We start from the raw sequence: 57,671 nt of genomic DNA on the forward strand, positions 1-57,671 counted from the left end.
ACCATCATCGGTGGCTCGGCCTGTCCTCCGGCCATGCTCAAGACCTTTGAGCAAACCTATGGCGTGCACGTCCTGCATGCCTGGGGCATGACCGAGATGAGCCCCCTGGGCACCGTCATGTCCTTCAAGCCCGAACACCTCAAACTCAGTGAAGAAGAGCGCCTGGCCGTACAAGCCAAGCAAGGTCGCGTCGTCTTCGGCGTGGACATGAAAATCGTCGACCCCGAAGGCAAGGAGCTGCCCCGCGACGGCTCGGTCTCGGGTGACCTGCTGGTGCGCGGACACTGGATCATCGACACCTACTTCAAGCAGCAGGACAGCAGCCCACTGGTCAAGGACGGCGCAGGTCGTGGCTGGTTCCCCACCGGGGACGTGGCCAAGATCACCTCCGACGGTGTGATGCAGATCACCGACCGCAGCAAGGACGTGATCAAGTCCGGCGGCGAGTGGATCGGCTCCATTGACCTGGAAAACATCGCCATGGCCCACCCGGCTGTGGCCATGGCCGCCTGCATTGCCGCCAAGCACCCCAAGTGGGATGAGCGCCCCTTGCTGGTGGTGGTGAAGAAGCCTGCAGCCGAGGTCAGCCGCGAAGACATCCTGCAATTCTTCGAAGGCAAGATCGCCAAGTGGTGGACGCCTGACGACGTGGTCTTCGTCGAATCCATTCCGCTGGGGGCCACCGGCAAGATGATGAAGGTGAAGCTGCGCGAACAGTTTGCCGACTACAAGCTGCCGACGGCGTAAGCACCATGTCCCTGACCTCCACGACCTGGCAACAGGGGCTTGGCCGTGCCCGGGCCTTGTTCCCCGGCCTGATTGCCAGCGCCACCGTCGCGGCGGCGGCCACCTTCCTGTCGCAGCACTACGGTGCGCCGGTCATGCTGTTTGCGCTCCTCTTGGGCATGTCGATGAACTTCCTCTCGCAGGAAGGACCGTGCCGCCCCGGCATCGAACTGGCGGCCAAGCAGCTGCTGCGCCTGGGTGTGGCCCTGCTGGGCTTGCGCATTACCTATGGCCAGATTGCCGCGCTGGGCTGGGGGCCGGTGTTGCTGGTGGTGGGCTCGGTGGTCGTGACCATCATGGTGGGCATCGTGATGGCGCGCCTGGCCGGGTTCAACACCCCGTTCGGAGTCCTCACGGGTGGCGCAGTGGCCATTTGCGGCGCTTCAGCGGCATTGGCGATCTCCACCGTACTGCCAGCGCATGAACGCAAGGAGCAGGCGACCTTGTTCACCGTCATTGGCGTGAGTGCCTTGTCCACCTTGGCCATGGTGGCCTACCCCATGGTGGCGCATGCACTGGGTTACTCGGACCATGCCACGGGGCTGTTCCTGGGCGCGACCATCCACGATGTGGCGCAGGTGGTGGGGGCCGGCTATGGGGTCTCGACCGAGGCCGGAGACACGGCCACGGTGGTCAAGCTCATGCGCGTGGCCATGCTGATGCCGGTGATCGTGGTGTTTGCGGCCGTGTACCGTGGGCAACAGGCCGCCGGTGGGGAGCGACCGCCGATCCTGCCATGGTTCGTGGTGGCCTTTGCGGTGCTGGTGGTAGTGGGCAGTCTGGGGTGGGTGCCCGCTGTCATTCAAGGTCTGGGCAATGATGCCTCGCGCTGGTGTCTGGTGATTGCCATCTCGGCCATCGGACTGAAAACACGCATGGTGGAAATCGTCTCTGTCGGCATTCGACCGATCGCACTCATGTTCGGGGAAACACTGTTCTTGGCGTTGCTTGCATTGGCAATTCTGCGCTGGATGTAAGTACCTGGAAGACACAACGCTGACGGAGAAGAAATTGCGCAAATTCAGATTGGCAACACGCATGGCCTTCTACATGGCCGTATTTGTCATGGCACTGCTGTTTGTTTGCGTCATGGGACTGTCCGGAATGTCCATGGCCAACGACGGCCTGAAGACTGTCTACGAGGACCGAACCATTGCGTTGGCCCAGCTGGAAGAAGTCGGAAGACTGATGACGCGAAATCGGGTCCTGGTGATGGACATGCTGATCAATGATGCTCCCGACAACATCAATAAGCGAAATGATGAGTTCGAGCGCAATGCAGCCATCATCGACTCCCGATGGTCGGAATACATGGCCACGAAGATGGATGAGGAGGAGGAGCGACTTGCAAAGGAGCTCACGCTTCAGCGGGCCCTATACCGTGACGAAGGCTTGAACCCTGCCAGGGCCGCCATCAACGCCGGAAATCATGATGAAGGCGAAAAGATTTACCAAGAGAAGATTAGCCCATTGATCGGAAGCGCCCAGGTCACCCTCAACAAATTGACAGCATTGCAGGTTCACGCTGCAAAGGCAGAGTACGAGTCCGCGATCGCCCGATACAACAGTACCCGTACCACGCTGTTGGCACTCAGCATCGTTCTTGTCATCATCATCTGCGGTGCAATGTTCAACCTGTTGCGGCAATTCCGTAAGGCCATGGAGCTTGCCGTCTTTACGACCGAGTCGGTGGCCAAAGGCGACCTCACCACCGCCATCCCCCTGGATGGAAACGATGAAGTTAGCCAACTCATGAAAGCGCTGGACCACATGCAAACCAGCTTGTCTGCAGTTGTCTCCCAAGTGCGCAGTGGTTCCGAATCGGTGTCCAATGCCAGTATCGAGATTGCCCAGGGAAACCAGGACCTCTCTGCTCGCACAGAAAGCCAAGCCAGTGCGTTGGAGGAGACAGCGGCCAGTATGGAAGAGCTCGCCTCAACGGTGCGTCAAAACGCTGATTCGGCGCAACAGGCGCGGCAACTGTCGGCAACGGCCAATACGGTCGCAGTGAAAGGCGGCGACATGGTGGCGCATGTGGTACAGACCATGCGCGATATCAATGACTCTTCTCGCAAGATTGCCGACATCATCAGCGTGATCGATGGCATTGCTTTCCAAACCAACATTCTGGCGCTCAATGCCGCAGTGGAGGCGGCGCGCGCTGGAGAACAAGGCAAAGGCTTTGCCGTGGTGGCCAGTGAAGTCCGCGCCTTAGCCGGTCGCAGTGCCGAAGCTGCAAAGGAAATCAAGGCCTTGATCACCGCCAGTGTGGAGAAGGTGGAACAAGGCAGTGCCCAGGTCGATGTGGCTGGCAGCACCATGCAAGAAGTGGTGAGCGCCATCCAGCGTGTCAATGACCTCATGGCTGAGATCAGCGCGGCCAGCAACGAGCAAGCGGCTGGCGTATCGCAAGTCGGCGAAGCGGTCACTGAGATGGACCAGACCACACAGCAAAACGCGGCGTTGGTGGAGGAGATGGCAGCGGCTGCGTCCGCCCTGAAGTCCCAGGCGCACGATTTGGTGAGGGCAGTGGAAGTATTCAAGGTGCGTGATCAACGCGTCGTGGCAATGCCGGCCTTGGAATACACATAATCACATGAACTGCTACCGCACGCCTGGGCAGATGACTTTAGGCTTGCCGATACGCATAGACCTTTGCAGGACGGCAATGTCCTTGTTTTCGGACACGGTCATCGCGATTACGCCGTCTGTCCGCACTGATTTGCGGGTCAGTGAACATGCAGCACAGCAACTGGTATCGCTGTTCGCTTTCTCCGCGGCGCTTGCCTCCCTCGGCATCGGTGCATTGGCAGACGCCTATGGACGCGATCCCATGGTGCCCTAGGGGCGAAGTGTAGAAAAGTACTCATTGAGCGGGTGATGCGTTGAATCTGTCGCGATAGTTGCCGGGTGTGAGACCAACCCGCGCCCGAAACAGGCGTGTAAATGAACTCGTATCGGCATATCCGACATAGGCACAAATCTGCTCAATGCTCAGTGAACCTGTTTCAAGCAGCGCTCTGGCAGCGTCAATGCGCATGTTCTGGAGGAATGCGAGTGGTGATTGGCCGCGAGCAGACTGGAAGCGCCTGGTCAAGGTGCGCTGCGTGACTGCCAGTTCGTCTGCCATTTCAGACAGGCGCACATCAGAATGCATGCGTTTGTGCAGCCATGCTTCTGCCCGATGAACCAATGCATCGTTATGCGCTCGATCGGACATCAAGGGCAAAAGCATGGTTTGGGTGCTTTGTGTCACGTCGATCAACATGCTGCGGGCACACTGCGTCCCGATGGCAGCCCCCGAAAATTGTGAAAGTACACGCACCGTCTGTGTCAGGAAGGCAGCATGCGCCCCGGCGCATATCAGGCGGTCCTCTTCGGTCACCAGAGGGTGCATTTGGAGCTGAACGTCGGGAAAGCGGTCTCTGAAGCTTTGTTCAAGCCACCATGTGGTGGTTGCCCTCCGGTTGTTCAGCAGCCCTGTGGAGGCCAACACAAAGGTCCCTGTGCAGTTCGCTGCCAAATAGGCTCCCTGCGCCCATTGCTCCTGGAGCCATTGCGCAGCGGGCGCGCAACTGCCGATGAATTTTGACAGTTCGTTCTTGCCACGATAGTGAAAGCTGGGGATGAATACAACGTCGTAGCGCTTTCTGGGCGGAATTGGCCTGGTGCTCAGGTCCATGCCATTGCTGGCGCGCACGCCGCCTCCGGCGGTGGAGAGAAAGTCCCAGGTGTACGTGGCCACCTGGGGGGCTGACTTTTTCAAGTGTGCGTTCGCCACTTGCATCAGGTCGGCAAAGCCTCCGACAACGGATGCGTAGCATCCATCAAAGCAAAGAATTCCGGCAGATGGCACTTTGTAGTTGCTCGTGAAGTTGAATAGGTCGCCAATGTCTTAATTCGCATATTAAATGTTAAAACTGCACATTGGGTATTGGTGAGCCACTGAATATTCTTGGGGTTCAATGTAATGAACGACCCAGGAACTTTCACCATGACAAAACAAACGCCGCGCCTCTCAGATCGCTTGTATGACGACCTGTGGTTGCCAAAAGAGACTCTTGAAATCCGCGACAACGTTCGCACGTTTGCGACCCAGGTCCTCGCACCCGTTGCACATGAACTGAACAACACACCCGAGAGCGTGAATGGATTTCCCTGGCACCTTGTGAAGTCCATGGGTGAAGCCGGATTGTTCCGCATTCCATTCAGCAAGGCCGATGGTGGTCTCGGGCTCGAATACCCTGCGCTTGCAACCATGGTCATGCTGGAAGAAACCGCTTACGTGAGTTCGGGGATCGCAGCGGCGCTCATCGATGTCCAGCTGATTCTCTTCGGGCACACGTTGCAGCATGCAAGTCCGACGGTCAAGGCAAAGCTCTTTCCGACGCTTTATGCAGGGGATATTGTTGGCGCTTTCGCAACCAGCGAACCTGCTGCCAGTACGGACCTGAGCATCAATGCCTTGCAGACTCGGGCGACACGCGTCACCGGTGGCTATCGCCTGACCGGGCGCAAGCGTTGGATTACCAATTCACCAGTTGCACATTACATGTTTGTACTGTGCAAGTTGGACCAGTCGATGACCATGCTGCTGGTGGACATGAAAGCACAGGGTGTCAAGGTTGGAGAGCCTGACAAGAAAATGGGGAACCATGCCCAACTCACTGCCGATGTTTATTTCGACGATGTCTTTGTGCCGGCAGATCACCTGGTTGGAGAAGAGGCGAAGGGACTAAAGTCTGCGCTCACCTCGCTCACCCTCGGGCGGGTCGGTATTGGAGCCTGTGGGGTCGGAATGGCCCAGGCAGCCTTTGACTTTGCAGTCGACTACATGCACAACCGAAGTGTCTTTGGCAAACCACTTTCGAACTTCCAGTACTGGCAATTCCGGTTTGCCGACTATGCAACCCAGCTGGAAAGCGCACGCAACTTGTATGTCAAGGCAGCGATTGCACAGGACACCGGCCGCGCATCGGTGGCGACCCAATGTGCCATGGCCAAGTTGGTGGGAAGCTCTTTGGCAGGCGACCTGGCGCGTGACGCTATCCAAGTCTGTGGAGGGTATGGTTTCGTCAAAGAGTTGGCTGCAACGGGGCAGCAGTTCCCACTAGAGGCTATCTATCGTGATTCCAAGATCGGTGAAATCTACGAAGGTGCGAACGAAATTCAGCGGCTGTTGGTAGCACGCCAGATCTTTGGCAAAGATGCGGTGGGTTGATTGAAGGGGCTTAGAGCTCGGGCTTTGATCGTAACCGTCAGTTGACTCCAGCCCTTTTCTTGTGGAGGGTGGCTTGTTTGGTTGGGACGAAATAGGGGGACAACTGCATGGTGCAATAACCTGCTTGACAGACTGCATCCGCATTGCGGACGTTGGTCCCATATTTGGAGCAAAACGGGCTGAGGCGAACCGGCTAACCACCAGATATCCGACGTCCGACTGAACACTGTACAGGCGCGGCTAATGACCGCCTTTGGTGTGTGATTGTGCCGTGGACGCACTTCAGTGAACGGCAGCAACCGATGCAATCCCGGTGCTAGGTATATTGAATAAGTCCCAGCGTTAAATGTGAGCGCTTCCAGGCACTAATTTTGTTGGCCCAGACTTCTGCTTTGGGTCGGAACCTGCCCAGCGAGGCGCCATCGCAAGTAGTGCCGCTCTACCGATTATCCGAAAGCGCAAAAAACAAGCCGCTACGTTTTCCGTAGCGGCTTGCGCAATTCACATGCGGGCTACAGCCAGATTTAACCCCCAACCGTCCCCTTCTGCGGAACCACCCGTTGCGCCAACCCCATCACCTTGGCCTTGGCCACGGCGAAGAAGTGTTCGATGTCGTCGACGATGGTGAAGAAGCTTGGGGTTACCAGCAGGCTCAGGATGGTGGAGGTGATGAGGCCGCCGATTACCGCTGCGGCCATGGGGGCGCGGAAGCTGTTGTCGGCGTGACCCATGCCCACCACCAGCGGCACCATGCCGGCCACCATGGCGATGGTGGTCATGATGATGGGGCGGGCGCGCTTGTGGCAGGCGTCGATGAGGGCATCGAAGCGGCTCATGCCGTAGTCGCGCCGCGCCATGATGGCGTAGTCCACCAGCAGGATGGAGTTCTTGGTGGACACCCCGATGAGCATGATGAGCCCGATGAACGAGGGCATGGAGAGCATCTTGCCCGACACCAGCAGCGCCACGAAGGCCCCGCCGAAGGACAGGATGAGCGAGGGCACGATGGTGATGGGGTGCACAAAGTCGCGGAACAGCAGCACCAGCACGATGTAGATGCAGAGCACGCCGGTCAGCATGGCCATGCCAAAGCCCGCCACCATTTCGGCCTGCACTTCGGCGTCGCCCACTTCCACCTGCTGCACACCGGCAGGCAGGTTGCGGATGCTGGGCAGCTGGGCAACGGCGGCGGTCAGCTCACCCAGGGGTTTGCCGGAAAGCTCCACCTCGAAGTTGACGTTGCGCACGCGGTTCATGCGGCTCACCACGGCGGGCCCACCGGACATTTCCAGCGTGGCCACCTGGCTGAGCATGACCGGGCCTTTGGTGCCGGGCACGGTCAGGCGGCCCAGCAGCTCCAGGTCCTTGCGGGCAGCGGTGTCGAGCTTCACCACGATGGGCACCTGGCGCTGGCTCAGGTTCAGCTTCGGCAATGCGGCTTCGTAGTCACCCACCGTGGCCACGCGCAGGGTCTCGGCTATGGCGGCACTGGTCACGCCCAGATCGGCGGCCTTGGCAAAGTCGGGCCGGATGCTGACCTCGGCGCGCGTGAGGCTGGCCGTGGACGAGATGTTGCCGATGCCGGGAATGGTGCGCAGGTCGCGCTCCACCGCGGCGGCAGCTTGCGAGAGTGCGCGCGGGTCGTCGCTCTTGAGCACCATGAGGTACTTCTCGCCATTGCCGCCCAGGCCCACCTTGAAGCGCACGCCGGGCAGGTTGGACAGGGCAGTGCGCATGTCGGCCTCGATGCCCTGCTTGCGTGGCCGCTCGCCGCGCGGGTCGAGCGTGATGGTGAGCGTGGCCTTGCGCACCTCGGGCACGCTGCCGGCCATGGGGTCGGTACCCGCAGTGCCGCCGCCGATGGTGGTGTAGACACTGGCCACGTGCTTCACGCCGCCCAGCAGGGTGCGGGCCTGCTCGGCTGCATCCCGCGTCTGTTTCAGCGTGCTGCCCGGGGGCAGTTCCAGATAGACCTGGGTCTGCGAGTTGTCGTCCGGCGGGATGAAGCCCGAGGGAATGAGCGGCACCAGGAAGATGGAGCCGACGAAGAAGGCAATCGCCAGGGCCACGGTGATCCAGCGGTGGCTCAGTGTCCAGCGCGTGATCTTCAGGTACAGCGGCATCCACACCGGCTCCTCGTGCACGTGGGTGGAGGGCTTGAGGATGTAGGCCGCCATCATGGGCGTGAGCAGGCGCGCCACCAGCAGCGAGGCGAAGATGGCGAACACTGCCGTCCAGCCAAACTGCTTGAAGAACTTGCCGACGATGCCGTCCATGAAGGCCGTGGGCAGGAACACCGCAATCAGCGCGAAGGTGGTGGCAATCACCGCCAGGCCGATCTCGTCGGCCGCTTCCATGGCGGCCTGGTAGGGCGTCTTGCCCATGCGCAGGTGGCGTTCGATGTTTTCCACTTCCACGATGGCGTCGTCTACCAGGATGCCGATGACCAGCGAGAGCGCCAGCAGGGTCACGATGTTGGTGGTGAAGCCCATGTAGTGCATGCCGATGAAGGCCGGAATGGCCGACAGCGGCAATGCCACGGCGGAGACGAAAGTGGCACGCCAGCTGCGCAGGAAGAACCACACCACGATCACCGCCAGCAAGGCGCCCTCGTACAGCATGGTCATGGAGGCGTCGAACTCCTCCTGCACCGGGGTCACGAAGTCGAAGGCTTGCGTCAGCTCCAGGTCGGGGTGCTGGGCCTTGAGGGCGTCAAGGGCCTTCTGCACCCCTGCCCCCACTTCGATTTCGGAAGCGCCCTTGCTGCGGCTCACCTCGAAGCCGACCACGCGCTTGCCGTTGAGCATGGCTACGCTGCGCGGCTCGGCCACGGTGTCCGTCACGCTGGCGAGTTCGTCCAGGCGCACGGACTTGCCCGAGGGCAGGCTCAGCTCCAGCTGCCGCAACTCGTCCACGGTAGCCACGGTGGCCAGGGTGCGCATGGGCTGCTCGCTGCCGCCCAGGTCGGCGCGGCCACCGGCGCTTTCGGTCTGCACCTGGCGCAGCTGGCGCGACACGTCGGCCGCGGTAGCACCCAGGCTTTGCAACTTCACCGGGTCCAGTGCCACCTGCACTTCGCGGTTCACGCCGCCCACACGGGCCACGGCGCCCACGCCCTTCACGCCCAGCAGGGTGCGGGCAATGGTGTTGTCCACGAACCAGCTCAAGGCCTCCTCGTCCATCTGGGCCGAGTTCACGGTGAAGGCCAGCACCGGCTGGGCCGAGAAGCTGATCTTGCCGACGATGGGGTCGCGCAGGTCGCTGGGCAGGTCGCTGCGCACGCTCTGCACTGCACTGCGCACATCGTCCACGGCTTCCTGCGTGGGCTTTTCCAGGCGGAATTCGACCGTGATGGAGACCAGGCCGTCGGAAACGTTGGTGTAGATGTTCTTCAGACCCTGCAGCGGCGCAATGGCGTTTTCCAGCTTGCGCGCCACCTCGGTTTCCAGCTGCGCCGGGGCGGCCCCCGGCAGCGCGGCCGAGACCGTGACCATGGGCATTTCCAGGTCCGGGAACTGCTGCACCTTCATGGACTTGAACGACACCAGCCCGGCCACCGTCAGCAGCACGAACAGCATGATGGCGGGGATGGGGTTCTTGATCGACCAGGCGGAAAAATTCATGGCTTACCTCCGGATCTGTTCCGGCTTTGGGAGCACGTGTTCATGGCAAGTCGCTCCTTATTTCGTAGCTGGTTGCGCAGTGTTTGCGGGGGCTACCGGCTGTTTTTGCCCTGAATCGACGACCTTCACCAGGTCGCCGTCGCTCAGGAAGCTGCCCCCACTGGCCACGAGCTTGTCCTGGGCGGTCACACCACTGAGTACTTCGAGCTGATCGCCGGCCACGCGCCCGGTCTGCACCTTCACTTGCTTGACCTTGCTGTCGGCGCCCACCTTGTAGACGTAGCTGAAACCGTCGCGCACCACCACGGCGGTCTGCGGCACGGTCAGGGCGCCCGAGGCCCCCAGGGCAAACTCGCCGCGGGCAAACATGCCCGGCTTGAAGCCCTTGGCGGCCGGCAGGTCCACGTAGACCAGACCGTTGCGGGTCTGGGCGTCCACCGTGGGGGCCACCATGCGCACGCGGCCCTTGGCCTGGGCCCCGCCCGCGGCGGTGACCGTCACCGCGGTTCCGGGGGCGATGCGCGCGAGCTCGGCCGCCGTCACCTCGCCGCGCCACTCCAGGCGGCCCTGGCGGATGATGCGGTACAGCTCCATGCCCGCGCCCACCACGGCACCCACGGTGGCGTTGCGCGCCGAGATGACGCCGCTGTCGGGGGCGTGTACCTGGGTGTTCTTCAGGCGCAGCAGCTGGGCATCGAGCTGGGCCTGGGCAGAGGCGACCCGCGCCTTGGCCGTGGCTTCACTGCTCAGGTACTGGCCCACCTGCTGGGCGCTCAGTGCGCCGCTGTCCTGCACGGCCCGGGCGCGGTCGGCGTTGGCCTGCGCCTCGGCCACCACGGCCTGGGCCTCGGCCAGTGCGGCGCGGGCCAGGGCCACGTCGGCCTGCACCGTTTCCTGGGCAAAGCTCACCAGCAGCTGGCCCTTCTGCACCGTGTCGCCCACGGCGGCGTGCAGTTCGGCCACGCGCAGGCCATTGGCCTCGGAGCCGATGCTGGCCTCCTGCCAGGCGGCAATGCTGCCGTTGGCGGCCAGCGCCACGGTGAGCTGGGCGCTTTGCGGCTGCACCGTGCTCACGGTGAGCGCGGCACGGGGTGCGGCCGCGGGTTTGGCGGCATCGGCCGCCGCGGCGTTGGCAGTCCACAGACCCAGGGCAGCCGCTACGGCGAGCGTGCTGGCCAGTGCGCGGGGGGTGGCGAGGTGAAAGGTGGTGCGTTGCATGGTGGTGTCCATTCAGAAGCGTGTTCGGTTCGAGGGGGTGTCATTCAGAGCGGTCGGCCTGGAAGCCGCCGCCCGAGGCGCGGTACAGGGCAATCCAGGCCCTACGGCGCTCCAGGTCCAGCGCGGCCTGGGCCGACTGGGCGGAGAGCGCCTGGCGGCGTGCGTCTTCCAGTTCCATCAGGCTGGCCAGCCCTTGGGCATGTCGGGTCTGCGTGGCGGAGAGCGACTGGGTGAAGCCGGCCACGGCCGTGTCCACATCGGCCTTGCGTGCGGCGGTGCTCTGCAGTGTGAGCAGGGCTTCCTCCACCTCGCGCACGGCGTTGCGCACCCGGGCCTTGTAGACCGACACGGCCTGGGTGTAGTTGGCCTGGGCGGCCGCCACGTTGGCCACGCGCTGGCCACCGTCGAAGATCGGCAGCGTCAGCGCCAGCGGGCCGAAGGACCAGGTGTCGAGATTGGTTTCCACCCCGTACGACGTGGTGCGCAGCGCCCCGATGGAGCCCTGCAGCGTCAGGCGCGGGTAGCGCTGGGCCTTGGCTGCACCCACCTGGGCACTGGCCACGGCCACATCGCGCTCGGCGGCAAACACGTCGGGGCGCTGGGCCACCGTCTGGGCCGGTACCGCCGCTATGGAAAAAGGAGCTGTCTGCGCAGGTTTTGCGAGGGCTTCAGCCATTTTTTGCCGTACGTCTGGCTCGGCCAATCCGGTCAGCGCCACCAGCGCCTTGATGTTCATGTCGCAGCTGGTGGCCTGTTGGGTCACGCGGGCGGCACTGTCGGCGGCGGCACCCTGGGCCAGGGCGCTGTCACCGGCCGAGACAAAACCGGCCTTGGCACTGATGCCCACCAGCTTGGCAGTCTCGGCACGCGAAGCAGCGTCCTTGCGCATGAGCTCCAACTGGGTGCGGCAGTGGCGTTCGCCGTAGTACACGTTCGCCACTTCGGCCGCCACCGACACGCGGGCGTCGTGCCACAGCGCCTGGCTGCCCTGCACCTGGTCTTGTGCGGCCTTGTTCACGGCGCGGTTAGCGCCCACCAGGTCCAGCTCCCAGGCGGCCTGCAGGCCGCCGGTGAGCGTGGTGGCCACGGGCACGCCCGGGGTGCTGACGCCGCGCTGGGCCGCCACCTGGGCATTCACCTGCGGCAGCAGCGTGCCGCGCGCCTGGGCCTGGTTGGCGCGTGCCGACTCGATGCGCGCCAGCGCCTGGGCCACGCCCGGGCTGACCTGCTGGGCCGCTTCGATGAAGGCCACCAGCGTGGCATCGCCCTGGGCCTGCCACCACTGCGACAGGTCGGACACGGCGCCACCATGGGGCAGCGGCGCCTGCCACTGGGCCGCGGGTTCGGCATCCACTTTGGGCGCTGGCATGGTGATGGCGCAGCCTGAGAGGACGGCAGCGCAGGTGGCCGCCCACACGGGCGCACGCAGGAAACGCAGAGGGTGTTTGTTCATAGGGTTCGGGCCGCTTGGCGGCGTTGGCGCTCGTCTTCGACCATGGCCAGGGCGAAGTCGGTGAGGCGGTGGTGGGTGGTGTCGATGGCAGCGTTGGAGTCGGCCAGCCCCGGACGCAGGGCGCGGGTGATGTCAGCGCCCACAAACATCTGGATGCCCAAGGCCGTGATGGAAAAGGCCAGGCGGTGCAGGTCGTCGTCGGCCTCGGTCACGCCCAGGGTACGGCCGAGCACGTCGAGCAGGCCCTGGTGCATGGGGGCGATCTGGGTCTGGATGTGCTCCTGCCACAGCCCGGTGGGCTCCAGCATTTCGCGGAAATGCAGCTTCATCAGCTGCTGCGCCAGGTCGCCTTCCTTCAGCGGGTCGGTAAAACCCTGCAGGTACAGGCCCAGCGCCTCGCGCAGCGTCAGCGCGGGGTCGACAAACTGGTCGTAACCTTGGGCGCCGCAGTCCAGCGGGTCGTTGTAGACGGTGCGGTACAAGCCGGCCTTGTCGCCGAAGTAGTAGCTGATGGAGGCAATGTTCACCCCGGCAGCCGCCGCAATCTCGCGGGTGGAGGTCTTGGCAAAACCCTTGGCGGCAAACAGCGCCAGCGCGGCGCGCAGCAGGCGGTTTCGGGCCTCAACGCCGTCACTGCGCAAGGGCGTGCCGGAAGCCGTGCACAAGCCATTGAGCAGCTTGGCGAGGCCTGTAGGTGGGGAATCGGCAGTCATGGCGCCGATTCTAGCGAGTTAAATCAAACGATTGATTTAACTAAGCCCTGTTGCGAGTGGGGTTTTGGCCTCCAGGGCGTCCAGCCTGGCGCAGTGCGCACGGTACAGCGGCACCACCCCCCACAGGTTGTGCGCCAACCACAGCTGCGACACCAGCAACGCTGCCCCCGCGGGGTAGGCCAGCACGGTGGGCCAGCAGGCCGCACCGACCAGCAGTGCCAGGCTCACCCAGTGGGCGCGGGTCTGTGCCTCGATACGGTCCTGCGGCAGCAGCTTGCGCACGTTGGGCGCCAGCAGGCGGCCCTGCCCCAGATCCTGCAGGTGCATCCACACCAGAAAGGGCACGATGCGGTAGAACATGCCAGTCAGCACCGACAGGAAGCCGCCAAAGAGCAGCAGCGTGCCCACCAGCACCGGCCATTCGGTCCACTGCAGCCATTGCGGTGCCACCCGCCCCAGGGCCCAGACCAGGGCCGCAGACACCATGCTGCCCAGGCCTACCCACCAGTGCCGCGTGATGGCATCGGCCATGGCGCGGCGCGAGCGCCAATGCAGCCGCAGCGTCACCAGCGCAAAGCACACGGCCACCATGGCCACGGCGACACCGAGCACATCGGAGAGAATGCTCCAGCGCTGCCACTCGGCCAGGCTCCAGGCCAGCAGCAGCACTACCGTGGCACCGGGAAACCCGACCGCAAACCAGCGCGGGTACGCGGGCGTGACCTGGAACATGGGCACCACCACCAGCGCCACCGAAGCCAGTACGACCAGATTCCAGCCCAGCAGACCCCAAGCCAGGTGCATGGTGACCAGGCGTGGCAAGGACAGGGGCAGCGGCAGCCAGCCCTCCAGCCCAAGCGCCATGCTGGCCCCCAACACGATGGCCGCCACCAGCCCCACCAGGGCCCAGCGCAGCCCCGTGGCGGTGGCGCTGCCCCGCGGCACATGCCACAAGGCATGGCCGCAGGCCAGCACAAACACCCCGATCGCGGTGCCCAGCAGCACCGCCGCCCCACCAAAGCCGCCCTCCACACGCCACAGGAATGCAGACTCCAGGCACAAGAGGCCACCCACCACCCCACTCTGCACTGCCCCAGCGACCAGGCGTGGCTGCGCTACCCCTACGCCCAACATCACTGGCAACATTTGCAGCAATGCACCGACGATGGAGAACAGCATCAGGCCCAGGGTCATCAGGTGGGTGACACCCAGCGCACCGGGCGTCCATTGGCTGGTCCACAGGAACGGGCCCTGGAACAGCATGAGCACCCCCACCAGCGCTGAGAAGAGCGGCGCCGTCAGCAGGAATCGCAGCGGAACATCGAGCGGCGGCGCCGCATCCAGCGACACCGCCGCCATCAGACCGCCTCGCGCCAGATCAGGATCTCGAAGCCCGTTGCGTCGTTGAAGGTGGTCTGGTACTGGTAGCCCTGCTTGAGCAGTGCGCGGTACAGCGGGTGGGGTTCACGGTTCAGGATCAGCAGCACGCGCTCATGCGGCTGCATGGCGTCCAGCGCGTCCATGGTCGCCACGAAGGGCTCGGGCGGCTCCCAGGTGCGGGCGTCGATGACATGCTCGGGGGGCTTGGGCGCGTCGGTCATGGGAACTCACTCCAGCGAAGGGGGAATGCGGGCCTGCAACTGTTCGTGCACGGCACCGTGCTGTGCGCCCAGACGCTGGTCACACATCGGGTACAGCACCCCTTCTTCCTTGGCGTTGTGCTGCTGCAGCATCAGGAACAGGGTTTCTGCATGGCCATCGAACTCGTCGGCGTCACGGCTGCGCAGTGCATCGATGGCAGCTTGCATGAGCTGGCGCAGCTGCTCGTGCTCATGGCGCATGACCTGGGTCGGTCCCTGGGTCATGCCGGTGGCTTCCTCGAACGCAGGGAACAGCACATGCTCTTCGGCACAGAAATGCTGGTGCACCAGGCCGGTGAATCGCCCGAACTGCGCCAGGGCCTCGTCCCACTGCTGCGCCTGCACGGCGTCTTGCGCCGATGCGTAGAAACTGTCACAAAAGCGGTGGTCTCCCGCCATGAAATCCTGGATTGTCATTGCCCTGCACCCTGCTACCGGGGGTAGTGTGCCCGCAGCGGCTGACGGCGTTCTTGCCAAAAATCAACTTTTGACCAAATCCCAGAACGGACAGCCCATTTTTACCCGGCGTTTACACCGGCAGGCAAGCGCATCAGTGGCCATGCCCCAGGCCGCTGACCAGCGAGACCATGGCAATGCCCACCGCCAGCCAAGCCAGTTGGGCGGCGGTCTGTCGGGTCGTCAGGCGCTTCTGCAGCTGCGGAATCAGGTCGGCCAGCGCCACATAGATGAAGCTGCTCGACGCCACCGCCAGAAAGTACGGCAGGTAGTCCTGCAGCCGCTCCAGCAGCCAGAAACCCGCCACCCCACCCAGGGCCGTCACGGCACCGGCCAGTGAAACCTTGACCAGTGCCATGCGCCGGTTCGATGCGCCCGTGCGCAGCACCGCCAGGTCGCCCATGTGGTGCGGCACTTCGTGCGCCAGCACCGCCAGCGCCGCCAGGGCGCCCAGGCGCAGGTCGGCCATGAAGGCCGAGGCGATCAGCACGCCATCGCCAAAGCAGTGGACACTGTCGCCGGTAAGCACCGACCAGGCACCGGGCACGCCATGGTGGTGCCCGTGGTCATGGTGGTCGTGGTCATGATCGTGCGCGCCATCCGGCCCATGGTGGTGTTCATGGCCGTGGTGCCACAACTCGGCCTTGTCGAGCAGGAAGAAGAACAGCACCCCCAGCAGCAGGGTCAGGAACAGGTCGTGGGCACCGGCTTCGCTTTCGAACGCTTCCGGCAGCAGGTGCAGGAAGGCCGTGGCCAACAGGGCGCCGGCCGCCATGCTGAGCATGTGCTGGGTGTAGCGCGCCAGGGCGCCGAAACTGAGCGCGGCAGCAACCCACACGCTGCCAATGCCAGCTAGCAGGGTTCCGACCAGAATTGCTATCAATGTCATAGCTATCTACGCAATATTCACCGGGTCCAACACCGGTTTTCAAACAACAAGGAGGCCAAAGACGAAGGCCGCCAACAGGCGGCCTTGGGTGTCATTGTGCCAGAGGCGCCATCAGACGCCGTGGCTCTTGAACCATGCCAGGGCGCGGCTCCAGCCCTCCTGCGCCGCCTCCTGGCGGTAGCTGGGGCGGTAATCGGCGTGGAAGGCATGCGGTGCATCGCGGAACACCACGAACTCGCTGGCCTTAGCGGCCTTGTTGCCCTTGGCGGCTGCGGCAGCCAGCGCTTCCTTCATTTCGTTCACGGTGGTCAATGGGATGCCACCGTCCTGACCGCCATACAGGCCCAGCACCGGCGCCTTCAGGTCGCCGGCCAGTTGCACCGGGTGCTTGGGGCTGTTTTCCGAATTGGTCCCCACCAGGCGACCGTACCAGGCGACACCGGCCTTCACGCCCTTGTTGTGCGCGCAGTAGAGCCAGGTGATGCGCCCGCCCCAGCAGAAACCGGTAATGCCCAGCTTCTTGGTGTTGCCACCATTGGCTTCAGCCCAGGCCACTGCCGCGTCCAGATCGCCCATGACCTGGGCATCGGGCACCTTGGAGACGATCTCGGCCTGCAGCTTGGGAATGTCGGTGTACTTGGACGGGTCACCCTGGCGCGCATAGAGCTCCGGCGCAATGGCCAGGTAGCCGGCCTTGGCAAATCGACGGCAGACGTCGGCGATGTGCTCATGGACACCGAAGATTTCCTGGATGACCAGAATGACAGGCAGGTTCTTCTTGCCCTCGGGCATGGCGTAGTAGAACGGCACCGTGGCGCCGTCCACATCGAAAATCTCGGTACCTGCAGTCAAGCCATCGGTCGAAGTCTTGATGACTGTCTGGGCACTGACTGGCAAGACCGATGCCGCAAATCCAACGCCAACCACCGTGCGCATCACATCGCGGCGGGTGGCTTCGCCAGCGGCGGAGCCGGGCAGCAGGGAATCGATATCTCGCTTCATTTCCTCGTACATGGGTACTGTCTCCTGGTCATTGGGTTGCTGGTGGCGCAATGCCACGCGCCAATCTAGCGCAACTGGGAAACCCTTGTTGTCGGCGGGCTTGCAGGAGCGGCCAGTGCCCACCTGACTCAGTGGTGAGGCAGGGCCAAGGTGCCCGCGCTACCCCCCACCTTGAACACCGCCACGGCCTGCTTGAGCCGGTCGGCCTGCTCGCGCAGACTTTCGGCTGCGGCGGCACTTTGCTCCACCAGGGCGGCGTTCTGCTGCGTCATCTGGTCCAGATCACCAATCGACTGGTTGACGGAGGCAATGCCGCTGTTCTGCTCGTTGGCAGCCGCGGTGATCTCGCCGATGACATCGGCCACGCGGCGCACCGACTGCACGATTTCCTCCATGGTGCTGCCGGCCTGGGTCACATAGCTGGTACCGGACTCAACCTTCTCAACCGACTGGGCAATGAGTGCCTTGATCTCCTTGGCGGCCTCGGCCGAGCGTCCGGCCAGCGCACGCACTTCACTGGCAACCACCGCAAAGCCACGCCCCTGCTCACCGGCGCGCGCCGCTTCCACGGCGGCGTTGAGGGCCAGGATGTTGGTCTGGAACGCAATGCCATCGATGACGGAAATGATGTCGGAGATCTTCTTGCTGCTGGCATCGATCTCCTGCATGGTGCGCACAACTTCGGTGACCACTTCGCCCCCCCGCTGGGCTACGGTAGAGGCACTGGTCGCCAACTGGCTGGCCTGGCGCGCGTTGTCGGTACTGTGCTGCACGGTGCCGGTCAGGTGCTCCATGCTGGAGGCCGTGGCCTGCAGGTTGGCCGATGTCTGCTCGGTGCGGTGGGCCAAGTCGGCATTGCCCTGGGCAATTTCGGAGCTGGCCCCGGCAATGCTCTCGGTGCTGTCGCGCACCTCGGTGACCATGCGCCCGAGTGACTCGTTCATGTGCTGCAACGAGCTGAGCAGTTGGCCGAATTCATCGTGGCGGTCGTTGGTGATGGTGGCGCTCAGATCGCCCTGTGCAATGCGCTGCGCCACATGGTTGGCCTGCTCCAGCGGAATGCGGATGGATCGCACCATCCACAGGGTGCCAACCGCCACGAGCACAACGACCAATACCAGCCCGATGATCATGATGATCGCGTTGGCACGTCGGCGATCCTCGGTTTCGGTAGCCACCGCCGCGCTGTTCGCTTTCTGCAATTCCACCATCTCCTTCTGCGCCGCCACGTACTGGGCCATGGCTGGCAGATAGTCGGCTTTGAGGACCTGCATCGCCACTTCGGCATTGCCAGCCTTCTTGGCCTCGCGAGCTTTGGTGCGCAGGTTAATCACCTTTTGGCGCAGGTCCCCAATCTTCTTCATCTGCGCCTTGTCGGCCTCGGTCAAGGGCATGGCCTCAATCTTCTTCTGGAACTCGCCGATCTGCGCGCTGGTCGCGGCGACAGCGTCTTTGAACGCTTCTTCCAGGGTTGAGCCTTCGCTCAGCAGAATCGCCTGATTGCGGGCGGCATTGGTCTGCGTCAGGCCCGCCCACTCGGTGGTGATCTGGACCAGCTCGACGGAAACCGCCTGGCGCGCCCGCCCCTCGGCCAGGATGCTGGCACTGCGCATCAAGCCGAAGATGGCCACCGACGCGATCAGAGCGATGACGGCGAACATGAAGAGCCACAGTTTGGTGGCGATTGGCAGTTTTTTCATGTTGATTCTCCTCAACCGAGTGAGAAGCCCCTGGGACGGGGGCTAGAACGTTTCCCAGTCATCGTCCTGCGCTGCGCTGGACTTCTTGGCGGCTGCTACTGGGGCTGCGGCCAGCTTGGCCGGTGCCGCGGTGGCGGCTGGCTTGCGCGCCGCCGCCCCCTGCGACACCCCCGTGGTGCGGCGATCCGTCCCCGCGAAAGGCTTGGCGGGTGGCGCTGCCGAGCGCACCCGCGCCTGCGTCACGCCGCCGAAATTGCCGGTGGCATGCACCTTGAAGGCGGCCACGATCTGCACCAGATCCTGCGCCTGCGATTTCAGGCTCGATGCCGCTGCCGCCATTTCCTCTACCAGTGCGGCATTCTGCTGGGTGGTGTGGTCCATCTGCTGGGCAGCCTCACCCACCTGCGCCACGCGCGCGCTCTGCTCTTCCGACGCGGCGCTGATCTCGCCCATGATGTCGGTCACGCGGCGAATCGAGGCCACCACTTCGGTCATGGTCTCACCCGCCTGGTCCACCAGGGTGGTGCCGTGTTCGACCTTTTCCACACTGGCGGTGATGAGGGCCTTGATTTCCTTGGCGGCTTCGGCACTGCGTCCGGCCAGGGCACGTACTTCGGAGGCCACCACGGCAAAGCCGCGGCCCTGTTCTCCGGCACGCGCCGCTTCCACGGCGGCGTTGAGGGCCAGGATATTGGTCTGGAAGGCAATACCGTCGATGACGGAAATGATGTCACCGATCTTGCGCGAGGAGTCGTTGATGTCCTTCATGGTCTCCACGACCTGGCCCACGACATCGCCACCACGCACGGCCACCGTGGAAGCCGTCATGGCCAACTGGTTAGCCTGACGCGCCGAATCGGCGTTCTGGCGCACCGTGGAATTGAGCTCCGCCATGGAACTCGCCGTGGTCTGCAAGGCACTGGCCTGTTGTTCCGTACGAATGGACAGGTCATTGTTGCCCTGGGCAATCTCGGTGCTGGCCGTGGCCACGCTCTCCGACCCATGCCTTACGTCGGTAACCAGTTTGGACAGGTTGCCCTGCATCTTGGCCAGGGCCGCCAGCATTTGCCCCACTTCGTCACTGCGGGTCACGTCGATGCTGTCGGTCAGATCCCCGGACGCGACCTTTTCGGTCACGGCGATGGCCCGCGTCAGCGGCTGCACGATGCTCTTGGCAATGCGCAGGGCCATCACCACGCCAAAGACGATGCCGACGACCAGGCAGGCCCAGATGGTGGTTACTGCCCGATCCAGTGCTGCCTGCAACTGCTTGCTGTCACTGATCTGCAGCGACACCAGTTTTCCGTTGAACGCGTCCACAGCCTTGCTGTGTTCCTCGGGAGTCGCCGTATGCGAGCGCAGGGCGGCGTCGAGCGCCTGCTTCTCCTCGTCCGCCTTGATCAGGCCACCGAGCTTCTTGACGGCCTCGCTGTCGAGTGAAGGCACGGCAGACTTGGCTGCCACGGCCACCTTGATCTGTGTCGCCCAATCTCCGGCCAGTGAGAGCCGAAAGGCGCGCTCATCGAGTTCGGTATTGAAATGCTGGATCGTCGCGAGCTGCTTTTGACCCACCACGGTGACAGTGGCCAACAACACCAGCAAGCCACCGAACCCCACCAACAGACGTTGTTTTACATTCAATTGCACAGAAGCCTCCGGGGTAGCGCGCCTGACCACAGGCGCCAATCACATGCTACTCCGGCCCCAGCGGTTTGCAAGTGCTGCCAACCCCTGTGTTTACCCTGATCAAGCCGAGGCAGAAAACGCCGATTGGCTGCTGCGCCCGCTGTGTCTGCGCCAAGGCGCAATCAGTGCGCCTTCTCCCAGTTGGCCCCAACGCCCACTTCAGCCACCAGCGGTACATTCAACGACGCCACCGAAGCCATCAGGCGCGGCACTTCGGTACGTACCCAATCCACTTCCGCTTGCGGTACCTCGAACACCAGTTCGTCATGCACCTGCATGATGACGCGGGTGGCCTTGCCCGCATCGTCGAGCGCCTTCTGCACCGCCACCATGGCCAGCTTGATCAGGTCGGCCGCGGTGCCCTGCATGGGCGCGTTGATGGCGGCACGCTCCAGCCCCGCCAGCAGCGCGCCCTTGGCGGTCTGGATGCCGGCCATCTGCAAGCGCCGGCCAAACACGGTTTCCACATAGCCTTGGGCACGGGCCGTGGCCCGGGTCGTTTCCATGTAGGTCTTCACGCCAGGGTAGCGCTCGAAATAGCGCGTGATGAAGTTCTTGGCCGCCGTGTTGTCTATCCCTAAGCTGCGTGCCAGACCAAAGGCACTCATGCCATAGATGAGCCCGAAGTTGATGACCTTGGCATAGCGGCGCTGTTCGCTGCTCACGGCATCCAACTCCAACCCGAACACCTCGGCCGCCGTGGCGCGGTGCACGTCGTGGCCTTCCCGGAAAGCACGCAGCAGGGCCTCGTCGCCACTGAGGTGCGCCATGATGCGCAGTTCGATCTGCGAGTAATCGGCGCTGGCGATGACGCTGCCCGCAGGGGCCACAAAGGCCTCGCGCACACGCCGGCCCTCGGCCGTGCGGATCGGAATGTTCTGCAGGTTCGGGTCGTTGCTCGACAGCCGCCCAGTCACGGCCACGGCCTGCGCGTAGTGGGTGTGCACGCGCCCGGTGCGCGGCAGGGCCAGTTGCGCCAGCTTGTCGGTGTAGGTGCCCTTGAGCTTGGAGAGGCTGCGGTGTTCCAGCAGCTTGGCGGGCAGTGGATAGTCTTCGGCCAGCTTTTCCAGTACTTCCTCGTCGGTGCTGCGCGCACCCGTGGCGGTTTTCTTGACCACGGGCATGCCCAGCTTGTCGAAGAAGATTTCGCCAAGCTGCTTCGGGCTGGCCAGGTTGAACGGCTGTCCGGCAATGGCATAGGCGTCCTGCTCCAGTTGCAATATCCGCTGCCCCAACTCGTGGCTTTGTGCGCTGAGCGTGGCGGCGTCGATGAGCACGCCATTGCGCTCGATGCGGTACAGCGCCTCGCTGCTGGCAACTTCGAGCTCGTAGATGAAGCGCAGCTTGGCGTCAAGCTCGATGCGCGGCCACAGTGCCAGGTGCACATCCAGCGTCATGTCGGCATCTTCGCAGGCGTACTGCGCCACGCGCTCGATGTCCACCTGGTCGATGGTGATCTGGTGCGCGCCCTTGCCGCACAGGTCTTCGAAGCTCAGCCCCTTGCGCCCCACATGGCGCTGTGCCAGGCTCTCCAGGCCATGGGGCTTGTGCACTTCGAGCACGTAGCTCTGCAGCATGGTGTCATGGGCGTAGCCGCGCACCTCGATGCCGTGGTTGGCAAACACATGGCGGTCGTACTTCACGTGCTGACCCAGCTTCGGCTTGTGCGGGTTTTCCAGCCAGGGCTTCAGGCGTGCCAGCACCTCGTCACGCGGCAACTGGGCCGGAGCGCCCGGGTAGCTGTGCGCCAACGGCAGGTAACTGGCTTGGCCCGGTAAGGTGCTAAAGGAGATGCCAACGATCTCGGCCCGCATCTCGTCCAGGTTATTGGTTTCGGTGTCGAGTGCCGTGAGGGCAGCGGCGTCGATCTGGGCCAGCAGCGCATCGAACGCTGCCCAGTCCAGCACGGTGGTGTACTGCACGGCTCCTCGCACACTCGACGTGGCCTCGGCACCGCCGAACAGGTCGTCGGTGGCGGGTTGCGGTACTGCAACCGCCCCCGGGGCCGCCGTGGTGTCGGCCGCTGGTGCCCCACCCGCTAGCTGCGACTCCACCGTCTTGGCCAAGCCCTTGAACCCATACTTCAAATAAAAATCGTGCTGAGCCCGCATATCCCCTGCGTGAGCAGCTACGGAATCCATAGCGGGCAAGCCATCCACCCACCCCGCCAGATCGCAGTCGGTCTTGATCCTCAGCAACTGCTGCCCGGTCGGTAGCCAGTCCAGTGCCTTGCGCAGGTTCTCGCCGGCCACGCCCTTGATGTTGGCTGCGTTGGCCACCACCCCCTGCAGCGAGCCGTACTCCGCCAGCCATTTGGCTGCTGTCTTGGGCCCGACCTTCTCCACGCCGGGGACGTTGTCCACGGTGTCGCCCACCAAGGTCTGGTAGTCCAGCATCAGGCTCGCGGGCACGCCGAACTCAGCCTGCACACCGGCCAAGTCGCGGCGCTTGCCGTTCATGGTGTCGATGATGACGATGCGCTCCGTCACCAGTTGGGCCAGGTCCTTGTCGCCGCTGCTGATGACCACGTCCATGCCCTGCTGCGCCGCCGTCACGGCCAGGGTGCCGATCACGTCGTCGGCTTCCACGCCCGGCACGTCCAGCACCTTCCAGCCCAGGTGGCGCACGATCTCGTGGATCGGGGCTATCTGGCTGCGCAGGTCGTCGGGCATGGGGTCGCGGTGCGCCTTGTACTGGGGGTAGATGGCATCGCGGAAGGTCGGCCCCTTGGCGTCGAACACGCAGGCTGCATAGGCAGCCGGGTATTCCTTGCGCAGGCTGTTCATCATGTTGATCATGATGCGGATGGCCCCGGTCTTCTGTACGGTGCCGTCGGGCAGCGTCGTGCTCATGTTGTCGCCGCCGGCAAAGAAGGCACGGTACAGGTAGCTGGAGCCATCGACCAGCAGCAGGGTATTTCGGGGATCGGTCATGGGGGTAGATTGTGCCCCCACGCTCCGCCGCTGCGCGGGTCGCTGCCCCCCAAGGGGACGTGATTGCGCTTGGGGCGGCCCGGCGCGCAATCCGTGCCCCCACGCTCCGCCGCTGCGCGGGTCGCTGCCCCCCAAGGGGGCATGATTGCGCTTGGGGCGGCCCGGCGCGCAATCGGTGCCCCGGCCCTACAATGCCCGGTTGCGCGCTGCACCCGGGCAGCCGCCCTTTTCCCAAAGTTGGTTTCCATGGCGGTCTACACAGAAGTCTCCTTCGACGAAGCACAAGCATTCCTGTCCAGCCTCAGGCTGGGCACCCTGCAGGAGATGAAACCCTGCTCTGGTGGCATCGAGAACACCAACTACTTCGTCACCACCGACGCCGGGGCCTACGTGCTGACGCTGTTCGAACGCCTGAGCTTCGAGCAGTTGCCGTTCTACCTGCGCCTCATGAAGCACCTGGCCGCCAATGGCATTCCCGTGCCCGACCCAGCGGCCAACGCCGATGGCGACGTGCTGCACCGCCTGCAGGGCAAACCTGCCGCCGTGGTGAACCGCCTGCGCGGTGGCAGTGAACTGTCCCCCACCGCTGCCCACTGCGCCACCGTGGGCGCCATGCTCGCCCGCATGCACCTGGCCGGACGCAGCTTCGAGATGCAGCAGCCCAACCTGCGTGCCCTGCCGTGGTGGAACGAAACCGTGCCCGTCGTGATGCCCTACCTCGAACCAGCCCAGGCCGAGCTGCTGCGCGCCGAACTGGCCTACCAGAACCATGTGGCCGAGCAATCCGCCTATGTGGCCCTGCCGCGCGGCCCCATCCATGCCGACCTGTTCCGCGACAACGTGATGTTTGCGCATGACCTCAGCGACGGCAAGGCGCCGGAACTGACCGGCTTCTTCGACTTCTACTTTGCTGGCTTGGACAGCTGGCTGTTCGACTTGGCCGTGTGCCTGAACGACTGGTGCATCGACCTGCCCACCGGCCGCCATGACCCGGAACGAGCCCGTGCCTTCGTGGCCGCCTACCAGCAGGTGCGCCCGCTGACAGCCGCCGAGCGCAGCCTGCTGCCGGCCCTGCTGCGTGCCGGTGCGCTGCGTTTCTGGCTCTCGCGCCTGTGGGACTTCTACCTGCCGCGCGACGCCGCGCTGCTCAAGCCCCACGATCCGACCCATTTCGAACGGGTGCTGCGCGAGCGCATCCAACACCCCCTGACCATGGCGGAGCTCGAAGCATGAAACTGCAACTGGTAAGCGCCAACCGCGGTTCGACCTGGGTACGCCAGGGCCTGCGCACCTTTATGCGCCAGCCGCTGGGCCTGATCGGCCTGTTCATGATGTTTGCCCTGCTGCTCATGGGACTGCATGTGCTGCCCACCCTGGGCACCGCCCTGGGGCTGGCGCTGGTACCAGGCTTCACGGCCGGTTTTGTGCGTGCCGCGCGCCGGGTCGAGGAAGGCAAGTTTCCCCTGCCGCACGAACTGGTGTATTGGGCCCGCTCGCGGGTGACGCGCCAACGCATGGCAGCCCTCGGTGGCCTGTACTTGCTGTCGATTGCGCTGCTGATGCTGGTGTCGGTGTTTGTCGACGGCGGCTCCCTGGCCCGTTTCTATGTGCTGGGCGGCACCCTGGACGAGGAAACCCTGCGCAACCCCGCCCTGCTCAATGCCGCGCTGCTCACCCTGGTGCTGTACCTGCCGGTATCGATGGCGTTCTGGCATGCCCCCATGCTGGTCGCCGACGAAGACATTGGCCCGGTCAAGGCGCTGTTCTTTAGCTTTGTGGCCTGCAAGCGCAATATCGGCGCGTTCACGGTGTACGGCCTGAGCTGGTCGCTGTTCTACATGGCCATCAGCATGCTGGCCTCGGCCGTGGCCGTGATGGTGGGCGGGCCGGAGGCCCTGCAATGGCTGCTCATGCCCATGACATTGGCCATGGCGGCACTGTTCTTTACCTCCATCCATTACAGTTACCGCGATTGCCTGGTACCACCTGAAGGAGAACTCCATGACGCAACATAGTTTGCAGGGACGCCACGACGACGAGGTCCTGTGGTTTCAGCGCCGCACGTTCCTGCAAGGGGCTGCTGCTTTCACGGCCATGGGCGGCTTCGGCGCAGCATTGGCCCAGGCCCGTTCCAACATCGTGGAGCTGCGCGGCGATGCACTGATCAACGGTCAGCGCCTGTCGAGCAACCAGACCATCCAGACCGGCGACACGCTGCAGACCGGTCCCCAATCGACCCTGACCTTTGTACTGGGCAACGCCGCGTTCCATGTGCGCCAAAACTCCAGTCTCACCCTGGAGCGGGGCCCCACACTCAGTGCGGTCAGCATCCTGCGCCTGCTCAGTGGCGCGGTCGGTAGCGCCTGGGGCAAAGGATCGCTGCGCCAGATCGTCACGCCGACACTGACCGCAGGCATCCGCGGCACCGGGGTCTACACCGAGATTTTCGGCGACCAGGGCGGCCGCAGTTACTTCTGCAACTGCTATGGCGTTGTGGACATGAGCGCGGGGCGTGACCAGGTCACGAGCGAATCGAGCTACCACCAGGCTTTCTGGGGCGAAGTGGCCCCCAAGGACGGACGCATGCTCACACCCGCCAAGGCCATCAACCACACCGACGAAGAAATTGAGTACCTGGCCAAGCTGATCGACCAGCGCACTGCGTGGCAGATCCTAGGCAAGAAGGGCGTCAAGGACGGCAAGGGCTACATGGAAGAAAAGCCCGGCCAAATGCACCCGGCCCAGACCATCGGCAAGTGGTGATCCTGCCGCCAGCAGCAGGCAAACAAAAACCGGGCGTCGCCCGGTTTTTTCATGGATGGGCGCACTCGGCCTATTTGCTGCCCACCGGCACGCCGGTCAGGTACCCAACGGCGGCACCGAAACGGTTCTTGTAGTTGGCCCGTACCAGCGGGTCCAGCGTAGCCTGCACCTTGCCATGCAGGTTTGGCAGCCAGTCCCCGGGGTGCTGGAAATTCGTCGTGATGTAGGTCCAGCCATTGAGGTCGTCCACCACGCCCAGTCCAGTCGCTTCTGCGCCCACCGGCATGGAGGCCAGGCGGCTGAGCTGCTTGGTGTCCACGTTGTAGGCCCAGACGAAGTTGTTGACGTGGGTGCTGCTGTCCTCGCCGATGAACAGTGTGCGCAGCTTTTCCGAGAACTTCAGGTTGTCCGGGTTGGCCACCTTGTCGGGGTTCGCGAGGTTGCCCAGGGCGTCGGGCGCGATGTCCTCGCCCAGCAGCAAGGCGCGGGTTCGCAGTGGCACCCATTCGCTTCGGATGTCGGCACCCGTGTGGTCCTTCACCGCACCACCGAGGTCATGTGCGAACACGCCACCCGCGATCAAGGCCTTGTCCAGGGCGATGTTGCTTTCGGCATTCCAGCCCTTCTTGCCCTTGACCATCGAGTCCTGGATGTTCTGCAGGGCAGAGTAGGCCACCTTGTCGCGGGCATTCACCGTCGTACCCTCCATCTTGGAAAAGCCCATGCTGCCGCCCATGAGGTAGGCGTAGCGGTGGGTTTCCAGGAAGGCCGCGGCCTTTTCCATGCCCGGCTTGAGCTTGACCCAGTTGACCGCACCGCCGTGGAAGATGCGGGTGAACGAAGCGTCCTGCGGATCGGTCTTGCGCACGTCCATGATGTCGGACGGCTTGAGCTTGTTGGCCAGCTTCTCGATCTCGTCGCTGCTGGCATGACCTAATCTGATCCAGCGCAGGCGGGCACCGGCGGCGCTCGTGTCCAGCGTCAGGGGGTCCTGCAGCTGGGCCACATACAAGGTTCCGGACGACAGGGTCTTCTCCTTGTCGGCCACGAAGAGGAACAGGCCGCCGTTGGTAGCGTCGTCGCCCATCAGTGCGGTGCGGTTGTCGGGCATGACCTGGATCAGCTCGTGCGAAATGCGGCCCAGGCAATAGTGCTTGACGATGGATCCGGTGCCATCGGGGTTCACGGTCACTTCCGGAAGGTGTCCGTAGTGGTAGGGGTTGGCCACGGTCTCGTCACCGAACAGGTTGCGGCTGAAGCTGCGGAACACCTTGTTCTCGGCGGCAAAGGGGGCATCCGGTTCGTACTCTTCGCTCGAAAGGTGGGTGCCCCAGGGCGACAGGCTGGAGCCGCAGGTGATCCACAGGCCCTGGGCCTGCGAGGTATCGACGTTGTGGTACTTCACCAGCGTGAGCTTGCCGGTGCTCACATCCTGGTCCAGCGTCAGCACGGCGATGCACGAGGGCAGCGTGCCATAGGTGTCAGCACCGGCCTGGTCGGCATTGGTGTATTCGAACTGCACCACGGCAAAGACGGGCTTGCCCTTGACACCAGGAACCTTGGCATTGGGCAACTGCAGCAGCGAGGTGCCGTCGGGACAGTCGGAAAAGAACTGGCGCTCCTTGCCCGGCACCGAACGGTCGATGATGGGGCGGTTGAAGATGTCCACGTAACCGCCGGCCAGTACCTTGCCGCCCTTGCCGTCGCTGACCATGTCACCGGTGATGAAGAAGGGCTCGTAGGCCAGGCGGTAGCTGCGGGTCGTGCCGTCGGGCAGCACCACTTCCAGGGCCGATTCGACGTGGGTGGTGGCCATGGCGGCGGCATTTGCCAGGCTGGGTGCTGCCATGGAGACAAATCGACTGCTTCCAGGCACGCCCGCGCCTGTTCCGGGTGCCGTGGCGCAGGCACCGAGCAGGCTGGTTGCGGCCAGACTCCCCAGAGGCAGCAAGGGGGCGCTGGCGGCAATGCGCAGGATGTTGCGTCGGGTGGTGCGGGGGGCGTATTCAGTCATGGGATTCACGGTGGATAGGAATAAAACCCGCATCCTAGGAACACCCTGTGACAGTTCTGTGAACCTTTTTTGACCCACCAACACTGGTCGCCGATGCGCTGGCGACGACCACGCGGTGGGTGACGCTTCAGTCGGCGTCCGCTGCGTCGGCCAGGGCCCGTGGCGCGTGCTCGCTGAGGTGCTGCGACCCGGTCAGGATCATGCGCACCATCACCACCAGTTGCTCGCCCACCCCCGGCCATTTGTCCGGTGGCAGGTCGATGGCGGTGGCACCCATGGCGAACACCAGCCGGGTAATGGCCTTGGCTGCCAGGGCCGGCTCGTACAGGGTGTTACCACTCACGCGTGCCAGTCGGATCAGGTCCAGCCGCAACTCGTCTTCGAAATAGTTCAGCTGGCGGTCCACCGCCTGCTTGAAGGCGTCTGAGCCCACCATGCCTTCGCGCAGCAGGATGTGCAGCAGCTTGTCGTCGCTGCCGAGCTGCGCCATGAATGCCTGCACCGAACTGCGCACCACGCTGCGGCGCATGCGCGCCGCCTGACGCGCGGCACCGATGATCTGGCGTAGGGACGAACCGGCGAGATCGATCAGTGCAACGGCCAGCTCATCCATGTCACGGAACTGGCGGTAAAAGCTGTTGGGCGCAATGCCCGCTTCACGCGCCACCTCGCGCAGGCTCAAGGAGGAGACACTGCGGTGCGGCCCCACGAGTTTGAGTGCGGCGGCGATTACATCCTCGCGCGAGATCACCGGCTTGCGCCCCACCGAGGGGGAAGCGTTGCTGGGGGTGGTGGATTCCGTCGTTTCCGGTGCAAGGGCCATGGGTAGAGATGATACCCAAATGAATTACTGCACACCTGTGCATATATGTGTGCCGATGAATGTATACTTGCGCCGTTTTCATTCTGGAGCGCCCGTGACCGCTGCCACTTCCCCTGCCCTGCACCGTGTACTGGCCCCACTGGTCGATCCCGCCACTTTCGATTTCTGGGTACAGAAGATCAACCCGCTGTGGAGCTGGGACCGTGTGCTCGCCCGCGTCGTCGAACTCCGCCGCGAGGCCGAGGATGCGGTGTCGCTGGTTCTGCAGCCCAATCGCCATTTCCGGGGCTTCCAGCCCGGCCAGCACCTCAACGTGTCCGCCGAACTGCAGGGCCGACGCACCACCCGCAGCTACAGTTTCACCCGCCCCCCTGCGGCCGACGGACAGTTGCACATCACGGTGAAGCACCTGGAATGCGGCAAGCTCAGCAGCCACTTATGCACGCAGGCCCGCGTGGGCGATGTGCTGGAGTTGAGCCAGGCGTTCGGCAGCATGACCCTGCCCAATCCCGCCGCCAACGACCTGTGCTTTTTGGCCGCCGGCAGCGGCATCACGCCCCTGATGGCGCTGACGCGCGCCTGGGCGCAGGCCGGCGCCAGTTCGGCCCTGAGCCTGCTGTACTGGGCGCGCACACGCGCCCAGATGTGCTTTGCCGAGGAACTGCAGAAGCTGGCCCAGCAGTGGCCCCAGCTGCAGTTGCAGCTGTTCACCACCCACGAGCGCGAAGGCATCCCCTGTGAAGAGCATGGCCTGCTGAGTTCAGAACTGCTGCAGCAGCATGTGCCCGACCTGCACCAGCGCCGAGTACTGGCCTGCGGCCCCGGCGGCTTCGTGCAGACCGCCCGCGCACTGTGCGACAAGGCACGGTCCTTCATGGGCGAAGGTTTCACTGCACCCGCCCTGGCACCAGACACCGCCGGACCCGCCACCGTGGAAGTCACACTGACCCAGAGCCAGCGCACGGTGACTGTGCCCACTGGCATGTCGCTGCTGGAAGCCCTGGAATCGGCCGGTCTGAACCCGGCCCATGGCTGCCGCATGGGCGTGTGCCACACCTGCACCTGTACCCGCACCGAGGGCATCACCCAAAGCCTGCAGACTGGTGCGCTGGAAACCGAAACCGGCATGGACGTGCGCCTGTGCGTGAGCCGCGCCCGCACCCCCCTGACCCTTGATCTGTAAGACACGAAGCACCATGCGCCTTTCCGTGAATCCCCAGCTGAGTCCCGAGCAACTGGCCGCCTTTGGCGCCGAAATCGATGCCCTGCGCGCGCGCACCGTGGCCGACCTGGGCCAGCGTGACGCCCGCTACATCCGCCGTGTATTCGCCGCCGTACGCTATTTCGAAGCCGCTGGCCGCATCACGCTCATGGCCAGCTTCTTCCTGCCTGCCGGCTGGCTGCTGCCGGCCTGGATGGTGGGTGTGCTGCTACTGGCGCTTTCCAAGATCCTGGACAACATGGAACTGGGCCACAACGTGATCCATGGCCAGTTCGACTGGATGGGAGACAGGCACCTCAACGGCAAGACCTTCGAGTGGGACATCGCGGGCACCAGTGCCAACTGGCGCAAGACGCACAACTACCGCCACCACACCTACACCAACGTGCACGGCATGGACGAGGACATCGGCTACGGCGTGCTGCGCCTGTTCCCGCAGCAGCGCTGGAACGCCGGTTACCTGCTGCAACCCCTGTACGCCGTGATCTTCGCCTTGCTGTTCGAGTGGGGTGTGGCCATGCAGGACGTGCGCCTGGGCCGCTGGTTCAAGGGCCGCATGACGGGCAAGCAACTGGCCGAACAGTTCGCCCCGGTCGGCCGCAAGATGCGCCGCCAGATCATCAAGGATTACCTGGTATTCCCCTTGCTGGCCGGCCCGGCCTGGCTGGCCGTGCTCAGCGGCAACGCGGTGGCCAATGTGCTGCGCAGCCTGTGGACCTACACCGTGATCTTCTGCGGCCACTTCACGACCGATGCCCAGACCTTCCCGAAAAGCGTGCTGCGCAATGAAAGCCGCGCCCACTGGTACCTGCGCCAGATCTTGGGGTCGAGCAACCTCTCGGGCGGCAAGCTGCTGCACATCCTGACCGGCAACCTGAGCCACCAGATCGAGCACCACCTGTTCCCCGACGTGCCGGCCAACCGCTACGGCGACATGGCCGTGGCCGTGCGCGACATCTGTGCACGCTATGGCGTGCATTACAACACCGGATCCATGGTGGGGCAGTTCAGCCAGGTGCTGTGGCGCATCCTGCGCCATGCGTTCCCCAGCCAGCCGCCACGCCAAGCCGCCTAAGCCAAGGCGCCCTGGAAGTCGGAAATTGCTACCATTTCAGTAGCAAATTACGTAATATACATGCGGGCCAGAGGCCTGTTTGGCATGTAAATCCGAACCCCTTACTTCTGCTGCGTGCAGGCGTTGCGCTCGTCGAGCAGCTTCTGCTGTTCGGTGCGCCATTGGGTCTGTTCCTGGAAGCTCAAGGTTCGCCCCTGGTAGCGTTTGTCCATGGCCTCGAACTGGCGCCGGTTGGCATCCAGGCAGCCATCGCGGCGCTGGGTCTGCGCCGCAGTGGGTGACGGGGTGTTGGCTTTGCGGCAGGCCTCATGGCGTTGCGCGACAGCCTGAAGCGCCTCGTGCATTTCCTTCGCCCAGACCTGATGCGCCGGTCCAGTGCCTTTGCCCGGTGAGCGTGCAGCGAATTCGCGCGTGACGGCATCCACTTCCGCATCAGCTCGGGCATCACATGCCGGCTGCGCCAAAGATGGAAAACCAAGCGCTGCGGCCCAGGCGAAAAGAGCAAAGTGTTTCACTGTCATGGCTGCATTATCCGCAGGAATCCCTTTGGACGGTAGTTTCACACCATGCCCTGTAGGGCAGCAACGCCCACCGGGGGCTGCGCCTGCCATGGCACCACAAAGCATCGCTGCGCCAGCCCGCCTTGTACCCGCTGCACCTGGGCGTACTCGCTGTGGAGCCGGGCTTGCAGCACCGGATCGTGCGTACCCGCAGCCAGCAGGCTCTTATTGATGACCCAGGCAAAGGGCTCGATGCGGGCACGGCGCAGGTCGGTCTGCAACTCTTCGGCCTGGGTCACGGGGGTGGTCTCGGGCAGAGTCACCAGTACCACTTTCGTGTAGTCGGGGTCTTGCAGGCGCATCAGCGGTGTCACCATGCTGGGACTTCCGTGGCCGGACAGCTCACGCACCATCTGGCGGTGGTAGGCGCCGGTGGCATCCATGAGCAGCAGCGAATGCCCGGTGGGCGCCGTATCCAGCACCACAAAAGCGCTGCGGGCTTCGGCCACCACGCGCGAGAACGCATGGAACACTGCCACTTCTTCGGTGCACGGCGAGCGCAAGTCCTCCAGCATGAGGGCCTGTTCCTGGGCGTCCAGCCCCTTGCCCTTGGTGGCCATGACCTTGTCGATGTAGCGCTGCGTTTCCACTGCCGGGTCAATGCGGTCCACCCGCAAGCCGGCCACCGCCCCTGCCAAGGTTTGGTCCAGGTGGGCGGCCGGGTCGGTGGTGGAGAGGTGCACGCTGTGGCCGCGCTGCACCAGTCCCAAGGCAAGTGCTGCCGCCACCGTGGTCTTGCCGACACCTCCCTTGCCCATCACCATGATCAGCCCGTGTCCGGTCCGGGCCAGCGCCTCGGTCAAGGCGCGCAGGCTCTGGTCCTTGTCCAAAGTATCCCAGGCTGGAACAGATGCGCCCTGCAACGGCAGGCTGTCGGTGCCGCCCAGCAAGGCCCGCAAGGCGGCCAGCCCCACGGTATCGAACGCCTTCAGGGAAATCTGGTCCAGCGGCAGCACCCGCAGCGGTGCGGGCATGGCCGCCAGGGCCTGTTCGCCCAGGGCCTGCAGGGCCTGTGCCACGGTATCGTCCGGGGCGCTGGCCTGGAACACCCCGTTGACCACCAGGCGCTGGTGCTGCAGCCCCAGTTCCAGCAGCTCGGTACTGGTGCGCGCCGCTTCGGCAATGGCCCCGGTGTCGGGGCGCACCACCAGCACGATGGTGGTCTGGGTGGCGTCGCTCAAAGCGTTCCAGGCGGCCTGAAAACGTGCTTCCTGCATCTTGAGGCCCGAGTGCGGCCCCAGGCACGAGGCGCCGCGGTCGTTGCCGGCCAGGAAGCCGCTCCAGGCCTTGGGCAGGCTCAGCAGGCGCAGCGTGTGGCCTGTGGGCGCGGTGTCGAACACCACGTGGTCCCACTGCGGGTCGGGGTCGGACAAGAGCGCAGCAAATTCATCAAAGGCAGCAATCTCGGTGGTGCAGGCGCCCGAGAGCTGCTCCCGCACCGTGGCCACGGCACCGGCCTCGGCGGTGGACGCCATCTGGGCAATGACACGCGCACGGTAGGCCTCGGCAGCAGCCTGGGGGTCGATGTTCAGCACGGACAAACCCGGTACGCCAGGCACGGGCGTCGCTGCGTTGCGCAGGGGCACATCCAGCATCTGGTCCAGGTTGGAGGCGGCATCGGTACTCACCAGCAGGACCCGCTTGCCCTGGTCAGCCAGATGGACGGCCACGGCCGTGGATACCGAGGTCTTGCCCACGCCGCCCTTGCCGGTGAAAAACAGGTAGCGGCTGGGGTCCTCCAGCAAGGCCAGCGGGAAGTGGTTCATGGTCATTCCTTGCTTGCTTAGACAGGTCCTGTCAGCGCAACCGCTGACCCTGCGCGTCGACCACGGCCTCACCGTCTTCCTTGGTGAAGGCACCTTGCTGGGGCCGTGGCAGGATGTCGAGCACGCGCTCACTGGGGCGGCACAGTTTCGTGCCAAGTGGCGTGACAACGATGGGGCGGTTGATGAGGATGGGGTGGGCCAACATGGCCTCGATGCGCTGGACGTCGGTGCAGCCCTCCGCCCCCAACCCCAGCGCGGTAAACAGGGCTTCCTTCTCGCGCATGATGGCGCGCACGCCCTCGCCGTTGGCGGCAATCAGCCGCTCCAGCGTGGCACGGTCGGGTGGGGTTTGCAGGTAGAGAATGACCTGCGGCTCTTCGCCGCTGTTGCGGATCATCGCGAGCGTGTTGCGCGAGGTGCCGCACTTGGGGTTGTGGTAGATCGTGGTAGCTGCCATGGGTACTCCAGGCGCCATTGTGACAAGCACGGGGGACAGTGCCCCTGCGGGCGGAAGTTACAGCGCTGCAGAGGCCGCCCAAGAACGGGCAAAGGCCTCGAAATCAGTCACCGACATGGGCTTTCCGAACAGATAGCCCTGGTAGGCATCGCATCCCGCCGCTCGCAGCACGTCGCGCTGCTCCGTTGTCTCGACCCCTTCTGCAATCACTTGCAGGCCCAGACTGTGACCTAACGCAATCACGGTCTTGGCGATAACCTCATCATTGGGGTCGATCAGCAAGTCCCGCACGAACGAGCGATCGATCTTGAGTTGTTCCAGCGGGAGGCTCTTGAGGTAGGAAAGGGACGAATACCCGGTGCCGAAGTCGTCCAGCGAGAAGTGCACGCCGTGTCCACGCAAAGCAGCCATCTTTGCAATGGCCGCTTCGGCGTTGTTCAGCAGCAAACCTTCGGTCAACTCGAGCTTGAGCCGCTCGGGATTGACACCGGTCTCGCGAATCAGCGACACCACGCCCTGCTCAAAGTCCGATGCAGCCATCTGCAACGCGCTGACGTTGACCGACAGCGCCAGTCCGCTCAGCGCGGTGTCAGATGCCCACCGGGCCAACTGCTCACAGGCGCCCCGCAACACCAGGTTGCCGATGGCGACGATCTGCCCGGTCTCCTCGGCCACGGGGATGAATTCCACCGGCGCTACCAAGCCGCGTTCCGGGTGCAACCAGCGCACCAACACTTCAGCACCGAACAGCGCTCCCGCGGAATCGATCTGCGGCTGGCAGTAGATGACAAACTCCTGGCGCTGGATGGCCCGGCGAATCTCCTCTTCGGTCTGTGCGCGCAGCTTGATGGCTTGCTGCATGGTCGGCTCGTAGAAGCAGATGCTGTTGCGCCCCGCACGCTTGGCCTGGTACATGGCCGTATCGGCCCGCTTGAGCAGCTCATCCACACCGAAGCGCGGCCCGGCAAAGATGCAGATGCCGATGCTGGGGGAGCACTGGTGCTGGTGTTGCGTCACTACCCCCTCTTCGGTCCGGGATGTGAGTTCGTAGCTTGCGTTGAGCGCATGCTGGATCTTGCGTGCAACCACCTGGGCCTGCATTACCCCGTCATCGCCCGACTCCAAGCCGCTGAGAATGACCACGAATTCGTCACCACCGAGACGGGCAACAGTATCGCCATCGCGCATGTGCCGCGTGAGACGCTGTCCAACTTCCTTGAGCAACTGGTCCCCCACGTCATGACCCAGGGTGTCATTCAACACCTTGAAGTTGTCCAGATCAATCAGCAGCAAAGCGCCACTCTTTCCACTGCGTGCATTTGCGGCCAGGGCCTGCTGTGCCCGGTCCAGCATCAGGCGCCGGTTGGGCAGTCCCGTCAGCGGATCGTAGAAGGCCAGGCTGGCAACCTCCTCTTCCGCCAGCTTGCGGGCCGTGGCATCTTCGTGGACCGAAATCCAGACCTGGCCATGCTCCGGGTGCAAGAAGCCGGAAACCACGGCGTGCGACCAGAACACCGTTCCATCCTTGCGCACATTGCGGACATCGCCTTCCCATCGTCCGGCATGGGCCAGCGCTTCCTGGACGCGCTGCTGGCTGGCTGGCGTATCGGGCACATCGGGGGCATTGAGCACACTCACGTGCTGGCCCAACAACTCGTTCTGCGCGTAACCGAACATCTGCTCGAGCTGCCGATTGGCGTACACGATGGTCAGGGTATCGGCCGTGGCGAGATGAATGCCCTCGGTCAGGTGGGCCAGCAGATCAGCCTGGATGGCCAGGTGCTTCTCGAAACGCTTGCGTTCGCTCACATCACGGGCAATGCCCAAGACGCCGATAAGCCGGCCCTGCGCATCGCGCATCGGGGTCTTGATGGTTTCAAAGATTCCCTGGTAGCCGCCGCGTGCAAACGTCAATGACTCCTCGTTGCGTCGGCCATGCTCTTCCTGCAAGGCCAGCCTATCGTTGTCCCGAAAGAAGTCGGCCAACTCGCGGGGCACGAAGTCGTAATCCGTCTTGCCCACAATGTCGGCCGCATCGGCACCAAAGAAGTCCTCAAAGCTGCGATTGCAGGCCAGGTAAACACCCTCGGAATTCTTGAGCCATACGAGATCCGGAATGGTGTTCAGTACCGATTTCAGTTGCGCCTGCTCCAAGGACAAGGCGGCCTGGCTCGATTGCAGAGCGGACTGCGTGGCCAGCAATTCATCATGCTCGCGCAGCAGCGTACTTTGCCTTGCCATCGCCAACATCACCACCAGCCCGGCACTGATGTCGGCAATGCGTTCGATGACTTCGGGCAACCCGCTCCAGTGGCGTGCCATCAAGACCGCGACCGCCGCCATGACCACGAATACCATCGGCAATTGGCGCAGAACACCTTCACAGAATCGCTCCCAGCGCACGGATCGGTTGACCGATTGGTCCCAGTGGGTCAGTCCATACGCCATCGCCAGGATGGCCACGGAAAAACTCACGTTGAACCAGGTTCCCGCCGCCGCGAGGCCATCCAGTGCGAGGAAGTTCCAACGCATCCAGATCAGCGCTGTCGCCAGCAATCCTGCAAACAAGCTCAGCAATGCGCCAGACACCCGCCACCGGTTGGTCAAAGCCGTCGTCACCAGCGTGGCCACTGCTGCGAACAACACGGCGGGGTAGGCAATGAGGGTCAGCAAGGCAGCCGGTTCGGTGTCGCCGCGCTTGGGAAGGTACACCACCAGCACCAACGCCGTCAGCGCTGCCGTGAACAAGGCCGCATCCAGCAGCGGAACTGCAACCCGTAGCCCCCTGGTACCGGGGCGTCGCAACGCACGCACACAGGCGATGACAAAGCAAGGTCCCAGTGCCAGATACAGGGCATCTGCTGGCGCAGGGAAAGCCACATAGCCTATCCAGACCTGGACATCCCACGCGATCTGGCCACAGGCATACGCCGTGGCGCCACAGGCCATCCAGAAATGCAGGTCCCGGTGGGGTCCGGCGGCCGCCCGCTGCCAAGCCAGCCAGGCCAGTCCGGCAGTCGCCACGGTAGCACTGGTCCAATGCAGGTTGTCAAAAAAATTGACCCACGCAGGGTCTTGCGCCGCCCGGATACCTACCGCCCCGAGCAGCACACCGACAACACCCACAAACCAGCAGACACGCTGGGGGACAGTCAATGGCACGGCACCGGAGGGTACGGGAGTCATGGGCGAAGCATGGTGGACAGCAAGGTTCATTATCGGCATGCGCAGCCTGTCGCGCCATACCCTGTGCCGAATGCGTAACCATGGGATGCACGGGCCTGGTCGGGCTGGGAGGGCTGGCAGGTGGCATCTGTTAGCCTATCGGTCTCGCTCCACCATCACGCCACCATGACTCTCTCCACCCTCTGGCTCTTCGTCGTCATGACCTTCTTCGTCTCGGCCACCCCCGGACCCAACATGCTGCTCATCATGAGCATTGCCGCGCGTTCTGGCCTGCGCGTGGCCGTGGCCGGCATGGCCGGGTGCATGACCGCACTGATGCTCATGATGGGTATCTCCGCCGCGGGATTGGGTGCCTTGCTGCAGGCCTTTCCCACCGTATTCGAAGCCCTGCGCCTGATGGGAGCCGCCTATCTGGCCTACCTGGGTGTGCAGGTGTGGCGATCGCCGGTCAGCGACAGCGCCGCCGCGCAACAGGCCCCCTTGGCGACCGCAGTCAGCACGGCGGCCATCTACCGCCAGGGCTTTCTGGTGGCGGCAAGCAACCCCAAGGCCATCCTGTTCGCAGCCGCCTTCTTTCCGCAGTTCATCAACCTTGATGCAGCCAAGTTGCCCCAGTTCGCCATCCTGCTCACCACCTTCGCCGTGATCGAGATCAGCTGGTACTTCATCTACGCCGCCTCGGGCAAGCGCTTGTCGGCCTACCTGCAGCGCCCCACCATCCTGCGCGCCTTCAACCGCGCCACGGGCGGTGTGTTTGTGGGCTTTGCGGCGCTGATGGCGTTTGCCAAGGAGTAGAGAGGGTCTGTCGCTCAACGCGAAGGGGGCTGCCGCGCCCCGTGCGTCTTCTTGGGTTCAATGCGTAAACCGGAGAGTTTGCCACCGGCCTCTCAAGCCGCATGGAGCGCAGTCAAAGACTGTTCCACCAGCTGCCGCCCTTGTGTAGCGGGTGCATCGCAGATGACCGCACAATCGGGTCGAACCGTGACCAAATGATTGAGTGGCACCTTGGTACCGACCCAATCGCCCGATGCATCCTCGTAAGCGCCGACTTCGAAACGACCGCGTGGGTGGATGGTGAGCAACTGCCCGCCATGGGCCAACCAACGCTCTATGCAGTCCAAAGGAAGGCAGGCACGCGGATCGATGCCAAACCCGACCAATGTGAGCTGACCGCGCAAGGCACTGTCGCTCAGTTGCGCAGGGGCCGAGGATTTTTCAAAGCGAATCCATCCTTGTGGAAATAATCCACCGCGAACCAGCGTACCTGATGCCCGTCCAGGCACCAGCGCACCACGCAAAAATACATGCGGAGGCTTGATTTCCGCAGTTTCGAGGTATCGGCGAAGGCGTGGAATCTGCCGCATGAGAAGTACCAACCCGTGTGCAAACCAGGCCAAAGCCTTGTTGCGGGGCATGACCAGCTTGCCCATCAATTTGGCCACGTCAATCATGGCCTGTGCATGGGGCCTGCGCTCGGGATCGTAGGTTTGGAGCAAGGCCGGGTGGGACCAGCCTTTGCAAACCGCCACCAGCTTCCAGGACAGGTTGGCGGCGTCGCGAAGGCCTGCGACCAAACCCTGTCCAACAAAGGGAGGGGTGATGTGGGCCGCATCACCCACGAGAAATACCCTGCCTTTGCTGAATGTGTCGGCCACACGGGCGTGGAAGCGATAAACCGCCACACGCTCAATTTCACTTTTGCCGTCCGGATCCCAGGGCTTCAGCAGATCGCGAATGACCTCTGGCTTTTCCATCTGTTCCCGGCTCTCCCCTGGCTGCAGCTTGAACTCCCAACGCTGCCGCCCACCCGGTGCGGGCATGTGCGGTGCTGGTCGACCAGGATCACAGATGAACTCAATGTGGTCGATCGGTTTCGGGGCATTCTTCACGTCCACCACCAACCAATCCTCGACGTACGTCTCGCCTTTAAAGTCAAGCCCGAGCAAACGACGGATGGTGGAACCCGCACCATCGGCTCCGACCAGGTACCGGGCAGTCATCTCTTCGCTGTCTCCTTCAGCATTGCGGATTTGGGCGCGGATACCTTCGGACTCTTGCGCAAACGACACGAGTTCGCAGCCCAGCCGCACTTGTACATTCAGCAATCTGGCGATCTGTGCGCGCAGTCGCATCTCCAACTCGGGTTGAAAGAATGTGACCAGGCGCGGGTGACCATCCATGGCGCCGGACACGGCGATGCGGTTGTAGCGCCCCAGCAAGGGCGAATGCATGTTGACCTCGGGAATGGCGATGGTCTCGAAGCTGCCCTCTGCAAGACCAGCCATCTGCAGAATGCGCAAGGCCTCGTTGTCGAGCGCAATCGCACGCGGTGCCTCAAATATCTTGGTGGCCTTGTCGATCGCACACACCTTGAGGCCTTGTTGGCCCAGTAGGCAGGCCAGTGCAGCCCCGACGGGCCCCAAGCCGTTGATAAGCACGTCATACCGTTCGTCTTTGCCAAGCATGCTGTTTCCTTGGAGTTTTAGTGAGTGTTGAAAGTGAGAATTGCTCTGCCGCGCTTTTGTTGCGCCACATGCACAAATGCCGCTTGTGCATCGGTTACAGGACAGCTGATTCCAATGGGCAGATCAATGGTGTCGGTACGCAAAAGACCATTCAATGCCAGCAAGGCCTGCGCATCGGGTCGGAATACCGTCCAGCGGTACACCGCAGTGGGACTGCACTGCCGAACCAGCTGACGCACCTCGCGTTGTGCTCTGACAATGCGCCACGCACCGCGCAACCACCCGTATTGGTCCAGACTCGCAAGCAATGGATGGGTGGTACTGGCCATGCCCAACGCACGTGCGTTGAGCTTCGTTGCCAGCACCCGTTCATCCGTCCAGTTGGCAAAGTTGAGCACAGCATCGTAGACCGCCTCAAGGTCATGCAAAGTTTGCGAGGTTCGGTCGTAGACCTCACTGGCACCGGCTGCAAAACATTGTTCTATGGCTGGTGTACTACACACCGCGGTGGTGATTGCTCCCCAACCGCGCAGGATCTGCAAGGCCAGCAATCCCAGACCACCAGATGCGCCATGCACCAGGATACGACGCCCTTTTGCACCGTGCTCTTCAATGCCGGCATCGCGCAACGCTCTCCACATCGTGCAAAAGTTGTAGGGCAGTGCGGCCAGCACCGCGTCCGGCACCGAATGTGGCGCAAAGAAAAGCTGATTGGTCGGAACGACAACGTGGCTGGCATGGGTGCCCACGGCCCCTGTGTCCAAGACACCCCATACCCGCTGCCCCACTGCAAACTCACGAACTCCCGAGCCCACATCCGCAACCACACCGGCAAAATCATTGCCCAACACGCGTGGCATGCCAGTAGCGCCTTTCAGGCGCAGCAAACGTGCGCCATAGCCGGCAGCACGCTTTGTGTCGATGGGATTCACCGATGCAGCCCGTACCTGAACAAGAACCTCGTGCGCCGAAGGGCGGGGCAAACCACCGAGTGGACGCCATTCCAAAGCGAATCCGCCTGCATTGGCTGTGCAGAAAAGCCCGTGGTACGGCATCACGCCCCCACGATCTTGTTCACCTGCTCACCCAGGTCAATCAAGCCATCGTCTGTGCGAATCGCGAGCCGAAGCTCATCTCCAGGTTGCAGGTAAGCAGGGTTCTTCTGTCCAGCATTGATGAATGCCTGCCACTTGGCCTGATCGGACAGAAAGTGCTTGGCAATCCAAGCAATGGCTTTGGAAGGGGCCCGCGCCGCGCACCCGGCCGGTGTTCCGGTGGCAATCACGTCCCCTGCTTGCAGATCATGCATGCCGGAAAACTCCGTCAAGGTGGCCGCAGGCTGGTGGATCATCTCACCGCACATTGCATTCTGGCGCACAACCCCGTTGACCTTCAGCGTCATGTGCAGTTCGGGCCAGCGCTTCCACTCGGCCGCACTGAGCAGTACCAGAAATGGGCCTGCCGGCCCGAAGGTGCGGTAACTTTTTCCCTTGTAAAACTGGGTCTGTGGCAGCTGAACGTCCCTGGCGGAGATGTCGTTGATGATGGTGACACCACACAGGTATTCGTGCAGTGCATTTGCATTGACGGTCTGCGGGCTGTTGATATCGCGCGCCAAGACGACACCCAGTTCGATTTCATAGTCCAGCAATCGCACGTGCGATGGGCGCACGATGGCGTCATGGGCTCCACACAAACTGGAGGATGCCTTGGTGAAGAGGGTATTGAATGGGAACTGGCGCAGGTCCAGTCCGGATTCACGGACGTGACTTTCGTAGTTAATGCCCTGGCACAGAAATTGTTGCTGTACTGTGATCGGAGACAAGACCCGAACACCCTGCAAGGCAATGCTGCCCTTCGCTTGTTCTGCCTCACGTATGTCTACCTGCCCTTGCAGCAGCAACTCACGCGTGGATTGGTAAATGCCCCGCAGGGGTGCAATAGCGTCGCTATGGACGACACCCCATTGAGCAGGTCCACCTTCGGTGCTGTAACGAACGATTTTTGTTGCCATGTTTGCTCCAATGAAATGCGTAAGGATTAATTCGACTCAAAGCCAAGGACGTGCCGGTTGATCGGTTGCTGCGGCCATGGCTTTGAGTTTGTCCAGTGAATAGACGCGCCGACGTACCAGCTGGATAGCGCGCCAGAGCATGCCCAATGACTTTTGCGGAAAGATCTCCCTTGGCGCGTCATCTCCCCATGCCCAAATGCTGCCGGGCGCGAATGGGACATAGTGCGTTGGTCGGTCTGCGGTGAAGACATCACCATCGGTGTAATGCTCAAACTGGTGCTTGTCATGGTCGGACCAGTAGTCGAACAACTGGCTGCCCAGAACATGGCGCCCAATGCCCCAGAAGTGCTCATGGCCCGCAGCCCGCATGACCTGCTGCCCCTGCCCCAGGGCATCGAGATCGGCGACCTCATAAGCACTGTGTTCGTAATCGGCCTTCAATCCTGAGGCAATCACCACGGTGTGGTGGTCCACGGGTGTCCCACCCTTGTCCAGCCTGAAGAACGCCAGTAATGGGGATCCGTCCGGCAAGTACTGCACATCCGAGGGAATCAGTCCCAGATGGCTCATGTACCACTGCGCCATCTCGGCAAAACGCGGCGTCTGCAGCACGTAGTGCCCCAAGCGACCGACCGTGGCCGGTTCGATGGGTGTGCGTACGGTGGCGTTTATGCGATTGGCATGGTGGAAGGTATTGCCATTCGCCGGCACGGCCTCGCGCACTGGCTTGACGTCAACACGTGCTTGCGGTGCGATTAACCACACTGCAAACCCTTCCGGGTCGATGCATTCAATGCCCGAACCGCCCCCCGGCAGCTCGTCCGAACCCAATGCGCGTCCAGCCGTACGACGCAGCAGGTCTTGCCAATCCACATCCGCATCCACTTCAAACGCTGCTCCAAGAAACCGAGGCTTGGCCGACTTGGTAGCAACAATCGCGACAGGAGAACCATCGGCCGTCCCCATGCACAACCGCATCGGCGTGGACTCCACCACGCGCAGACCGAAGTCACTCCAGAAATTTCTGCACTGGTCCAGGTCAGGCTTTCCAAACCGCAAAAACGCCAATCGACTTGCCTTCACCAACGGCTGCGGCCGCTCCAGTTTCTGCACATGCGAAGGTCGCTGTTCCTCGGGGTATTCAATCGGAACGGCAAGTTTGAGGTCAGAGTGCATGGTGTAGCCCATCCTTGTGGCAAAGTAGATTAAATGACTGTTATGTCATTATGACGATATTATCTATTACAATCCGAGACAACGTCAACAACCCCAACATCCCCGGACAAGGAGAGCCCCATGAATGACATCGATCACCGCACCCGTGTGGCAGCGGAAAAGCGCGAAAAGATGCGTCGGAAGCTAGTGGAGTGCGCAATGGTTGTCTTCTCGCGCAAAGGTGTGGAGGCCGCAGTGGTCGACGAGGTCATTGCGTTGGCAGAAGTCTCCCGTGGCACCTTTTACAACTACTTCAAGTCGAACGAAGAGTTGCTCGTAGCCGTGGTGCAGGAGATGGGCCACGAACTCTTCTGGTTGATCGAGCAGGTAGTGGGGACTACCAAGAATCCGTTGGAACGCGTATGCGCAGCATTGCGGCTAACCATGCACACGGCCCGTCGCTACCCCCGTTTCGGGAACTTTTTCTTACGCAGCAATGTCGCAGTCACACCCTCCAGCTCACTGGCGCATCAATTCCTGGAGCGCGACATCGGCGAAGCCATGCACCTTGGAAAACTGAAGGGTGCGGACAAGATGGATGTCGCCATTGACTTCATCGTGGGCGCTACGCTTGGTGGTGTGCAGTCTCTCTTGACTCGGAATGACCATAACGACTCCTATCCAGAGGAAATCGCGTTCCACATTCTGCTGGGCTTGGGGGTCACGGTCGCTGCGGCGCGTCGAATGGTGGATTTGCCCCTGCGTTACATCGACATTCCGCCCAACTCGCTGCTGGAGCGCAGCAATTCGCTCGCCAGCGAGTAAAGGCCCGCCCCAATGAACGCCATGAAATCTTCCATCACCACGCTGACAGACATTGTCGCAACCGAGCAGCAAGGCCCCTGCATACCCACCGGCATCAACAGCACCTATGACCTGTTGATGCGCGGTGCAGCACTGGGCTCAGACCGCCCTGCACTGTCCTTCTTCCTGCGTACCGAGGACCACACCCGGCCCCACACCTGGACCTACACGCACTGGAGTCAGGCTATCGTTCAGGCAGCAAACATGTTCCGCAGCCTGGGGGTGCAGCGCGACACAGTGATTGCCTACATACTGCCCAATCTGCCGGAAACCCATCTGACCATTTGGGGAGGCGAGACCGCCGGCATCGTCATGGCGATCAACCCGCTGCTGGAGCCGGCCATGATGTCGGAACTGCTCAAGGCCGCGAAACCCCGAATGCTGGTCACACTGGCGCCCACGCCAGGCACTGACATTTGGCAAAAAGTAGTGCAAGCCATCCACGGCGTTGACTCCCTGGAACGCGTCCTGACTGTCACCCCCCTGAAGTACCTCCCAGGCCCACTCTCTGGTGCACTGGCATGGATCCACCAACTGCGCACACCCCGGTGCATTGGCAAAGTGCGCGTGGATTCCATGGAGCGCGCATTGCGTCACCATCGTTCTGACCGATTGACCTTTGCCCCACCGAAACTGGACGACACAGCCTCATATTTCTGTACCGGAGGAACAACAGGGCTGCCGAAAATTGCCGTGCGCAGCCATCGCACCGAAGTGGCGAATGCCCTGCAGGTGGCCGCCGTATTTGGCGAAGACCTCTACGACAAGAACAGCAACCTGTTCTGTGGCTTGCCGCTCTTTCACGTCAATGCCCAGATCGGCACCGGACTGACGCCCTGGTCCGCTGGTGCCCATGTGATCCTGGGTACTCCGCAGGGATACCGCGCTCCGGGGTTGTTGCAACGCTTTTGGGAGATTGTTGCGCACCACCGCATCGTCACCTTTTCCGGGGTACCGACGGTGTATGCAGCACTGCTTCAATTTCCGCCAAAAGACAGCGACATCCGCACGGTCCGATTCGGCGTTTGCGGCGCAGCCCCCATGCCGATGGAGTTGTACCACCGCTTCCAGAAGGAGACTGGCATCAAGGTGATCGAAGGCTATGGGCTCACCGAGGGGGGATGCGTATCCAGTCTGAATCCGATACGTGGTGAAGCCAGATTTGGCAGTATCGGAATGCGTTTGCCATGGCAGCCGATGCGGATTGCCATCCTGGACGAGACCGGGCGATGGGTACGCGACGCCAAGACCGACGAATCCGGTGTCATCGCCATTCGCGGACCCAATCTCTTCAAGGGCTACCTCGATCATCAGCACAACCAAGGACTTTGGCTTTATGCACCTGAAGACACCCAGAAAGCGCAACCCTGGTTGAACACCGGAGACCTCGGCAGGGTCGATGGCGAAGGGTACTACTGGTTAACCGGGCGCAAGAAAGAACTCATTATCCGCGGCGGGCACAACATTGATCCCAAGCAGATAGAGGAAGCCCTGTCTTCCCACCCATGTGTCGCACTGGCTGCCGCAGTGGGGCGCCCCGATGCCTATTCGGGAGAAGTACCTGTTGCCTACGTGCAGTTGCGTCCGGGTCTGAGCGCCAGTTCGTCCGAGCTGCTGGCATATGCCACTGAAAAGCTCAGAGAGCGTGCGGCAGTCCCCAAGGAGGTGTGCATCCTGGATGCCCTGCCCGTGACAGCGATTGGCAAGATCTTCAAACCAGCGCTGATGCAAATCGAAATTTCCGCCGTGGTGCAGGACCAGGCAAAAAAGCTGGGCATACCTCTGCGCAACGTTCGGGTTGTCCTGGACCCAACCAAAGGCTTTGTCGCCTTTTGGTCGGTACAGGAAGGCGATTCCGCCGCTCTGGAACGTGCATTGGGCGAATTTACTTTTGCATGGATGAAAGAGTCACCATGAAACAACACCATGTGCTGCCAGGGTGGGCGACAGCCACCGCTCATAGTTCTTCCAATAGCAAAGAACTCAATAGTCAAAAAGCAAACCGTAGGAACAGTCCATCTCGTGCATTGATCGCATTGAATCCACCATCAGCATTGAATGACTTGAAACCGACTATGAAACTGAAGAAAAGACTCTTGGTTTGGTCAACACTGCTCGTGTTGTGCCTACAACCATCCGCCTATGCACTTGACATTGCCGGCATGAAGATTGATGACGATGCAGAGATAGAAAATTCACACCTGAAGCTAAACGGCGCAGGCATAGCCTACAAGGCGGTTTTCAAGGTCTACGTAGCTGCACTGTATACCTCTGGGAAAGTATCTTCTTTCGATGAAGTCATCAGCGTGCCAGGACCCAAAAGGGTTGCGCTAACGTTTATAAGAAATGTGGAGAGCGGCACACTCATCCGCATCCTGTCTCAAAGCATCCAAGACAACACCCAGAAGAGTGAGATGAGCAAGATCATTCCTGGCCTTATCCGACTCAGTGAGATGTTCAGTGCCAATAAAAACATCGCTGTGGGTGATGTAGTTACCGTGGACTGGATACCAGGCATGGGTACGGTAATTCGCGTGCAGGGCAAGCAACAAGGTGCCCCCATCAAGGACCCCGATTTTTTCCGAGCCCTGGTTTCTGTTTGGGTGGGCAATTTCCCGGCCGAATTTCATCTGAAGGATGCGCTGCTTGGCATTAAGTAAGCGAAGCTGACTGCACCTCATTTCTGAGGTGTAGTTCAACCGCCACACCTTTGTCACGCTTTCGTCACAAGCCCCCGCCATCATCGGCCGCTTGTTCCACCACCCCTCGCGGGAAGCTTCATGACCACGATGCGTTTTTCTTCCACAGCTATAGCACTGTCCATCGCGGCCCTGCTGTCGGCCTGCGCCACCACCGGCTCGCAGACTTCCGCCTACCCCACGCTGGGCGGTGCCAAGCCGCTGGTCATTGGCCACCGCGGCGCCAGCGGCTACATGCCCGAGCACACGCTGGCTGCGTACAAGAAAGCCATCGAGCTCGGCGCCGACTTCATCGAACCTGATCTGGTGTCCACCAAGGACGGCGAACTGGTCGCACGCCACGAACCCAACATCACGGCCACCACCGACGTCTCCAAGCGCCCCGAGTTCGCCAACCGCAAGACCACGCGCATGGTCGACGGCGTGAAGGAAACCGGCTGGTTTGTCACCGACTTCACCCTGGCTGAACTGCGCACCCTGCGTGCCGTGCAGCCCAACCCGGCGCGAGACAAGTCCTACGACGGCCAGTTCCAAGTACCCACCTTCCGCGAAATCCTGAACCTGGCCAAGGAAGAGTCCGCCAAGCGCGGCCGCACCATTGGCGTGTACCCCGAAACCAAGCACCCGTCGTACCACATCACCGAAGGGTTGATGCTGGAGCCCAAGCTGCTGAAGGTCCTGGCCGAGTACGGCTACACCAAGAAGGACTCGCCCATCATCATCCAGTCGTTCGAAGTGTCCAACCTGAAGGAGTTGCGCGGCCAGACCCAAGTGCGCCTGGTGCAGCTCATCGACGGCGACGATGTCGATTCCATGGGTGAGGTCACCCTGGTCGCGCCCTTCGACCGACCCTACGACTTTGCCCTGGCGCGCGACAAGCGCACCTTCAAGGACATGCTGACGCCTGCAGGCTTGGCCGAGATCCGCACCTACGCCGATGGCATCGGCCCGTGGAAGCCCTACCTCGCCAGCGGCGCGCACGTGCTGGGTGCCGACGGCAAGCCCAAGGACCTCAATGGCGACGGCAAGATCACCGATGCTGACCGCGTGGCCCTGCCCCCCACCAACGTTGTGAAGGACGCCCATGCTGCTGGCCTGTTCGTGCACGCCTACACCTTCCGCAACGAGCAGCCGCTGCTGCTGTCCGACTACAAGGGCGACCCCAAGGCCGAATACAAGCGCTTCTACGCGCTGGGCGTGGACGGCCTGTTCAGCGACTTCGCCGACACCGCCGTCGCTGCGCGCGACGGCATGTAAGCCATCGGCGCGGCAGCAGCGCGCGTTGTCTAGCCCCGGCAGTTGCGGTCTGCCGGGGCTTTATTCTTGCTATTGTTTCAGTAGCTGCCTACGCAATGAATACCAGGGGTTTCGCCACTATTTGACCATCAAGCCGAGCGATGGAGCACTACAGACTGTAGTCCCGTTCCACCTTGGCAATGCGGGTCGTGAAGGCGCTGTACCACTGGGCACGGCCTTGGCGCTGCGCTTCCAGATGCTCGGCGTTGGCCTTCCAGGCGCGGATGGATTTCAGGTCTTTCCAGTACGACACGGTAATGCCGACCTCGTTGCGGGCCGACTCCGCCCCCAGGAAACCGGGCTGCTGCTGTGCCAACGCCACCATGCGCTCAGCCATGGCGGCGTAGCCGTGGTCGCCCTCGGTGCGCGTGCTGGTGAAGATGACGGCGTAGTACGGCGGCGGTGGGGTCTTCGCTATCAGCGACATGGTTGAGGTCCTTCTCAAACGGGCGTGAGCTTGGCCACGCTCAGCGCCAGCCACTTGGCACCGTGGCGCGGAAAGTCGATGTGCGCACGGGCGTCCGCCCCCACGCCTTCGATGGCCAGTACCGTGCCCTCGCCGAACTTGTTGTGGAACACCTTCTGGCCCTTTTTGAGGCCACTGTCGCCCTCACTCTTGCGCGCCACTTCGGGCAACTTCTCGGTGCCAAATTGCACACCAGCCCGCGGAGAATATACGGAAGCAGCTCCTGAATTCGTAGCGTATCCACCGCCCCAGCTGCGCTGCGCCGTCATCGGGTTGAGCGCGGCAGCGCGTGGGCTGAGCCACTTGAGGCAACCTTCGGGTAGCTCGTCGAGGAAGCGGCTGCTGGGGTTGTAGCGGGTCTGGCCGTGCAGCATGCGCGTCTGGGCCAGCGTCAGGTACAGGCGCTTGCGCGCGCGGGTGATGGCCACGTACATGAGGCGGCGCTCTTCCTCTAGGCCGTCGCGGTCGTTCATGGAGTTTTCGTGCGGGAACAGGCCTTCTTCCAGGCCGGTGATGAACACGCAGTCAAACTCCAGCCCCTTGGCCGAGTGCACGGTCATGAGCTGGATGGCTTCCTGCCCGGCCTGGGCCATGTTGTCGCCGGCCTCCAGCGCCGCGTGGGTCAGGAAGGCGGCCAGGGGCGACAGGGTTTCGCCGGTGTCACCGAACTCGGCGGCGTCGGCACCCTCTGGCCCCGCACCCGCAGCCTGCGCCGCCGGGCTGCGCAAGGCGGCCTCCATGCCGGGTGCTTCGCGGCCAAATCCTTCCTGCATGACAAAGCTCTCGGCGGCGTTGACCAGTTCTTCCAGGTTTTCCAGCCGGTCTTCGCCTTCCTTGTCCAGACGGTAGTGTTCGATGAGGCCGCTGTGTTCCAGCACCAGTTTCACGATCTCGCTGAGGCGCAAGTTGCCGGTCTGCTCACGCATCACGTCCACCTTGGCCACGAAGGTCGCCATGGCGGTGCCGGCGCGGCCCGTGAGTGAACTCACGGCGTCGTGCAGCGAACAGCCCACATCGCGGGCGATGTCCTGCAACTGTTCGATGGAGCGCGCCCCGATGCCGCGCGCCGGGAAGTTCACCACGCGCAGGAAGCTGGTGTCGTCATTGGGGTTCTCCAGCAGGCGCAGGTAGGCTAGCGCGTGCTTGATTTCGGCACGCTCGAAGAAGCGCAGGCCGCCATACACGCGGTAAGGCAGACCGGCGTTGAACAGCGCGGTTTCCACCACGCGGCTTTGCGCGTTGGAACGGTACAGGATGGCGATCTCGTTCTTGGGCACCTCGTCACGCACCAGCTGCTTGATCTCGTCCACCACCCAGCGCGCCTCGTCGAAGTCGGTCGGGTTGGACACCACACGCACCGGCTCGCCCGCGCCCTGGTCGGTGCGCAGGTTCTTGCCCAGGCGGTTGGCGTTGTGGCCGATCAGCGCGTTGGCCGAGTCGAGGATGTTGCTGAAGGAGCGGTAGTTCTGCTCCAGCTTGATCTGGTGGCGCACGCCGAACTCGCGCACGAAGTCGGCCATGTTGCCCACGCGCGCGCCGCGAAAGGCGTAGATGCTCTGGTCGTCGTCGCCAACGGCCAGCACGGAACCGGCATCGACCACGCGGCCTTCAGGCTCGCTCTGCCCGGCCAACAGCTTGATCCAGGCGTACTGCAGCTTGTTGGTGTCCTGGAACTCGTCGATCAAGATGTGGCGAAACCGGCGCTGGTAGTGCGCGCGGATCGGGTCGTTGTCGCGCAGCAGCTCGAATGAACGTAGCATCAGTTCGCCAAAGTCCACCACCCCTTCGCGCTGGCACTGCTCTTCGTACAGCTGGTACAGCTCAACCTTCTTGCGGGTGTCGGGGTCGCGTGCGTCCAGTTTATGCGGGCGCAGACCGTCTTCCTTGCAGCCGGCAATGAACCAGGCCAGCTGCTTCGGAGGGAAGCGCTCGTCGTCCACCTTGTGCTGCTTGCACAGGCGCTTGATGGCACTGAGCTGGTCTTGCGTGTCCAGGATCTGGAAGCTCTGCGGCAGGTTGGCCAGCTTGTAGTGGGCGCGCAGGAAGCGGTTGCACAGGCCGTGGAAGGTTCCGATCCACATGCCGCGTGCATTGATGGGCAGCATGGCCTGCAGCCGCGTGAGCATTTCCTTGGCGGCCTTGTTGGTGAAGGTCACGGCCAGGATGCCCGCTGGGGACACATGCCCCTGGCTCAGCAGCCAGGCAATGCGCGTGGTCAGCACCCGGGTCTTGCCAGAGCCTGCCCCGGCGAGGATGAGTGCATGCTCGTCGGGCAGGGTGACCGCGGCGAGTTGCTCATCGTTCAGATTGGCCAACAGCGCGGCAGACGGAACTTCGGAGGAGACAGGGGCAAACATGATGGGGATTGTAGAAACCCCCACCGGCCACGGGCGAACAAACAACAGTCAGCACCCCACCGCAGAAGAAATAATTGCAGGGTTTCGACCGTTTTGTATACAATCAATCACCGGGCCCAAGCATTTGGCTGCCCGGTTTTTTGTTTCTGCGCTCCTCCAATACAGCGCCACCTGAAACAACGCCGGCACCAATCCAAGCGCCCACTTTCTTTTCACATCGAAACTGGAGCTTGGAATCATGGAAATCTTTGACTACGACAACATCCTGCTGCTGCCACGCAAGTGCCGGGTAGAGAGCCGCAGTGAGTGCGACGCTGGCATGGAGCTCGGCGGACGCAAGTTCCGCCTGCCGGTTGTCCCGGCGAACATGAAGACGGTGGTGGACGAGTCCATCTGCGTCTGGCTGGCGCAGAACAACTACTTCTACGTCATGCACCGCTTCGATCTGGACAATGTCCAGTTCGTGCGCGACATGCACAAACAAGGCCTGTTCGCCTCGATCTCGCTGGGCGTGAAGCAGCCGGACTACGCCACTGTGGACACGCTGGTGGCCGAGGGGCTGACCCCCGAGTACATCACCATCGACATTGCCCATGGCCATGCCGACAGCGTGAAGAACATGATCGTGTACCTGAAGGAAAAGCTGCCCAAGAGCTTTGTCATCGCTGGCAACGTGGCCACCCCCGAAGCCGTGATCGACCTCGAGAACTGGGGCGCCGACGCCACCAAGGTGGGTGTGGGCCCTGGCAAGGTGTGCATCACCAAGCTCAAGACCGGCTTTGGCACCGGTGGCTGGCAGTTGTCGGCCCTGAAGTGGTGCGCACGCGTGGCCACCAAGCCCATCATTGCCGACGGCGGCATCCGCAGCCATGGCGACATCGCCAAGAGCATCCGCTTCGGCGCCACCATGGTCATGATTGGCTCGCTGTTTGCCGGCCACGAGGAGAGCCCGGGCAAGACCGTGGAAGTGGACGGCCAGATCTTCAAGGAATACTACGGCTCGGCCTCGGACTTCAACAAAGGCGAGTACAAGCACGTCGAAGGCAAGCGCATCCTGGAGCCCGTAAAGGGCAAGCTGGCCGACACGCTGATCGAAATGGAACAGGACGTGCAGAGCTCCATTTCCTACGCGGGAGGCAAGAAACTGATGGATATCCGCAAGGTCAACTACGTCATCCTGGGTGGGGACAACGCTGGCGAACACCTGCTGATGTAAGCCCCCCGGATACCCGTCAGGGTTTCGACAGCCACAGCGCTGCATGCTGCCGAAAGGTGGGCCTGCAGCGCTGTATTCTTTTGGGCTGGCACAGGTGGCATTTGAGGGCAGGAGGTCGCATGAAAATCGCAGTGTTGGGTATCGGACTGATGGGCTATCCCATGGCCCGCAGGCTGTGCGAAGCGGGGCACGAAGTCCATGCGTGGAACCGCACTGCGGAACGTGCGCAGCGATTGGTGCCCTTGGGGGCGACAGCCCACCTGAACCCGGCCGATGCGGTGCGCCGCGCCGAGGTCGTCATCACCATGCTGGAAAACGGCCCGGTGGTCGAACATGTGCTTTTTGAATTGGGCGCTGCGCGCGCCATTCCCCAGGGAGCACTGGTGGTGGACATGTCGTCGATCAAGCCGGCGGAAGCGCGTGACCATGCGGCACGCCTGCATGCACTGGGTGTCGAATACCTGGACTCGCCGGTGTCCGGTGGCACCATCGGCGCCGAGCAGGGCTCGCTGGCCATCATGGCCGGTGGCAAGGCGGCGCAGTTCGAGCGCGCGAGTCCGGTACTGCGGATGTTTGGACGCCCCACGCATGTCGGGCCGGTCGGCTCGGGGCAGATGGCCAAGCTTGCCAACCAGATGATCGTAGGCATCACCATCGGCGCGGTGGCAGAGGCGCTGCTGTTCTGCGAACGTGGAGGCGCCAACATGGCCAAGGTGCGCGAAGCCATTACCGGCGGCTTTGCCGACAGCCGCATACTGCAGGTACATGGGCAACGCATGATTGAGCGTGACTTTGCGCCGCGCGGCAAGATGTCGGTGCAGACCAAGGACCTGCGCAATGCCCTGGCCACCGCCGAGGAAATTGGCTTCGATGCCCCCATCACCCAGTTGTTCGAGAAGCTCTACGCCCAAGGGCTGGAGCACGGACTGGCGGACCTGGACCAGTCGGGCCTGTTCGTGGAACTGGCGAGCCGCAATGGAATGAGCTGAATGGCGACGGAAACACTACGCAACGAACCGCCAGAATATTTCGCAGAGGTGGCGCTGAGCAAGGCCTACCGCCTGCTCAACCATGGGCCCACCGTGCTGGTGTCGGCCGCGCACGCCGGGGTTTCCAACGTCATGGCGGCAGCCTGGGCGATGCCACTGGACTTTTCGCCGCCCAAGGTGGCGGTTGTGATCGACAAGGCCACGGCAACCCGCGCGCTGGTGGAAGGCGCCGGAGGTTTTGTTCTGAACATTCCCTCAAAGGCCATTGCGGCGCAAGTGCTGGGCGTGGGCACGGACAGTGCGGTCAGCCACCCCGACAAGCTGGCCCGGCATGGCGTCACGCTATTTTCGCCACCCGGCGAAGCGCTGCCGCTGGTACACGGCTGCGTGGGCTGGCTGCACTGCAAACTGCTGCCCGAGCCCCACAACCAACAACGCTACGACCTGTTTCTGGGCGAAGTCATCGCCGCCTGGGCGGACCCACGGGTGTTCCGCGATGGTCACTGGGAGTTCGCATCCGCGCCCGACTCGCTGCGTACCTTGCACTACATTGCAGGCGGGCAGTTCTATGTGATCGGCGACAGCCTGAAGGTCGACTCCGGTCACTGAACCGGTAACGGCGAGGGGGTATTCCAGCTGATCCCACCAAAGGGATTGAGGCGCGTGCCCACGGGCTCGCCGGCCGGGACTGCGCAGGTTCCGACCACATTGCCTTCCGCATCCGATTGCAGCCGGCAGGCACCCGGCGGCAAATGAAGCTTGGCATGCGCCACACTTCCCTGCAAGTCTTTGTTGCTGGAAGTCTCGCCGGAGTTCGGGACAGCTGCTGCCCTTGTGCCAGCGTGCGCCAATGCGTACTCAGTGTGCACGCCAATCAAGTGCCGCTGCTGATGTACACCGTCCGGCGATGGCGGCAACGTCGCGTCCGGCCAGAAGTGGGCCGCCGCCGCAACTGCCACTAGCAGCAGTACGACCCTTCCTTTGCGGCCCCCGACCTGGATGTGTGACATGGCTGAATCGTTCGGGCAGCCGATCAGGCGTTCTTCAGGTCATTCTTGATTTCTTCCGCGCAACGCTGCCCCGTCTCCACAGCACCTTCCAGATAGCCTTGCGCGGGAATCGACGTGTGCTCGCCACAGAAATGGCAATTACCCTGGCGCACACCTTCGTATCCCAGGAAGCTGGCGATGTTGCCCGGCGCATAGTAGCCATAGGCGCCCTTGGTGTAAGGATTCTTGGGCCAGTTGTTCAGAATGAACTTGCCGTTCCATGCCTGTGTTACCCCAGGAAAGAGCCGCTCAAACTGGGCCAGAAACGCTGTTGCAACGCCTTGCAGGTCGGTTGAGTTTGAATACGCCAGCGCGGTGTTGCCACCGGTGTAGTTGTTGATCACCCCTGTTGTTGTCGGCTGTGCACGGGTCGACTCCCAGGTAGCCTGGTATCCCTGATCGGTGAAGGTGTCGCCACTACCTTTGACGTCATGCCAAACCCGACGGTTGAATTGCAGCTGGAACTTGCAGTTGTTGCCCATGGGCATGGTCTGGATGGCTCGGGTTTTGCGCGCATCAAACCCAGCGGCTGCGTAGTTCACGCTGCTGCGCAAAATGGAGAAAGGAATCGCCATCACCACGTGGTCAGCCACCGTGCTGATCCGTTGGTTCCCAACTGCAAACTCCAATGCATAGGTACCGTCTGCATTGCGTGCAACCTTGGTCAGCGCGTGTCCCATCTTGATCTGATTTGCCGGCACCTGTGCGGCCATGCGCGAAATCAGTTGATCGTTGCCCCCTGTGATGCGATAGCGCTCGTCTGACTGCCCAAACCAGTAGAACTTTGATTTTCCGCTGGTAGTGGTATTGGAGTAGCCCAACAAGGCCACCAGGCCATAGGCACCCTGCTGGTCGGTTTCCGCCCCATATTCAATGTTGTAGGCCACATCCAGCACCCGACCGAAATCAGAGGTCAGTCCTCCGGGCGCGTAACGCGCGATGTACTCGCGCACCGACATGTTGTCGAGCTCGCGCCCCCGATCACTGAGGTTGTCCCAGGTCTGGGGAAACTGGGCTTTGGCACGGTCCTGGTTGAGCTGGTTGGCCATGAGTTTGAAGTCCTCGAACGCCTGGGCAAAGGTGTACTTGCGTCCGTTGACAAAGTACATCTCTTCCAAACCCCGATCTGCTGCCCAACCCGCACAGTCGTCGAGCCCGAGTCCGAGTTCCTTGGCCAATGCAAGGATGTTGGTATGCACCGTATCGATCAGCTCCCCGCCGTTTTCCGTGATGTTTGGAGCGAAGGTTTCTCTGTTACTCCATACGCGGCCACCCAAACGATTCGGATTGGCCTCGTAGACGGTAAAGGGAATGCCAACCTTGTTGAGTTCGTATGCGCAGCGCATCCCGGCCAGCCCTGCCCCAATGATGGCAATGCGTGCTGGCGCATAGGTCAGCGCCAGCGCTTCCAAGGGCGCCGACGACAAGACCGTCGCAGCGCCTGCAGCTACACCGACCTTGAGTGCCTGGCGGCGGCTGCGTTGCAGGGCGATCGCCGAATCGTAGTCAGCCGCCTCACCGTCGGTTGCATGCACCAGACGTGACACAGCCAGAAGCTTTCGCAGAAGAGGGGAACGAGCCATGGTAGGGTCTCCAACAAGGTTAAGGTATGGCACCCCCAACAGCCAGTACCTGGGAGCACACCAGGAAATTGTCAAACGCGCCCACACCAACCAAGCCTGCGGAATACCCTCGGGTGCGTTCGCACACTCCAAAGCCTGCATTCTGAAAATCCAATAACTCACCCAAAAACAAAGAGCCACCCGAAGGTGGCTCCTTTGAAAGTCGCAAAAGTGGATCAGTCGAAGTTGCGGGCGGGGCGCTTCTTGCCGTCGCGCGGCGTGAAAGGCTTGCCACCGTTGCCTGCGGCCTTGCCGAAGCCTGCGGGACGGGCAAATGCGGGTTTGAAGTCGCCACGGGGTGCGTCGAATCCACCGCGGTTTCCACCGAAACCGCCTTCACGCTGACCACCAAAATCGCGGCCGCCCTCACGGGGTGCGTGGAAATCACGCCCACCACCGAATCCACCTTCACGCGGACCGTCAACGCGACGACCGCCGCCGAAACCACCTTCGCGGGGACCATTGGCAAATCCACCCTCGCGCGGGCCGTTGCCGAAACCACCGCGCCCATGCGGACGATCGCCGTTATCGCGGCGGGCCGAGAAACCCTGGCCGGCAAAGCGGTCATTGAAACCGCCCTTGCGCTCGTAGCTGAAACCACCCTCGCGCGGGCCATTGGTAAATCCGCCTTCACGCGGGCCATCGAAACGGCGACCACCGCCACGGGGGGCGCGGTCATCACGGCGACCACCGCGGCCACCGAGACCCGCACGGGTGTCGGGGAAGCGCTGCTGCGGCTCCATGCCAGGAATGGTCTCGGCCTTCAGGGGCTGGTGCGTGTACTGCTCGATGTCCATGATCTTGCGGCGATCACGGAACTCCGCAAAGGTCACGGCCAGACCGTCGCGTCCGGCACGGCCGGTACGGCCGATGCGGTGGGTGTAGTCTTCCGCCTTCATGGGCAGGCCGAAGTTGAACACGTGGGTGATGGTGGGCACGTCGATACCGCGGGCGGCCACGTCGGTTGCCACCAGGATCTTCACCTGACCATTGCGCAAGGCCATGAGGCGGCGATTGCGCATGCCCTGGCTCAGGGCACCGTGCAGGGCCACGGCGGAGAAGCCGTCTTGCTGCAGATCGGCAGCCAAGCCGTCACACTCGATCTGGGTGCTGGCGAACACGATGGCCTGGTCGATGCTGGAATCGCGCAGCCAGTGGTCCAGCAGCTTGCGCTTGTGCTGGGCGTTGTCGGCCCAGAACAGCGACTGCTTGATGTTGGCGTGCTTTTCCTGCGGGGTATCGATCTGCACCTTGCGCACACGGGTGCCACCGTCGTGCATCACGCGCATGGCCAGTTGCTGGATACGCGGCGCGAAGGTGGCCGAGAACATCATGGTCTGGCGGCGCTGGCTGGTGAGCTGGTTGATTTCGGCGAGGTCGTCCGAGAAGCCCAGGTCCAGCATGCGGTCGGCTTCATCGACCACCAGGAACTGCACCTGGTCCAGCTTGATCTGCATGGAGCGCTGCAGGTCGAGCAAGCGACCTGGAGTGGCCACTACCAGGTTGGCATTCTGCAGCTTGGCAATCTGCAGCTGGTAGGGCATGCCACCAACGATATTGGCAATGCGCAGGCCACGGCAGTGTTTCACCAGGTCGATGGCGTCGTGCGCCACCTGCTGGGCCAATTCACGGGTCGGGCACAGTACCAGCGCGCCGGGAACGGCGGCCTTGAAATTGCGGGGGTTGGTCGGGTCCTTGCGCTTGGGGCGCTTGGGCGCAGCGTCACCCTTGGCAGCAGCCTCGGCCACAGCGCGCTCATAGTCGGCACGCTCCTGCGCTTCGGCTTGGGCCTGCTGTTCGATCAGGGTGTGCAACACGGGCAGCAGGAACGCTGCCGTTTTGCCCGAACCAGTCTGGCTGGAGACCATCAGGTCGTTGTAGCCATGGTGTTCCTCGTCGTCGGTGGGCAACGCCAGGGGAATGGCCTTGGTCTGAACGGAGGTGGGCTGGACATAGCCCAGGTCTTTCACGGCCTGCACGAGTTGCGGGGCCAGGCCCAGTTCGACAAAGCCGTTGGGGGTGTCGTCCTGCACCAGGGTGTCCACCACGGCAGCGTTGTTGTCCAAAGAAATTTCGGCAGGCGCAAAGTCGCCAGCCACTTGCATAGTGTCAGTCATAGTTTTTCTCGAAAGCGAGCGCCGCACGTGGTGCGGTGGGCCCCGTTCATGGTTAAAAAACATCAACCATCAAACGGAACCTGCTCTGGCCGCCCAAGTCTGTCTGGGGGAATCAGTGCGGGGGGCTTTTTTTCGCCAACAAGGCGTGCCCGGTGCATGAAGGGAGATGTGCAAAT

General features: G+C 62.7%; 46 protein-coding genes (1 of these 46 only partly in view). 18 read left to right on the forward strand and 28 right to left on the reverse strand.

Annotation, left to right across the window (positions count from 1 at the left end; all coding sequences use genetic code 11):
• The 4 genes in view from RQP54_RS00500 to RQP54_RS00515 are tightly spaced (at most 34 nt apart) and all read left to right on the forward strand, a layout consistent with a single transcriptional unit that may run on beyond the window.
• Positions 1-747 carry the final stretch of a 3-(methylthio)propionyl-CoA ligase gene (locus RQP54_RS00500; protein WP_315677726.1) on the forward strand. The gene continues 897 nt to the left of window position 1, outside the view, so 747 of the gene's 1,644 nt are visible here — the last part of the coding sequence; its start codon lies off the left edge, out of view; the stop codon is at positions 745-747.
• Positions 748-752: 5 nt separating this feature from the next.
• Complete coding sequence (locus RQP54_RS00505; RefSeq protein ID WP_315676123.1) at positions 753-1,763, forward strand: YeiH family protein; 1,011 nt, start codon at positions 753-755, stop codon at positions 1,761-1,763.
• A 34-nt stretch (positions 1,764-1,797) separates the two neighbouring features.
• Positions 1,798-3,378 carry a methyl-accepting chemotaxis protein gene (locus RQP54_RS00510; protein WP_315676124.1) on the forward strand — a complete coding sequence of 527 codons (1,581 nt, stop codon included), beginning with the start codon at positions 1,798-1,800 and terminating at the stop codon, positions 3,376-3,378.
• A 4-nt stretch (positions 3,379-3,382) separates the two neighbouring features.
• The gene (locus RQP54_RS00515) at positions 3,383-3,631 is read left to right on the forward strand and encodes a hypothetical protein (protein ID WP_315676125.1); all 249 of its coding nucleotides are present in this window, start codon (positions 3,383-3,385) and stop codon (positions 3,629-3,631) included.
• Positions 3,632-3,652: 21 nt separating this feature from the next.
• Here RQP54_RS00515 and RQP54_RS00520 read toward each other — a convergent pair whose 3' ends face one another.
• Positions 3,653-4,642 carry a GlxA family transcriptional regulator gene (locus RQP54_RS00520; protein WP_315676126.1) on the reverse strand — a complete coding sequence of 330 codons (990 nt, stop codon included), beginning with the start codon at positions 4,640-4,642 and terminating at the stop codon, positions 3,653-3,655.
• 138 nt (positions 4,643-4,780) lie between these two features.
• Between RQP54_RS00520 and RQP54_RS00525 the strand changes: the two genes are divergently transcribed.
• Positions 4,781-6,007, forward strand: coding sequence for an acyl-CoA dehydrogenase family protein (locus tag RQP54_RS00525; protein ID WP_315676127.1), 1,227 nt, complete (start codon positions 4,781-4,783; stop codon positions 6,005-6,007).
• Positions 6,008-6,531: 524 nt separating this feature from the next.
• Here RQP54_RS00525 and RQP54_RS00530 read toward each other — a convergent pair.
• From RQP54_RS00530 to polA, 12 genes are all read right to left on the reverse strand, one after another.
• On the reverse strand, positions 6,532-9,630 hold the full coding sequence (locus RQP54_RS00530) for an efflux RND transporter permease subunit (protein WP_315676128.1): 3,099 nt from the start codon (positions 9,628-9,630) through the stop codon (positions 6,532-6,534).
• Between the two features lie 57 nt (positions 9,631-9,687).
• Entirely contained in the window at positions 9,688-10,848 is a 1,161-nt protein-coding gene (locus tag RQP54_RS00535) for an efflux RND transporter periplasmic adaptor subunit (RefSeq protein WP_315676129.1), read from the reverse strand.
• 40 nt (positions 10,849-10,888) lie between these two features.
• Positions 10,889-12,301 carry an efflux transporter outer membrane subunit gene (locus RQP54_RS00540; RefSeq protein WP_315676130.1) on the reverse strand — a complete coding sequence of 471 codons (1,413 nt, stop codon included), beginning with the start codon at positions 12,299-12,301 and terminating at the stop codon, positions 10,889-10,891.
• Positions 12,298-13,014, reverse strand: a complete 717-nt coding sequence (locus RQP54_RS00545; RefSeq protein ID WP_315676131.1) for a CerR family C-terminal domain-containing protein — start codon at positions 13,012-13,014, stop codon at positions 12,298-12,300. Before RQP54_RS00545 ends, RQP54_RS00540 begins: the two co-directional genes overlap by 4 nt.
• A 36-nt stretch (positions 13,015-13,050) precedes the next feature.
• A complete protein-coding gene (locus RQP54_RS00550; RefSeq protein ID WP_315676132.1) occupies positions 13,051-14,373 on the reverse strand; it encodes a hypothetical protein in 1,323 nt (440 codons plus the stop codon).
• Positions 14,373-14,615, reverse strand: coding sequence for a DUF2249 domain-containing protein (locus RQP54_RS00555; RefSeq protein ID WP_315676133.1), 243 nt, complete (start codon positions 14,613-14,615; stop codon positions 14,373-14,375). The genes RQP54_RS00550 and RQP54_RS00555 overlap by 1 nt, the downstream gene beginning before the upstream one ends.
• Before the next feature lie 6 nt (positions 14,616-14,621).
• Positions 14,622-15,071 carry a hemerythrin domain-containing protein gene (locus RQP54_RS00560; RefSeq protein ID WP_315676134.1) on the reverse strand — a complete coding sequence of 150 codons (450 nt, stop codon included), beginning with the start codon at positions 15,069-15,071 and terminating at the stop codon, positions 14,622-14,624.
• A gap of 133 nt (positions 15,072-15,204) precedes the next feature.
• A complete protein-coding gene (locus RQP54_RS00565) occupies positions 15,205-15,999 on the reverse strand; it encodes a ZIP family metal transporter (protein ID WP_315676135.1) in 795 nt (264 codons plus the stop codon).
• Between the two features lie 111 nt (positions 16,000-16,110).
• Entirely contained in the window at positions 16,111-17,013 is a 903-nt protein-coding gene (locus RQP54_RS00570) for a dienelactone hydrolase family protein (RefSeq protein ID WP_315676136.1), read from the reverse strand.
• A 116-nt stretch (positions 17,014-17,129) separates the two neighbouring features.
• Positions 17,130-18,701: a methyl-accepting chemotaxis protein gene (locus RQP54_RS00575; protein ID WP_315676137.1), complete on the reverse strand. Its 1,572-nt coding sequence runs from the start codon at positions 18,699-18,701 to the stop codon at positions 17,130-17,132.
• Between the two features lie 42 nt (positions 18,702-18,743).
• On the reverse strand, positions 18,744-20,348 hold the full coding sequence (locus tag RQP54_RS00580; protein WP_315676138.1) for a methyl-accepting chemotaxis protein: 1,605 nt from the start codon (positions 20,346-20,348) through the stop codon (positions 18,744-18,746).
• 161 nt (positions 20,349-20,509) lie between these two features.
• Positions 20,510-23,320 carry a DNA polymerase I gene (polA, locus tag RQP54_RS00585; protein ID WP_315676139.1) on the reverse strand — a complete coding sequence of 937 codons (2,811 nt, stop codon included), beginning with the start codon at positions 23,318-23,320 and terminating at the stop codon, positions 20,510-20,512.
• Positions 23,321-23,566: 246 nt separating this feature from the next.
• On the opposite strand from polA, the gene RQP54_RS00590 reads away from it, so the two are divergent.
• From RQP54_RS00590 to RQP54_RS00600, 3 genes are read left to right on the forward strand one after another with little or no spacing between them, the layout of a single operon-like run.
• Entirely contained in the window at positions 23,567-24,553 is a 987-nt protein-coding gene (locus RQP54_RS00590; protein ID WP_315676140.1) for a homoserine kinase, read from the forward strand.
• Positions 24,550-25,335, forward strand: a complete 786-nt coding sequence (locus RQP54_RS00595; RefSeq protein ID WP_315676141.1) for a BPSS1780 family membrane protein — start codon at positions 24,550-24,552, stop codon at positions 25,333-25,335. The genes RQP54_RS00590 and RQP54_RS00595 overlap by 4 nt, the downstream gene beginning before the upstream one ends.
• On the forward strand, positions 25,322-26,083 hold the full coding sequence (locus tag RQP54_RS00600) for an iron dicitrate transport regulator FecR (RefSeq protein ID WP_315676142.1): 762 nt from the start codon (positions 25,322-25,324) through the stop codon (positions 26,081-26,083). Before RQP54_RS00595 ends, RQP54_RS00600 begins: the two co-directional genes overlap by 14 nt.
• Positions 26,084-26,153: 70 nt before the next feature.
• Here the strand turns inward: RQP54_RS00600 and RQP54_RS00605 are convergent, their stop codons facing one another.
• Positions 26,154-28,097 (reverse strand): PhoX family protein, encoded by a 1,944-nt coding sequence (locus RQP54_RS00605; protein WP_315676143.1) that lies wholly within the window; start codon positions 28,095-28,097, stop codon positions 26,154-26,156.
• A 127-nt stretch (positions 28,098-28,224) separates the two neighbouring features.
• The gene (gene fabR, locus RQP54_RS00610; protein ID WP_315676144.1) at positions 28,225-28,920 is read right to left on the reverse strand and encodes an HTH-type transcriptional repressor FabR; all 696 of its coding nucleotides are present in this window, start codon (positions 28,918-28,920) and stop codon (positions 28,225-28,227) included.
• Positions 28,921-29,014: 94 nt separating this feature from the next.
• Between fabR and RQP54_RS00615 the strand changes: the two genes are divergently transcribed.
• Together RQP54_RS00615 and RQP54_RS00620 are read left to right on the forward strand one after the other, a co-directional pair.
• Positions 29,015-30,103, forward strand: a complete 1,089-nt coding sequence (locus tag RQP54_RS00615) for a ferredoxin reductase (protein WP_315676145.1) — start codon at positions 29,015-29,017, stop codon at positions 30,101-30,103.
• 25 nt (positions 30,104-30,128) lie between these two features.
• A complete protein-coding gene (locus RQP54_RS00620) occupies positions 30,129-31,217 on the forward strand; it encodes an acyl-CoA desaturase (RefSeq protein ID WP_315676146.1) in 1,089 nt (362 codons plus the stop codon).
• A gap of 101 nt (positions 31,218-31,318) precedes the next feature.
• Here the strand turns inward: RQP54_RS00620 and RQP54_RS00625 are convergent, their stop codons facing one another.
• Genes RQP54_RS00625 through RQP54_RS00640 form a run of 4 tightly spaced genes read right to left on the reverse strand, consistent with a single transcriptional unit; the run spans position 31,319 to position 37,186 of the window.
• Positions 31,319-31,738 carry a hypothetical protein gene (locus RQP54_RS00625; RefSeq protein WP_315676147.1) on the reverse strand — a complete coding sequence of 140 codons (420 nt, stop codon included), beginning with the start codon at positions 31,736-31,738 and terminating at the stop codon, positions 31,319-31,321.
• Between the two features lie 38 nt (positions 31,739-31,776).
• Positions 31,777-33,543 carry an arsenical pump-driving ATPase gene (gene arsA / locus RQP54_RS00630; RefSeq protein ID WP_315676148.1) on the reverse strand — a complete coding sequence of 589 codons (1,767 nt, stop codon included), beginning with the start codon at positions 33,541-33,543 and terminating at the stop codon, positions 31,777-31,779.
• 31 nt (positions 33,544-33,574) lie between these two features.
• On the reverse strand, positions 33,575-34,000 hold the full coding sequence (gene arsC / locus RQP54_RS00635; RefSeq protein WP_315676149.1) for an arsenate reductase (glutaredoxin): 426 nt from the start codon (positions 33,998-34,000) through the stop codon (positions 33,575-33,577).
• 57 nt (positions 34,001-34,057) lie between these two features.
• Positions 34,058-37,186, reverse strand: coding sequence for an EAL domain-containing protein (locus RQP54_RS00640; protein WP_315676150.1), 3,129 nt, complete (start codon positions 37,184-37,186; stop codon positions 34,058-34,060).
• A 165-nt stretch (positions 37,187-37,351) separates the two neighbouring features.
• Here RQP54_RS00640 and RQP54_RS00645 point away from each other — a divergent pair, with 165 nt between their 5' ends.
• Positions 37,352-37,981 (forward strand): LysE family translocator, encoded by a 630-nt coding sequence (locus tag RQP54_RS00645; RefSeq protein WP_315676152.1) that lies wholly within the window; start codon positions 37,352-37,354, stop codon positions 37,979-37,981.
• Positions 37,982-38,073: 92 nt separating this feature from the next.
• Here the strand turns inward: RQP54_RS00645 and RQP54_RS00650 are convergent, their stop codons facing one another.
• Genes RQP54_RS00650 through RQP54_RS00665 form a run of 4 tightly spaced genes read right to left on the reverse strand, consistent with a single transcriptional unit; the run spans position 38,074 to position 42,853 of the window.
• Positions 38,074-39,651: an FAD-dependent monooxygenase gene (locus tag RQP54_RS00650; RefSeq protein WP_315676153.1), complete on the reverse strand. Its 1,578-nt coding sequence runs from the start codon at positions 39,649-39,651 to the stop codon at positions 38,074-38,076.
• A gap of 17 nt (positions 39,652-39,668) precedes the next feature.
• The gene (locus tag RQP54_RS00655; protein ID WP_315677727.1) at positions 39,669-40,706 is read right to left on the reverse strand and encodes an alcohol dehydrogenase catalytic domain-containing protein; all 1,038 of its coding nucleotides are present in this window, start codon (positions 40,704-40,706) and stop codon (positions 39,669-39,671) included.
• A complete protein-coding gene (locus tag RQP54_RS00660; RefSeq protein ID WP_315676155.1) occupies positions 40,706-41,665 on the reverse strand; it encodes a fumarylacetoacetate hydrolase family protein in 960 nt (319 codons plus the stop codon). Before RQP54_RS00660 ends, RQP54_RS00655 begins: the two co-directional genes overlap by 1 nt.
• A gap of 36 nt (positions 41,666-41,701) precedes the next feature.
• A complete protein-coding gene (locus RQP54_RS00665; RefSeq protein ID WP_315676157.1) occupies positions 41,702-42,853 on the reverse strand; it encodes a VOC family protein in 1,152 nt (383 codons plus the stop codon).
• Between the two features lie 108 nt (positions 42,854-42,961).
• On the opposite strand from RQP54_RS00665, the gene RQP54_RS00670 reads away from it, so the two are divergent.
• From RQP54_RS00670 to RQP54_RS00685, 4 genes are all read left to right on the forward strand, one after another.
• Positions 42,962-43,645, forward strand: coding sequence for a TetR/AcrR family transcriptional regulator (locus tag RQP54_RS00670; RefSeq protein WP_315676159.1), 684 nt, complete (start codon positions 42,962-42,964; stop codon positions 43,643-43,645).
• A 21-nt stretch (positions 43,646-43,666) separates the two neighbouring features.
• The gene (locus tag RQP54_RS00675; RefSeq protein ID WP_315676160.1) at positions 43,667-45,601 is read left to right on the forward strand and encodes an acyl-CoA synthetase; all 1,935 of its coding nucleotides are present in this window, start codon (positions 43,667-43,669) and stop codon (positions 45,599-45,601) included.
• Positions 45,598-46,344, forward strand: coding sequence for a chalcone isomerase family protein (locus RQP54_RS00680; protein ID WP_315676162.1), 747 nt, complete (start codon positions 45,598-45,600; stop codon positions 46,342-46,344). The genes RQP54_RS00675 and RQP54_RS00680 overlap by 4 nt, the downstream gene beginning before the upstream one ends.
• A gap of 120 nt (positions 46,345-46,464) precedes the next feature.
• Positions 46,465-47,640: a glycerophosphodiester phosphodiesterase gene (locus tag RQP54_RS00685; RefSeq protein WP_315676164.1), complete on the forward strand. Its 1,176-nt coding sequence runs from the start codon at positions 46,465-46,467 to the stop codon at positions 47,638-47,640.
• A gap of 148 nt (positions 47,641-47,788) precedes the next feature.
• Here the strand turns inward: RQP54_RS00685 and RQP54_RS00690 are convergent, their stop codons facing one another.
• Together RQP54_RS00690 and RQP54_RS00695 are read right to left on the reverse strand one after the other, a co-directional pair.
• Entirely contained in the window at positions 47,789-48,106 is a 318-nt protein-coding gene (locus RQP54_RS00690; RefSeq protein WP_315676166.1) for an antibiotic biosynthesis monooxygenase, read from the reverse strand.
• 14 nt (positions 48,107-48,120) lie between these two features.
• Positions 48,121-50,502, reverse strand: a complete 2,382-nt coding sequence (locus tag RQP54_RS00695) for a UvrD-helicase domain-containing protein (RefSeq protein WP_315676168.1) — start codon at positions 50,500-50,502, stop codon at positions 48,121-48,123.
• A gap of 238 nt (positions 50,503-50,740) precedes the next feature.
• Here RQP54_RS00695 and RQP54_RS00700 point away from each other — a divergent pair, with 238 nt between their 5' ends.
• The 3 genes from RQP54_RS00700 (at position 50,741) to RQP54_RS00710 (ending at position 53,316) form a co-directional block, all read left to right on the forward strand.
• Positions 50,741-51,718, forward strand: coding sequence for a GMP reductase (locus RQP54_RS00700; protein ID WP_315676170.1), 978 nt, complete (start codon positions 50,741-50,743; stop codon positions 51,716-51,718).
• Positions 51,719-51,837: 119 nt separating this feature from the next.
• Positions 51,838-52,707: an NAD(P)-dependent oxidoreductase gene (locus RQP54_RS00705; RefSeq protein WP_315676173.1), complete on the forward strand. Its 870-nt coding sequence runs from the start codon at positions 51,838-51,840 to the stop codon at positions 52,705-52,707.
• Positions 52,708-53,316 carry a flavin reductase family protein gene (locus RQP54_RS00710; RefSeq protein WP_315676175.1) on the forward strand — a complete coding sequence of 203 codons (609 nt, stop codon included), beginning with the start codon at positions 52,708-52,710 and terminating at the stop codon, positions 53,314-53,316.
• Here the strand turns inward: RQP54_RS00710 and RQP54_RS00715 are convergent.
• The 3 genes from RQP54_RS00715 to RQP54_RS00725 are packed head-to-tail and all read right to left on the reverse strand — an operon-like array spanning position 53,310 to position 57,495.
• Positions 53,310-53,717 carry a hypothetical protein gene (locus RQP54_RS00715; RefSeq protein WP_315676177.1) on the reverse strand — a complete coding sequence of 136 codons (408 nt, stop codon included), beginning with the start codon at positions 53,715-53,717 and terminating at the stop codon, positions 53,310-53,312. The two genes, RQP54_RS00710 and RQP54_RS00715, sit on opposite strands and share 7 nt — an antisense overlap.
• A 23-nt stretch (positions 53,718-53,740) precedes the next feature.
• Positions 53,741-55,519, reverse strand: coding sequence for a flavin monoamine oxidase family protein (locus RQP54_RS00720; protein ID WP_315676179.1), 1,779 nt, complete (start codon positions 55,517-55,519; stop codon positions 53,741-53,743).
• A gap of 35 nt (positions 55,520-55,554) precedes the next feature.
• On the reverse strand, positions 55,555-57,495 hold the full coding sequence (locus RQP54_RS00725) for a DEAD/DEAH box helicase (RefSeq protein ID WP_315676181.1): 1,941 nt from the start codon (positions 57,493-57,495) through the stop codon (positions 55,555-55,557).
• Positions 57,496-57,671: the final 176 nt, after the last annotated feature.

It is taken from the genome of Curvibacter sp. APW13 (genome assembly GCF_032337135.1).
Taxonomy (GTDB): domain Bacteria; phylum Pseudomonadota; class Gammaproteobacteria; order Burkholderiales; family Burkholderiaceae_C; genus Allorhodoferax.

What these genes read in the sequence shown, in the direction of transcription:
- RQP54_RS00505 (WP_315676123.1), top strand. Translation starts at nt 753, where the DNA reads ATGTCCCTGACCTCCACGACCTGGCAACAGGGGCTTGGCCGTGCCCGG.
- RQP54_RS00515 (WP_315676125.1), top strand. Translation starts at nt 3,383, where the DNA reads ATGAACTGCTACCGCACGCCTGGGCAGATGACTTTAGGCTTGCCGATA.
- RQP54_RS00525 (WP_315676127.1), top strand. Translation starts at nt 4,781, where the DNA reads ATGACAAAACAAACGCCGCGCCTCTCAGATCGCTTGTATGACGACCTG.
- RQP54_RS00530 (WP_315676128.1), bottom strand. Translation starts at nt 9,630, where the DNA reads ATGAATTTTTCCGCCTGGTCGATCAAGAACCCCATCCCCGCCATCATG.
- RQP54_RS00535 (WP_315676129.1), bottom strand. Translation starts at nt 10,848, where the DNA reads ATGCAACGCACCACCTTTCACCTCGCCACCCCCCGCGCACTGGCCAGC.
- RQP54_RS00540 (WP_315676130.1), bottom strand. Translation starts at nt 12,301, where the DNA reads ATGAACAAACACCCTCTGCGTTTCCTGCGTGCGCCCGTGTGGGCGGCC.
- RQP54_RS00545 (WP_315676131.1), bottom strand. Translation starts at nt 13,014, where the DNA reads ATGACTGCCGATTCCCCACCTACAGGCCTCGCCAAGCTGCTCAATGGC.
- RQP54_RS00550 (WP_315676132.1), bottom strand. Translation starts at nt 14,373, where the DNA reads ATGGCGGCGGTGTCGCTGGATGCGGCGCCGCCGCTCGATGTTCCGCTG.
- RQP54_RS00555 (WP_315676133.1), bottom strand. Translation starts at nt 14,615, where the DNA reads ATGACCGACGCGCCCAAGCCCCCCGAGCATGTCATCGACGCCCGCACC.
- RQP54_RS00560 (WP_315676134.1), bottom strand. Translation starts at nt 15,071, where the DNA reads ATGACAATCCAGGATTTCATGGCGGGAGACCACCGCTTTTGTGACAGT.
- RQP54_RS00565 (WP_315676135.1), bottom strand. Translation starts at nt 15,999, where the DNA reads ATGACATTGATAGCAATTCTGGTCGGAACCCTGCTAGCTGGCATTGGC.
- RQP54_RS00570 (WP_315676136.1), bottom strand. Translation starts at nt 17,013, where the DNA reads ATGTACGAGGAAATGAAGCGAGATATCGATTCCCTGCTGCCCGGCTCC.
- RQP54_RS00575 (WP_315676137.1), bottom strand. Translation starts at nt 18,701, where the DNA reads ATGAAAAAACTGCCAATCGCCACCAAACTGTGGCTCTTCATGTTCGCC.
- polA (WP_315676139.1), bottom strand. Translation starts at nt 23,320, where the DNA reads ATGACCGATCCCCGAAATACCCTGCTGCTGGTCGATGGCTCCAGCTAC.
- RQP54_RS00590 (WP_315676140.1), top strand. Translation starts at nt 23,567, where the DNA reads ATGGCGGTCTACACAGAAGTCTCCTTCGACGAAGCACAAGCATTCCTG.
- RQP54_RS00595 (WP_315676141.1), top strand. Translation starts at nt 24,550, where the DNA reads ATGAAACTGCAACTGGTAAGCGCCAACCGCGGTTCGACCTGGGTACGC.
- RQP54_RS00600 (WP_315676142.1), top strand. Translation starts at nt 25,322, where the DNA reads ATGACGCAACATAGTTTGCAGGGACGCCACGACGACGAGGTCCTGTGG.
- RQP54_RS00605 (WP_315676143.1), bottom strand. Translation starts at nt 28,097, where the DNA reads ATGACTGAATACGCCCCCCGCACCACCCGACGCAACATCCTGCGCATT.
- fabR (WP_315676144.1), bottom strand. Translation starts at nt 28,920, where the DNA reads ATGGCCCTTGCACCGGAAACGACGGAATCCACCACCCCCAGCAACGCT.
- RQP54_RS00625 (WP_315676147.1), bottom strand. Translation starts at nt 31,738, where the DNA reads ATGACAGTGAAACACTTTGCTCTTTTCGCCTGGGCCGCAGCGCTTGGT.
- arsA (WP_315676148.1), bottom strand. Translation starts at nt 33,543, where the DNA reads ATGAACCACTTCCCGCTGGCCTTGCTGGAGGACCCCAGCCGCTACCTG.
- arsC (WP_315676149.1), bottom strand. Translation starts at nt 34,000, where the DNA reads ATGGCAGCTACCACGATCTACCACAACCCCAAGTGCGGCACCTCGCGC.
- RQP54_RS00640 (WP_315676150.1), bottom strand. Translation starts at nt 37,186, where the DNA reads ATGACTCCCGTACCCTCCGGTGCCGTGCCATTGACTGTCCCCCAGCGT.
- RQP54_RS00645 (WP_315676152.1), top strand. Translation starts at nt 37,352, where the DNA reads ATGACTCTCTCCACCCTCTGGCTCTTCGTCGTCATGACCTTCTTCGTC.
- RQP54_RS00650 (WP_315676153.1), bottom strand. Translation starts at nt 39,651, where the DNA reads ATGCTTGGCAAAGACGAACGGTATGACGTGCTTATCAACGGCTTGGGG.
- RQP54_RS00655 (WP_315677727.1), bottom strand. Translation starts at nt 40,706, where the DNA reads ATGCCGTACCACGGGCTTTTCTGCACAGCCAATGCAGGCGGATTCGCT.
- RQP54_RS00660 (WP_315676155.1), bottom strand. Translation starts at nt 41,665, where the DNA reads ATGGCAACAAAAATCGTTCGTTACAGCACCGAAGGTGGACCTGCTCAA.
- RQP54_RS00665 (WP_315676157.1), bottom strand. Translation starts at nt 42,853, where the DNA reads ATGGGCTACACCATGCACTCTGACCTCAAACTTGCCGTTCCGATTGAA.
- RQP54_RS00670 (WP_315676159.1), top strand. Translation starts at nt 42,962, where the DNA reads ATGAATGACATCGATCACCGCACCCGTGTGGCAGCGGAAAAGCGCGAA.
- RQP54_RS00675 (WP_315676160.1), top strand. Translation starts at nt 43,667, where the DNA reads ATGAAATCTTCCATCACCACGCTGACAGACATTGTCGCAACCGAGCAG.
- RQP54_RS00680 (WP_315676162.1), top strand. Translation starts at nt 45,598, where the DNA reads ATGAAACAACACCATGTGCTGCCAGGGTGGGCGACAGCCACCGCTCAT.
- RQP54_RS00685 (WP_315676164.1), top strand. Translation starts at nt 46,465, where the DNA reads ATGACCACGATGCGTTTTTCTTCCACAGCTATAGCACTGTCCATCGCG.
- RQP54_RS00690 (WP_315676166.1), bottom strand. Translation starts at nt 48,106, where the DNA reads ATGTCGCTGATAGCGAAGACCCCACCGCCGCCGTACTACGCCGTCATC.
- RQP54_RS00695 (WP_315676168.1), bottom strand. Translation starts at nt 50,502, where the DNA reads ATGTTTGCCCCTGTCTCCTCCGAAGTTCCGTCTGCCGCGCTGTTGGCC.
- RQP54_RS00700 (WP_315676170.1), top strand. Translation starts at nt 50,741, where the DNA reads ATGGAAATCTTTGACTACGACAACATCCTGCTGCTGCCACGCAAGTGC.
- RQP54_RS00705 (WP_315676173.1), top strand. Translation starts at nt 51,838, where the DNA reads ATGAAAATCGCAGTGTTGGGTATCGGACTGATGGGCTATCCCATGGCC.
- RQP54_RS00710 (WP_315676175.1), top strand. Translation starts at nt 52,708, where the DNA reads ATGGCGACGGAAACACTACGCAACGAACCGCCAGAATATTTCGCAGAG.
- RQP54_RS00715 (WP_315676177.1), bottom strand. Translation starts at nt 53,717, where the DNA reads ATGTCACACATCCAGGTCGGGGGCCGCAAAGGAAGGGTCGTACTGCTG.
- RQP54_RS00725 (WP_315676181.1), bottom strand. Translation starts at nt 57,495, where the DNA reads ATGACTGACACTATGCAAGTGGCTGGCGACTTTGCGCCTGCCGAAATT.